The organism is Sphingomonas sp. 77B (assembly GCF_056497825.1).
In genome coordinates, this window is the sequence record NZ_JBWMBY010000001.1 from 1035001 (window position 1) to 1091039 (window position 56039).

Here is a 56039-nt window from a genome sequence, read left to right on the forward strand (position 1 = left end):
CCGAATGTGGTGCGGCTGCCGAGATGGTTGCCACGATAACGCGCAAGGAAGCCGAATGACCACCAATCCCCTGCTCGCCGATACCGACCTGCCAGACTTCGCGGCTATCCGCCCAGAGCATCTGGTCCCTGCGGTCGAGCACATGATCGCCGATGCGCGCGCCGCCGCCGATCGGATCGGCGGATCGAATGCCAGCGACTTTGCCGATGTCGTGCTGGCCAGCGAACGGGCGGGATTTGCGATCGCGCGGGGCTGGTCTCCGGCGGGGCACCTGCATTCGGTTGCCGATACGCCCGAGCTGCGCGCCGCCTTTGCCGAGGCGCAGGCGATGCTGGCCGAATATGGCATGGAGGCGGGCCAGGACCCGCGACTGTTCGCCGCCTTCAACCGAGTCGACCTAGCCCCTCTCAATGAGGCCGAGGCGCGCGCGGTCGAGCTGGCGCGGCGCGACTTCACCCTGTCGGGTGTGGGACTGGATGACGCGGCCAAGGCGCGGTTCCGCGAGATCGGCGTCGAGCTGAACCGGCTGAGCACCGAGTTCGGCAATGCCGTGCTCGATTCGACCGAGACGTGGAGCGAGCATGTCACCGACGAAACCCTGCTTTCCGGCCTGACCGATAATGCCAAGGCGATCCTGGCCTCTTACGCCGCGGAGAAGGATCTGGATGGCTGGCTGGTGACGCTGCGCGAGCCGAGCGTGCAGGCGATCCTGACCCAGGCGGACAATCGCGACCTGCGCGCTCGCGTCGCCAAGGCTTATGCGACCCGCGCCTCCGATCAGGCGGCCGACCCTGCCCATGACAATAGCGCGCGGATCGACCGCATTCTGGCGCTTCGCCATGAAGCGGCTCAGCTGCTCGGCTTCAACGACGCCGCCGCCCGCTCCGTCGAGACCAAGATGGCGCAGTCGGCGGACGAGGCGCTGGCCTTTCTGTCCGATCTTGCCGCGCGGGCCCGCCCCCTGGCGGAGCGCGAACTGGCGGAGGCGAGTGCCTATGCCGCCGAGAAATTCGGCATCGAAAAGCTGGAGCCCTGGGACATGGGCTATGTCGCCGAGCATATCCGCCGCGAGCGATTCGGCGTCGATCGCGAGGCGATCCGCGCTTATTTCCCTCTCCCCCGCGTGATGGAGGGCACGGTGGCGCTGATCGAGCGGCTATACGGCATCCGCCTGGTCGAGCGGGCGGGCGTTTCCGTGTGGAACGACGATGTCCGCTATTATGATGTGCAGGATAAGAACGGCGAGATCGTCGCAGGCGTCTATTGCGACTTCCATGCGCGCGCGGGCAAGCGTGGCGGCGCCTGGATGGACGTGTGCCGTCCGCGCTTCCGCGATGCCGACCGCTTCCACCGTCCGATCGCCTATCTGACCTGCAACTTCCCGCCCGCGACCGGCGACACCCCCGCCCTGCTGGCGCATGGCGATGTCGTCACGTTGCTCCACGAGTTCGGCCATGTGCTGCACCACCTGCTGACCGAGGTCGACCTTCCCTCGATCGGTGGCATTTCGGGCGTCGAGTGGGACGCGGTCGAGCTGCCCAGCCAGTTCATGGAGAATTTCGCCTGGGACCGCGACACGCTGACCGCTTTGTCGGCGCATGTCGAGACGGGCGAGCCGTTGCCCGAAGAGCTGTTCGCCAAGATGCTGGCGGCTCGGCGCTTCCAGGCGGGGCTGTTCCTGCTGCGCCAGATCGAGTTCGCGACCTTCGACCTGCGGCTCCATCGTGATTACGACCCGGCGCAGGGCGGCCGGGTGATGGCGGTGCTGAACGGCGTTCGTGACGAGGTGGCGGTGATTCGCCCGCCCGAATGGAATCGCTTCCCGCACAGCTTCAGCCATATCTTCGCGGGCGGCTATGCGGCGGGCTATTACAGCTATCTCTGGGCGGAGCTGTTGTCGGCGGACGCCTTTGCCGCCTTTGCCGAAGAAGGTCAGGCGGCGGGCGACCGATTCCGTCGCGAGGTGCTGGCGCGCGGGGCGAGCCGCCCGGCGGCCGAGAATTTCCGCGCTTTCCGGGGTCGTGCGCCCGAGCCAGACGCACTGCTTCGCCATCACGGCCTGGCGGCCTGATCCAAAAGCCGGGGCCGTTTATGGCGGCCCCGGCTTTGTTCCCTGCTGTAACCCAGATCATACAGAAAAAATCGCGTCGCTACGGCTTCTTAACCATCCTCGACCTAGTCTGAATGACAGGAGGATGTGCCGTGAGCGGATCGGAACATATTGATTTTGAACAGCGGTTGGCCGCGTTCGACTATAGCGCCGGAAGCTATTCGACGTTCCCGACGATCAAGCGTGCGATCGAACGCCATGCGCCCGTCGCGCTGACCGCGCTGTACCGGCACATCGCGAACACCTCGCAGATCCGGGGGCTATTCACCTCGCAGGGGCGGATGGACCATGCCCGCGACAAGCAGATGGAGCATTGGCGCAAGCTGTTCTCCGGCCCGCTCGACCGCGACTATGCCGCCGCCTCGACCCATATCGGGCAGGTGCATGCCCGGATCGGGCTGGCGCCGACCTGGTACATCAGCGGCTATGCCCGGATGCTGGAATATGTCCTGCCCAAGCTGATCCTGGGGCGGTTGCTATGGCCCTTTGGCGCCGCGCGTCGTGCGCGGGCCGCCAATGCGCTGGTCAAGGCGTCGCTGATCGACATGGACATCGCGCTCGCCTCCTATTTCGAGGCCGAACAGGCCGGACGCCGCGCGGTGATCGAGCGGTGCGGCGCGGTGTTCGACCGGATGGCCAAGGGCGACCTGACCGCTTCGCTCGAAGGCCTTCCGTCCGAATATCAGGCGCTCGCCGACAGTTTCGAGGCGATGCGCGCACAGATGTGCGCGACGCTGGGCGTCGTTACCCAGTCGGGCGAGCATATCCGCGTCGGCTCGGGCGATATCCGCCTGGCATCGGACGATCTGTCCGACCGCACCAAGCAGCAGGCGGCCTCGCTGGAGGAAACCGCTGCTGCGATGCAGCAGATCACCTCGACTGTCCGCCAGACCGCCGACGGTGCGTCGCGCGCCAACCGCATCGTCGGGGAGGCCCGAACCGAAGCCGAGGAATCGGGCCAGATCGTCCGTCGCGCGGTCGAGGCGATGGGCGGCATCGAACGCTCTTCGTCGGAAATCAGCGAGATCATCACGGTCATCGACGGCATCTCGTTCCAGACCAACCTGCTCGCGCTCAACGCGGGCGTCGAGGCGGCGCGGGCGGGCGAGGCTGGCAAGGGCTTTGCCGTGGTCGCCAGCGAAGTGCGTGCCCTGGCACAGCGCTCGGCCGAGGCGGCCAAGGACGTGAAGACGCGGATCCTTGCCTCCTCCGACCAGGTCGGCGTCGGGGTCGAGTTGGTCAACGAGGCGGGCGAAGCACTGCAACGGATCATCGGCCGGATCGGCGAGATCAGCGATCTGGTGTCGCAGATCGCCGCCTCCGCCACGCAGCAGTCGATCGGCCTGCAACAGGTCAACACCGCGGTCGCCGAGATGGACGGCGTGACCCAGCGCAACGCGGCGATGGTCGAACAGGCCACCGACGCCGCCCGCACCCTGGCGCAAGAGGCCGAGACGCTGGCCCGCGAGGTCGCCCGCTTCCGCCTGGCCGACATGACCGGCGATCCACGCAACCCGGTTCACCAGATGCAGCGACGGCTCGCCGCAGGCTGACCCCTATCCCCCCAAGGATGAACTGGGCTCCGGCGAAAGTCGGGGCCCTTTTTTTGGGCCGTCATTCTCGCTCCCGTCCCGTGGCGGGGGCATAGACGGGAAAGGCAGACCACGCCGGCCAAACGCGGAAAACCACCCATGGAAAACCAGGGGCGGCGAATAAGATCGGCGATGTCGAAAGGATGGTGGAGCCGAGGGGGATCGAACCCCTGACCTCTGCAATGCCATTGCAGCGCTCTCCCAGCTGAGCTACGGCCCCATCGATTTCGGCGCGAGCCCGGCGGGATGCGGGCTGGCCTGTCAGCGCATTATGACATGCGGCTGTTCCGGCGGAATGGTGGAGCCGAGGGGGATCGAACCCCTGACCTCTGCAATGCCATTGCAGCGCTCTCCCAGCTGAGCTACGGCCCCGTTCCGCTGTGGAGGCAGCCCACTAGCGGGGCCGCCGTGGCTCGGCAAGCACTTTTTTCAAGCACCGGCCGAGCCCCTCGGACAACTTAGTGTTCGTCGTCCTCGCTGGACGTTTCCACGCCCAGATCGTCGTCGCCGCCCAGATCGACTTCATCGTCGGGCGAGGGCTCTTCGTCCTCACCAGTGATGTCCAGATCTTCGTCGTCACCGCCCGCCAGATCGCTGTCGGCTTCCTTGTTCTCCGGCTTGGCCTGCTCGAACGGCAGGGGCTGCTTGGACTTCAGGATGGGCTCGGGCTCCCACTGCGTCCCGCAATTGATGCAGGTGACGGGGTCGTCCTTTTCGAGGTCGTAGAAGCGCGTCGCGCATTTCGGGCACGTACGCTTCGTGCCCCATTCCGGCTTGATCATGCCGTTCATACCTTTCGGATTGGGTTTTCCGCCGGAGCGAAAAGTGGGCGCGCCTTGCCACAGCGCAAGCCCCCTGTCAAAAGCCCGCGCCATCTATGGCGCACACCCTTCCCCAGCCTCGCACCGTGCGAGCCGCCGCCGCCCTTCGCGGCACCATCGCCGTTCCTGGCGACAAATCGATCAGCCACCGTTCGCTGATGCTCTCCGCGCTCGCGGTCGGGCAAAGCCGGGTCGAGGGCCTGCTGGAGGGCGAGGACGTGCTCGCCACCGCCGCCGCGATGCGCGCGATGGGTGCGGATATCGTCCGCCAGGATGACGGCGTGTGGGTGATCCACGGCGTCGGTGTCGGCGGCCTGCTCCAGCCCGAGACCGCGCTCGACATGGGCAATTCGGGCACCTCGACGCGCCTTTTGATGGGTCTGGTCGCCAGCCATCCGATCACCGCGACCTTTATCGGCGACGCCTCGCTCTCCAAGCGGCCGATGGGCCGCGTCATCGAACCGCTGTCGCAGATGGGCGCGCAGTTCCAGGATACGCCGGGCGGCCGCCTGCCCCTGATGGTCCGGGGCATCAGCCCGGCGGTGCCGATCCGCTATACCCTGCCCGTCGCCTCGGCACAGGTGAAGTCGGCGATCCTGCTCGCGGGTCTCAACACGCCTGGGGAAACCACGGTGATCGAGCCGATCGCGACGCGCGACCATAGCGAGCGGATGCTGGCCGGTTTTGGTGCCGAGCTGACTGTCACCCCCTCGCCCGAGGGCCGGGTCATCACGATTCACGGGCCTGCTGAACTGAAGCCGCAGAATATCGTCGTGCCGGGCGATCCGTCCTCGGCGGCCTTCTGGCTGGTCGCGGGCTCGATCGTGCCGGGGGCGGACGTGACCATCACCAATGTCGGCATGAACCCGACCCGCACCGGCATCATCGCCGCGCTGAAGATGATGGGCGCCGACATCACCGAGCTGGACGCGCGCATCGTCGGTGGCGAGCCGGTGGCCGACCTGCGCGTTCGCCATGCCCCTCTGTCGGCGATCGAGGTTCCGCCCGAGCTGACGCCGAGCATGATCGACGAATATCCCGTACTGTTCGTCGCTGCCGCCTTTGCGACCGGCACAACGATCGCGCGCGGCGCGGAGGAACTGCGCGTCAAGGAGTCCGACCGGATCACCGCCATGGCGAATGCGCTCGGCGCGTGTGGCGTCCGTTGCGAGGAGTTCGAGGACGGCATGGCCGTGACCGGCACCGGCGGCGACCCGATCCCCGGCGGCGCGGCGATCGCGACGCTGCTCGACCACCGCATCGCGATGAGTATGACGATCGCCGCGCTCCATGCCCGCGATCCCATCACGCTGGACGACGCCGCCCCCGTCGCGACCAGCTATCCCGTGTTCTTCGACACGCTGGAGAAGCTGGGAGCCATGGCATGATTATCGCTGTCGACGGCCCCGCCGCCAGCGGCAAGGGCACGATCGCCCGCGCGCTGGCCCGGCATTACGGCCTGCCGCATCTCGATACCGGCCTGCTCTACCGTGCGGTGGCCGCGACGGTGCGACAGATGCACCTCGACCCCACGAAGGAAGCCGATGCGGTCGCCGCATGCAGCTTCGACGACGGCGTGCTCGCCGATCCCGGCTTGCGCGATGACGAGACGGGCAAGCTTGCCTCGGTCGTATCGGCCCATCCGCTGGTCCGCGCCGCCTTGCTCCAGCGGCAGAAGCGGTTCGCGCAGCAGCCGGGCGGCGCGATCCTCGACGGGCGCGACATCGGCACGGTCATCGCGCCCGACGCCGACGCCAAGCTGTTCGTAAAGGCCAGTTCGCAGGTGCGGGCGCGGCGGCGACATAACGAACTGGTAAAGAACGGCGCGGATGTGTCGTTCGAGCAGGTGCTGGCGGATATCCGTGCCCGCGACGAACGCGACAGCGGCCGGGCGACAGCCCCCCTCACCCAGGCGGCGGACGCGGCGGCGCTCGACACTTCCAACCTGACGATCGACGCCGCGGTCGCCCGCGCGATCCAGTTCGTCGACGCCCAGGTGGCGGCCAAGGCACGCTGATCCGATCCTCCCCAGCATGGGGAGGTGGCAGCGCGCCAGCGCTGACGGAGGGGGGCCAGCACCAAGGGACGCCCTCATCGGCACGCCCCCTCCCCCATGCTGCGCATGGTCCCCCTCCCCGTGCCGGGGAGGACACCCCCTCACCTTGCGCAAAACCCCATTTTCCGCTAAGGCGCCCCCGCTCGCGGACCCTGTTCCGCGGAGAGGCTGACGCGGGGTATCGCCCTCAGCGTCCTTTCCGCATTTTTGGCGGACCGCCGCTTTTCCGTGTTTCAGCCACATCTTCGGGCCTGGTGGCGTCGGCATGGGGTCGGCGCGGCCATCGTCGAAGGTCGGGGCAAAGCGCTGACCGGAGGCGAAAAACTCTCCAGGAACCTAACCCTTTTATGGCAACCAACCCCCAGCCCACGCGCGACGATTTCGCGGCGATGCTCGATGACATGTTCGGCGGTGCCGACAGCTTCGAGGGTCGCGTCGTGCATGGCACCGTCACCGCGATCGAAAACGACATGGCCGTCATCGACGTCGGTCTGAAGTCGGAAGGCCGTGTGCCCCTCCGCGAATTCGCTGCCCCCGGCCAGAAGGCCGACCTGAAGGTCGGTGACGAAGTCGAGGTCTATGTCGACCGCGTCGAGAACATGCACGGCGAAGCGATGCTCAGCCGCGACCGCGCGCGCCGCGAAGCCGCCTGGGACAAGCTGGAGCTCGAATTCTCGAAGTCGGCCCGTGTCGAAGGCGTCATCTTCGGCCGCGTGAAGGGTGGCTTCACCGTCGACCTGAACGGCGCCGTGGCGTTCCTGCCCGGCTCGCAGGTCGATATCCGTCCCGTCCGCGACGTCACCCCGCTGATGGACATCCCGCAGCCGTTCCAGATCCTGAAGATGGACCGCAAGCGCGGCAACATCGTCGTGTCGCGTCGCGCGGTCCTGGAAGAGACCCGCGCCGAGCAGCGTTCGGGCCTGATCCAGAGCCTGGCCGAGGGTCAGATCATCGACGGCGTCGTCAAGAACATCACCGATTACGGTGCGTTCGTTGACCTGGGCGGCATCGATGGCCTGCTGCACGTCACCGACCTGTCGTACAAGCGCGTCAATCATCCGTCGGAGATGATCGCGATCGGCGACACCGTGCGCGTCCAGATCATCCGCATCAACAAGGACACGCAGCGCATCTCGCTCGGCATGAAGCAGCTCGAGAGCGATCCGTGGGATGGCGCCGGCGCCAAGTACCCGGTCGGCGCCAAGCTGTCGGGCCGCGTCACGAACATCACCGAGTACGGTGCGTTCGTCGAGCTGGAGCCGGGCATCGAAGGCCTGGTGCACGTCTCGGAAATGTCCTGGACCAAGAAGAACGTCCATCCGGGCAAGATCGTGTCGACGTCGCAGGAAGTCGATGTGGTCGTCCTCGAGGTCGATCAGGAAAAGCGCCGCATCTCGCTGGGCCTCAAGCAGGCTCAGGCCAATCCGTGGGAAGCGTTCGCCGCAGCCCATCCGATCGGCTCGACCGTCGAGGGCGAAGTCAAGAACGCGACCGAGTTCGGCCTGTTCATCGGCCTGGACAACGATGTCGACGGCATGGTCCACATGTCGGACATCGCCTGGGGCGTGTCGGGTGAGGATGCCCTCAACCTGCACCGCAAGGGCGAAGTCGTTCAGGCCGTGGTTCTGGACATCGACCCCGAGAAGGAGCGCATCTCGCTCGGCATGAAGCAGCTCGAGCGCGGCGGCCCGGTCGCTGGCGGCGTGGCTGCGGCTGGCGATCGCCTGAACAAGAACCAGGTCGTCACCGTGACCGTCCTCGAAGTCCGCGATGCGGGCCTCGAAGTCCAGGCGGGCGACGATGGTGCGACCGGCTTCATCAAGCGCACCGATCTGGGTCGCGACCGTGACGAGCAGCGCCCCGAGCGCTTCCAGGTCGGCCAGAAGTTCGACGCGATGGTCACCGGCTTCGATCGTTCGAAGAAGCCGACCTTCTCGGTCAAGGCGATGCAGATCGCCGAAGAGAAGCAGGCGGTGGCTCAGTACGGTTCGTCCGATTCGGGCGCATCGCTGGGCGACATTCTGGGCGAAGCGCTGAAGGCGCGCACCCAGAAGTAAGTCACTGGATCGGGACACGTTTTTCCGGAAACGTGTCCCGGTTTCGGCCAAATGGCACCCCTGTGTCGCTTAATCGTATAATAAAAATACTTTCAGCAGCGAGAAACACAGGTTAGGAACGATCCGTCTGAAGCTTGGGACTAGACGATGATCCGTTCGGAACTGGTGCAAAAAATCGGTCAGCGTAATCCGGGTCTGAACCCCCGCGAAGTCGAACTGATCGTCACGATTTTCTTCGATGAAATCACCAAGCGACTGGCGGATGACGGTCGTGTCGAGCTGCGCGGCTTCGGCGCCTTTTCGACCCGCGCGCGCGGTGCCCGCACCGGCCGCAACCCCCGCACCGGCGAAACCGTCGATGTCTGCGCCAAGCGCGTTCCCTATTTCAAACCCGGCAAGGAAATGCGCGCGCGCCTGAACGTCGACGCCGAGTAATCCTATTTCGAACGCGGGGCGGGAGGACGCGGCTATTCCGGCTTTACGACCGCTCCGCCCTTGACCTGCGCGGCATCCTGGTATCTTCGTGGGACCGTGCGCGGACGTGGCGAAACCGGTAGACGCTGCCGACTTAAAATCGGCTTCCTATGGAGTGCGGGTTCGAGTCCCGCCGTCCGCACCATCGCACTGGGTGCCGCGCTCCTGGCGACGACGGCCTGCGAGCGCCACGCCGATCATGGTGCGGTGGTCGTCAGCACGATCCAATCCGCCCCCTCCCCGACCGGCTCGACGCGCCTGCCTCTAACCGAAAGCGATACGCCACACCGCGTCCTGCGCGACGCGCTGGCCCAGGGGCTGGTACGGTTCGATGCCAATGGCCAGATCGAGCAGGGCCTAGCCGAACGCTGGATCGTCATCGACGAGGGCGGCAGCTTCATCTTCCGCCTGCGGGAGGCCAAATGGAATGACGGCACGCCCGTCACCGCCGAACAGGTCGCGCCGATCCTGCGGCGACTTGTGTCGCCACGCTCGGGCAATCCCCTGGCCCCCTTCCTGACCGCGATCGACGAAATCGTCGTGATGACGCCGCAGGTGATCGAGATACGCCTGTCGCGACCTCGCCCAGACCTGCTCAAGCTGTTCGCGCAGCCGGAAATGGCGATCGTCGACCGAGGCCGACGCGGCACCGGGCCGTTCCGTATCATCCGGTCGGGACCGCCGCCGCTGCTGCGCCCGATCCCCGATCCTCGCCGCGCCGAGCCGGAGGATGACGCGACACCCGCACCGGAAGACGATGTTCGCCTGATCGCCGAGAGCCCGGGGCGCGCCATCCTGCGGTTTGCGCGTGGCCAGTCGGACCTGCTGCTGGGAGGGCGGTTCGAGACGTGGCCGCTGCTCGACTCGGTGCGGATCAACCAGACGGCGATCCGGGTCGATCCTGCGGCGGGCTTGTTCGGGCTGAGCATCGTCAACCGCGACGGGTTTCTGGGCGATGCCGCCAATCGGCAGGCGCTGTCGGCCGCCTTCGACCGGGCTGCGATGCTGGCGGCGATAGCGCCCAACTGGGATGCGACCGATCGTGTGCTTCCCGATACGCTCGATTCCGATGCGCCCCCGCAGATTCCCGGCTGGGCGCTCCTCAACGTGGATGAGCGGCGCAGCGGTGCGCGGGCGCGTGTTGCCGCCTGGAGCCAGCCCGTTCGGTTGCGTATCGCCTTGCCACAGGGTCCGGGGGCCAACCTTCTCTATGGCCAGATCGGTGCGACGCTGCTGGCGGTCGGCATCACGCCGGAGCGGGTGGCGCTCAATGCGCCTGCCGACCTGCGGCTGATCGATGCGGTCGCCCCCTATGACAGTGCGCGCTGGTATCTCGCCACCGCGTGCGCGCCCTGCGGCGAGACGGCGATGGCGGCGATCGAGCAGGCGCGGCTTGCGCCCACGCTGGCCGGGCGAAGTGCCGCCATCGCGGCGGCGGATGCGGCGGTGAATGCCGACACGCCCTTCATTCCGCTCGCGCGCCCCTTGCGCTGGTCGCTCGCCACCGCACGCCTGCGACAATTCCAGACCAATGCCCGGGCCTGGCATCCATTGAACCGATTGCGCGCCGTCACCAATTGAACGTCATGGCCAAAGCATCCCGCATCGATCCCACCACCTTCGACGCGCTGCCGCTGGACAAAGGCATCGCGGCCAGCCGCCAGCGGATCGAGGCCATGGAGCGCCTGTTGGAGCGCGTCGTCGTGCTGCCCGGCCTCAACCGGCCAATCGGGCTGGACGTGATGTTGGGACTGGTCCCCATTGTCGGGGACATCGCCGCCGCCGCGCTAGGCAGTTACATCATCTGGGAAGCCCGCAATCTGGGCCTGTCGAAATTTCAAATGGCGCGGATGATGGGCAATGTCGGCTTCGATGCGCTGTTGGGCTTCGTGCCGCTGATCGGCGACGCGGCGGACGTGCTGTTCCGGTCGAACACACGCAATTTGCGGATCATCCGTAAGCATCTCGACAAGCATCACCCCTCCAGCGTGGTGCTGGAGGGGTAAGCGACCTCAGCGGCTGCCGCGCCAGATTTTCAGCGGCGCGTTCGGCGATAGTCCGCCCTGATGCACCGGGCAGCGGGCAGGACGGAATGCCTTGTTCAAGCAGATCCAGATCTCGTCCAGCCAACCTTCGCGCGTGGCCGTGACGCGCATCATGTCAGCGGTCATGCCGCGGTTCGCGGCGGCGAAGGCCGTCGCCAGATCACCTGCGGTCAAGGCGTTGCGCCGCGAAAGCCCTTCCATGTCAGGGAAGCGCAGCCCGTAATACAGCGCGTTGGATCGCTGGAAATAGCGCGCCGGGCTGTACCCGCTCATGCAGGTCCCGTGCTTGGACCATTCATGCTGCATCAGCTGCGCGGAAGGCGTGGCGCAGATGTGGCGGCGCACCACCGCCTGCGGGATGATCGCGGTAGGGCGGCAATATTGCGGCCAGTCCTTGCCCACGCCATCGGGCCACAGGCCGTGCAGGGTGAAGCCGAAGCGATTGGCCCCGCCGCACTGGAAGCTGCTGTCCCCCTTCGGGTCGCGGCAATATTGCGGGCTCCAGGTGATCGCCAGCGTATAGCCGCCGATCGGCAGCACACGGGTCGGCTGGCTCTGGCTGGGCAGATCGGGGCGGATCGACTGCAGACCACTCGGCGCGGTGCATTGCAGCGTCTGGGCCGACAGGACTTGCGGCGCGGCCAGCAGGGCCATGCCGATCATTGCGTATCTCATGCTTCGTTCACCTCCGCCATCGCGCGATACCAGGCCAGGGCGTTAGTACGCATCAGCATCACCACCGTCACCAGCGACGCGGCGGCCTGCACCGCCGTCAGCACACCGAATACACCCTCGGCGAGTGCGCCCACCGACACCTGATAGAGAAATCCGAGCAGGTTCAGGATGGTCAGCACGACCAGCAGCCCCAGCCCGATCCGACTGGCGAACCGCGTGGTCAGCAACGTGCCGAGCAGGAACAGCCCGATCAGCAGGCCGTTTGCGATCACCGCGATCGCGACACCGGCCTGCGCGACCGTGTCACCCCAGCCGATGACGGCCAGCACCACCAGCAACAGGATGGCGAGGAACGACAGCCGCTCGCCCAATATCACCGATTTCGGTCGCACGATCTTCCCCCTTCCAAGCGCGCCTCAGGCGGCGGCGAAATCCAGTCCGATATCGGCCGCCGGAGCCGATTGGGTCAAGCGCCCTACGCTGACATAGGTGACGCCCGATTCCGCGATGGCGCGGATGGTGTCGAGACGTACGCCGCCCGACGCCTCGGTCGGCGCCCGGCCCGCGACCCGCGCGACACCCTCGGCCAGTTGCGCCGGGTTCATGTTGTCGAGCAGCAAATGGGTCGCTCCCGCCGCCAGCGCAGGCTCGATCTGGTCGAGCGCGTCGACCTCGACGATGATCCGGGCGATCCCCGCCTCTCGCGCCGCCGTCACCGCCGGGCCGATGCCGCCCGCGACCGCGACATGATTGTCCTTGATCATCGCCGCATCCCACAGGCCCATGCGATGATTCCGCGCGCCGCCCATGCGGGTGGCGTATTTCTCGATCAGGCGCAGGCCCGGAATGGTCTTGCGCGTGTCGAGCAATGTCGCGCCGGTGCCCGCGATCGCCGCGACATAGGTAGCCGTCATCGTCGCGATACCCGACAGATGCTGGACGGTGTTGAGCGCCGATCGCTCGGCGGTCAGCATCGCGCGCGCCTTGCCCGACAGACGCAGCAGCTCGGTGCCCGCCGGAACGCTCGTGCCGTCCTCGACCAGCCGCTCGATCAAGACATCCGGGTCGAGGTGGCGGAAGAACGCCTCGGCGATGGGCAGCCCGGCGACGGTGATCGCATCGCGGCTGGCCATGGTGCCGATGAAGCGCGCCGCCGCCGGGATCACCGCCGCCGAGGTGATGTCGCCGCCGGGCCCCAGATCCTCGGCCAGCGTCGCCTGCACGAAAGCGTCGAGGTCAAAGCCTTCTATCGCCCCTTGCGTCACGGGCGCGGACCCAGATCGCCCTTGCCGACCGTCCCGCTGGCGAGCGTCAGCATCGCGTCGAGGCTCTTCTTGGCCTGAAGCCGCAGGCCCTCCTCGATCTCGACGCGCGGGGTCAGGTCGCGCAGCGCCAAATACAGCTTCTCCATGGTGTTGAGCGCCATGTACGGGCAGATATTGCAGTTGCAGTTGCCGTCCGCGCCCGGCGCACCGATGAAGGTCTTGCCCGGCATCGCCTTTTGCATCTGGTGGATGATGTGCGGCTCGGTCGCGACGATCAGCGTATCGCCGGTCACGGTCTGCGCGAACTCCAGGATGCCGCGCGTCGACCCGACATAATCGGCATGGTCCAGGATGACGGCCGGGCATTCGGGATGCGCGGCGATCGGCGCGTCGGGATGCTGGGCGCGCAGCTTGAGGAGTTCGGTCTCGCTGAACGCCTCGTGCACGATGCACACGCCCGGCCACAGCAGCATGTCGCGCCCCGTCTTGCGCGCCAGATAGCCGCCCAGATTGCGGTCGGGGCCGAAGATGATCTTTTGCGCGGGATCGATCTGCGCCAGGATCTGCTCGGCGGAGGAGGACGTGACGATGATGTCGGACAGCGCCTTCACCTCGGTCGAGCAGTTGATATAGGTCAGCGCGATGTGATCGGGATGCTGCGCCCGGAATTCGGCGAACTGTTCGGGCGGACAGCTGTCCTCCAGGCTGCATCCGGCGGCCATGTCGGGCAGGACGACGATCTTTTCGGGCGACAGGATCTTGGCCGTCTCCGCCATGAAGCGCACGCCGCAAAAGGCGATGACATCCGCGTCCGTCGCCTGTGCCTTGCGGCTGAGGTCCAGACTATCGCCGACGAAATCGGCCAGGTCCTGAATCTCGGGCTTCTGATAATAATGGGCGAGGATGACGGCGTTGCGTTCCTTGCGGAGGCGGTCGATCTCGGCGCGCAGGTCGAGGCCCGTCAGATTCGTCTGGATGGTCATGGCATTCCCCCTAGGCGCACGGGCGTGCGCCGACAATCGGGCACATCAACCCGTGTTGCGCAGAACCTCTTGAACGGTGCGCGTCGTATCCCAACGCTCGTCATTGGGCGGCTCGTCGGAGAAGCGCACCTTGACGCTGCCGTCGACGCCCGCCGCGCGGAGCGGCATGGCAAAGCTACGCTCGACGGCACGCCGGGTCGCGTCGCGCGCCAGTTTCATCGGTGCGGGCGCACGGGCCTGTCGCATCAGTTCGACCTGCCCCGCCGTGCGATTGGCAGCGTCCAGCCGCTGCTCGGCATCGGTGAAGGTGGTCAGCAGGCCGCCCGAGCCATATTCGCGGATCGCCGACAGATCGACCTGCGGCCCGTCGATCTCGACCGGCGGCAACGTCACCGACAGGACGCGGGTGTTCGCATCCCAACGAACGTCCTGCTGGCGCAGCTTGCCCAGATCGACCTCGTAGCGGACCATGCCCGGCATGATGAGCGTGCGCTCGGTGGAGAAGCCGAGCTGCGACTGGCGCGAGGTGACGACCGCGACATAGCGCGCCGCAAAGGCCGACAGGCGGTTCTGCTCGCGCAGACCGTCCAGGCTGGCGCGCGCGATCGTCGTCGGATCGGGGGCCAAGCGATCCTCGACATAGCGCTGCACGCCCCACACGACGATCAGCCCGGCCAGGATCAGCAGGACCAGCGCCCCTGCGACCTTCGTCAGGAACAGGCCCACGCCGCCGCGCGCACGCGGTGGAGGCGGCGTCTCGACCGGAGGCGTCACGCGCTGATCCATGATGCTCCTTCCTGACGAACCAACCCGCGGCTTCGCAAGTCATAAAGATGCGCGAGCACCGATCGTTCCGCGGCCGGAATCAATCTGGGGTTCAACCCGACATACATGCGCGCGGTCATGGCCGTGACGCCAAGCCCCTCCCCTGCCCTCAGCAGCCGCAATATCTGCCCCTCACGCTGCTTGCGATGCCCCAGCATCCCGCGCACCAGCCGTTGCGGATTGTCGACCGCCTCGCCATGCCCCGGATAATAGACCCGATCATCGCGCTCCATCAGCTTCTCCAGGCTGGCCATATAGGCCGTCATGTCGCCATCGGGCGGCGAAACGACGCTGGTCGACCAGCCCATGACATGATCGCCCGAAAACAGCGCCTTCGTCTCGGGCAGCGCGAAGGCGAGATGGTTCGAGGTATGGCCCGGCGTGGCGATCGCGCTGAGCGTCCAGCCGTCCCCGCGTACGCTCTCGCCCTCCGCCAACACCCGGTCGGGGGCATAGTCTCGGTCGAACGCCGCATCGGATCGGCCGCCTTCATAATCGGCGGCGAAGGGGGCCGCGCCGACAATCGGCGCGCCTGTCAGCCGAGCGAGCGGGCGGCTGGCCGGACTATGATCGCGGTGGTGATGGGTGATGACGATCGCCACCACCGGCCGCCCGGCGATCGCGCGGGTCAGCGCGTCGAGATGGGCCGGATCGTCCGGTCCCGGATCGATGATCGCCACATCGCGGTCGCTCACGACATAACTCTGCGTGCCCGTATAGGTGTACGGCGACGGATTGAAAGCGAGCACGCGGGTGACCAGCGGCTCAAGCAGGATCGGAATGCCGGTCGGATGCTCAGCCATCATCCGTCATGTGGGCAAGCCGCCGACAAAGAGCAACCCCCGTACCCGTCGGACGGGCACGGGGGTCGAGGGGGGTAAGTCGTGGCCGGATCAGTCGCGATCGCGGTTGGCCATTTCGGCCTTCAGCTCGGCGGTCGCCTCGTTCAACCCTTTCAGGGCGTCACGGCGGGCATCCTCTGACAAGTTGCGGTCGCGGGTGATCGAGGCGCGGGCGCTCTCGATGCTGGCGAGCGCGATCTGCATGTTCACCTGCGCGGTGCGCTGCGCATTCACCGCCGCGAGCGAGGCCTGGCGGGCGGACTGCTCGATCCGGTCGGTGCAGATGATCGTGACCTGCCGCTGGGTCTTGCCGTTGATCGTCGTGTAGCTGGTGCGGGTATCGCTGCTGCTCGTGCCGCAAGCGCGGGCCTGGACCACCGGGATCGGGGGCATGGGCGGCATCGGCACGATACCTTCGTTGCCGACGATCCGGACCTTATCCCCGCTGCGAAGCGTGACAACACGGACGCGCGGCGTCGCCGGAGCCTGCGGCGCGGCGGGGGGCTCAACCGTGGACGGGGCGGCGGGAACGGCGGGAAGGGCAGGCGCGGTTGCGGCAACGGCGACCACCGGCTTGGCGGGGGCGGCCGGGACGGCAGGCACACTCGGCGCGGTGGGCACTTCGGGGGCCTGCGGCGCGGTCTGGGCGACAGCGGGCAGGACCGCGACCGTGCTGGTCAGGTCGACGCCCAGCGTCCGCTCGACCTTCCTGGTCAGTGCCGCCGCCGCCGGGGTGCCCGACGCGGTCGCTCCCAGTCCGGCCAGCACCAACAGCGACACGGTGGCACCCCCCATCGCCAGCTGGCGACGCGATTTCGGAGAAGTGGTCAACATCTTCAGCCTCCCTTTCAGATCATCGATGGTATGCAGGTGACAGGCGCCCGACAGCGCGCGGCCATGCGCAGCCTTCACGATGGCGCAGGCATAGACATGCCGGTCGGCGCGGCTTCGCCCTCTCAGGACACGGGCATCGTTCGCCAGCTCCTGGTCGGCCCGGAAGGCATGAAAGGCGCGCCATGCGAGCGGATTGAACCAGTGGAGCGCCAGCACGGCGAGCGCGATCCAGTTGGCGATCAGGTCGCCGCGGGCGTGGTGGCCCAGCTCATGCGCCAGCGCCAGGTCGCGCTCATCGGCGTCATAGCGCTCGGCGAAATCGCGCGGGAAAGCGACGTAGCGGCGCCATATCCCGAAAGCGAGCGGCCCCGGTGCGCCGTCACTGGCGACCACGCGGACGCCCTCGACCGCATCCAGCGTCTCCGCATCGGCGAGCAGCCGTGTACGGAACCGCCAGTGGCGCAGCGCCTGGAACCCCAGAAACCCGGCCGCGCCGACGATCCAGAACAAGGCGATCCCCTGCTCCACCATCGGCCAGATGCTCGGCGTATCGGCCGTGGCAGGCAGCTGGGAGGTCATCCGCGCCGTCATCGGCAGCACGACATAGGTGGTGAAGCTCTCGCTCGCGGCGGCCAGCGGCGGGGTCGCCTGCTCGGACAGCCCGCGCGGCAGCGGCGGCAGGATAAGGCGGAGCAGCGGCAACGCCCAGAGCGCATAGGCGATCTGCGGCCCGAAGGCCTGGCGGACATGGCGGCGGGCCAGCAGGACCAGCGCCATCAGCAGGGTGGAGGCGATCATCGCCTCCACCGCCCAACCGAGTTGCGCGCCGCTCACGCCTTCAGCTCCTTGAGCAGCGCCTCGATCTCGGAAATGTCCTGCGCGGTCAGTTCGTCGCGCTCGGCCAGATGCGCGACAAGCGGGGTCAGGCGGCCCCCGAACAGCCGGTCGATCAGGCGACGGGATTCGCCGACGACATAATCGTCGCGCGCCACCAGCGGGCGGTACAGATATCGCCGCCCCTGCTCCTCATGCGCGATGGCGCTCTTGGCGAGCAGGCGACCGAGCAGCGTCTTGACGGTGTTGGTGCTCCAGCCGCGTTCGGGATCGACCCGCTCCGCGACATCCTGCGCGGTCAGCGGAGCCTCCTCCCACAGGACCTCCATCACGGCATGTTCGGCATCGCTGATACGCTCGGCCATCGACTCGCCCTCTTATTGACTACAGACGTAATCCTATTCCGATTACAGGCGTAGTCAATAGGGCGGAAGCATTCCTCCCCGGCACTGGGAGGTGGCATCGCGCCAGTGATGACGGAGGGGGGGCGTGCCACACAGGACACCCCTTGCGGCAATCCCCCTCCACCATGCTGCGCATGGTCCCCCTCCCCGAGCCGGGGAGGATAGAAAAAAGGGCCGGATTTTCATCCGGCCCTTTGTCGCATCACGCGGTCTTCACATCCTGGACCAGTTCGGCCAGTTCGCCGCTTTCGTACATCTCCATCATGATGTCCGAGCCGCCGACGAACTCACCCTTCACATAGAGCTGCGGGATGGTGGGCCAGTCCGAATAGGCCTTGATACCCTGGCGGATACCCTGGTCCTGAAGCACGTCGACGCTCTCGAAAGGCACGTCTAGATGGTTCAGGATCGCCACCGCACGGCTGGAAAAGCCGCATTGCGGAAAGAGCGGCGTGCCCTTCATGAACAGCAGGACCGCATTGTCCTTCACCAACGCGTCGATCCGCGCATTCGTATCGTCGGTCATATAATCAATCCTTGAGGGAATGGGGTCAGGCGGCCGGAACCGCGGTGGTCAGTTGCAGTGCGTGGAGTTCGCCCCCCATGCGCCCGCCAAGCGCGGCATAAACCGCGCGGGTACGCGCGACCCGGCTCATGCCTGCAAAGCTGGCGGCCACGACATGCGCGGCATAATGGTCGCCGTCCCCGGCCAGGTCGGTGATCTGGACCTCGGCATCGGGAATGGCGGTGCGGATCATCGTAGCGATATCATCGGCGGCCATCGGCATGGTCAGCGGCTCTCCATCAACTGGCGGCGGGCCTCGACCTGCTGCTCGTCGAGCGCGCGGCGGACCTCGGCCTCGTCCACATCGATCCCGGCGGCGGTCAGGTCGCCGAGCAGCTTGCGGATGACGTCCTCATCGCCCGCTTCCTCGAAATCGGCCTGAACGACCGCCTTGGCATAGGCGTCGGTCTCGGCGGGGGTCAGCTTCATCCGCTCAGCCGCCCATTGCGCGACCAGCCGGTTGCGCCGCGCCGTGATACGAAACAGCATATCCTGATCGGCCACGAACTTGGCCTCGAAGCCCTTTCTGCGATCGTCGAAACTGGTCATCGGTTCGCCATCCCCCAGCCCTTGCGGGCAACTCAAACACGCCGCCCGAGATAGGGGGCAGCGCGCCCGCGTGCAACCGATGCGCGGATCAGGAGTTTCACGCCGCCTTCGAACACCGTTTCATAGACGGAACGATGGGAACCGGCGGTGTGCCCGGCGCGTACTGTAATCGAAGTCAAAACGGGGTGGACCGGGCCACAACCTGGCCACGACCGATGACCTAGGAGAGCGTCATGTCCGATCGCCGCACCGCCACGCCGGATCGCCTGAGCGACCCGATGCTGGGCATCGTCAACGGCCTGATCGGCTCGCTCGCCATGTGGGCGCTGATCGCAGGCGTGGTGGCCGTCGCGTCCTGAGCGTTTCGGCCATCGCCCGTTCAGGCGTTGGCCGTTGCCGCATCCAGCCGCTGACGCCCGGCGATCCACGGGCGCCCCTCGGCCATCTGCCCCTCAAAGCTGCCGATCGCCTCATCTCGCGCCAAAGTCAGGCCGACCTCGTCCAGTCCCTTCATCAGGCATTCGCGCCGGAACGGGTCCAGCTCGAACGCAAAACGGTCTTGATAGGGCGTGGTGACGGTCATGGTTTCCAGATCGACCGTGACCGGCTGATCCCTTGCCACCTCGATCAGGCGGTCGACCGCTTCTTGCGGCAGAACGACGGGCACGATGCCGTTCTTGAATGCGTTGCCTGAGAAGATGTCCGAGAAGCTCGGCGCGATCACCGCCTGGATACCCATATCGGCCAGGGCCCAGGCGGCGTGTTCGCGACTGGAGCCGCAGCCAAAATTGTCGCCCGCGATCAGGATCGGCGCGCCTGCATAGCGCGGGTCGTCGAAGATATTGCTTGGTTGCGCGCGCACCGTCTCGAACGCGCCGCGCCCCAGTCCGGCGCGCGTGATGGTCTTCAACCAATGCGCCGGGATGATGACGTCCGTATCAATGTTCTTGGCACCCCATGGGTAGGCGGTGCCGGAGACGGTCGTGACCGGATTCATTCCATCATCCCTATAGTCGAACCTGCATTTGAAAATGTCGGCGTCAGCCCGTGCGCGGCGGACGCTGCTCGGCGACCGCAGGGCGCGAGGCGATCCCGGCGGCATAGGCCGCCGCGCCGCACAGAACCGCGCCGGTGACGAGCATGACCAATACGTGCTTCATAATGCCTTCCCCATTCGTCCCTGTCAGAGCCGTCGCTGTCAGACGCCTTCACGATCGAAATCGTGCGTCTTCAACTCTCTAACATCGAAAAGGCGCCCGGTCACGGCCGCCGCCGCCGCCATGGCGGGGGAAACGAGATGAGTGCGCGCCCCCGGCCCCTGCCGACCGACGAAATTGCGGTTGGAGGTCGAGGCGCAGCGCTCGCCCGGCGGCACCTTGTCCGGGTTCATCGCCAGGCACATCGAACAGCCCGGCTCGCGCCATTCAAAGCCCGCCTGCACGAAGATGCGGTCGAGCCCTTCCTCTTCGGCTTGGCGCTTGACGAGGCCCGAGCCGGGGACGACCAGCGCACGGACGCCGTCCGCCACCTTGCGGTCGCGCGCCACGGCGGCGGCGGCGCGCAGATCCTCGATCCGGCTGTTGGTGCAGCTGCCGATAAAGACATGCTGGACGTCGATGTCCTGCATCGCGGTGCCGGGCGTCAGGCCCATATAATCCAGCGACTTGCGCGCCGCTTCGCGCTTTGACGGATCGGCGAAGCTGTCGGGATCGGGCACCACGCCGGTGATCGGCACCACGTCCTCGGGGCTGGTGCCCCAGGTCAGGTTGGGCGCGATGTCGGCGGCGTCGAGCGTCACGACCTTGTCGTAGACCGCGCCCGGATCGGTCGGCAGGGTCCGCCACCATTCAACCGCCTTGTCCCAATCGGCACCCTTGGGCGCCATCGGGCGGCCCTTCAGATAGGCGAAGGTCGTCTCGTCCGGCGCGATGAGCCCCGCGCGCGCGCCGCCCTCGATCGACATGTTGGCGATGGTCAGGCGCCCTTCGATCGACAGGTTGCGGATCACGCTGCCGGTGAACTCGATGACATGGCCGGTGCCGCCCGCCGCGCCGATCTTGCCGATGATCGCCAGCACGACGTCCTTGGCCGACACGCCGTGACCCAGCACGCCGTCGACGCGGACCTCCATCGTCTTGGACGGCGAGAGCAACAGCGTCTGGGTCGCCAGCACATGCTCGACCTCCGACGTACCGATGCCGAAGGCCAGCGCGCCCAGCGCACCATGCGCCGAGGTATGGCTGTCGCCACAGACGAGCGTCGTGCCCGGCAGTGTGAAGCCCTGTTCCGGCCCCACGACATGGACGATGCCCTGCGCCGCCGCCGTCGCGTCGATATAGTCGACGCCGAACTCGGCCGTATTACGGCGAAGCGCGTCGAGCTGCTGCGCGCTTTCCGGGTCGGCGATGGGCAGGAGGTTGCCGTTCGCGTCCTTTCGCGGCGTCGTCGGCAGATTGTGATCGGGCACCGCCAGCGTCAGCTCGGGACGGCGCACCTTGCGACCGGCGGCACGTAGCCCCTCGAACGCCTGGGGACTCGTCACCTCATGGACGAGGTGGCGGTCGATATAGATGAGGCAGGTGCCATCGGGCCGCCGTTCGACAACGTGCGCGGCCCAGATTTTCTCGTACAGAGTCTGGGGTCGTTGGGCCATGATGCGGCGCTGTTATCCGAAAAGGCGCGCGACGCAAAGGCTTTGCGCAATGTTATTTCGCCTTGGGCGGGAATTCCCTTGGCCTTAGACTTCGCTCAGGATGAACGGAGCGAGGGAAGAGACCCTCCACAACATCCGTTCAGCCTGAGCGAAGTCGAAGGCCACGCCCCACCCCCTCACCCTTGCGCGCGATAGTCCGCGGTCACGCCACCACATTCCGTCAGCTCGATTTCATGCCCCGGTTCCCGCCATGTTTCGGCCAATGCCTGCGCTTCCCAGTCCAACATAGCCGGATGCGCCAGAACCGTTTCTACCCAGGCCGCCCCCGCCGCGCCGACATCGTTTCCATAGGTTCGCACCCGGAACGCAACCGGCGCAAAGAAGGCATCGACCGCCGACAAATGCTCTCCGGCCAACCATGGCCCGCCGAAGCGCGACAGCCCCTCGCCCCACAGTTCCGCCAGCCGCGCCACATCCCGCTCCAGCCGGGGCGACGGCGGCTTCGCATCGACTCGCACCCCGATATTCATCGTCCGCTCGGCGCGCAGCGCGCCGAAGCCGCCATGCATTTCCGCCACCGCACACATCGCCCAGGCGCGCGCCGCCTCATCCTCGGGCCAGACGCGCGGATGCCGCTCGGCCAGATAGAGCGCGATGCCGAGCGAGTCCCACACCGTCCTGTCGCCGTCCAACAGCACCGGCACCTGCCCCGTCGGCGAAAAGGCGCGAAACGCCTCGTAATTCTCCGCCGCCGCGAACGGCTCGATCCGGTCGGTGAAGGCGATGCCCAGCGCCTTCATCAGCAGCCAGGGACGAAGCGACCAGCTGGAATAATTCCGGTTCGCGGTGACGAGCGTATAGGCCATCAGCGTTCGAACTTGGCCGTCGTCTTGGCCGCCACCTCATCGGCGGCGACGCCGGGCGCACATTCGATCAGGCGGAAGGCGCTGTCATGATCGGGGCGCTGGAACACCGCCAGGTCGGTGACGATCATGTCGACGACGTTGCGTCCGGTCAGCGGCAGCGTGCATTCAGGAATGAACTTCGGGCTGCCGTCCTTGGCGTTATGCTCCATGACGACGATGATCTTCTTGACGCCTGCGACGAGATCCATCGCGCCGCCCATGCCCTTGATCATCTTGCCGGGGATCATCCAGTTAGCGATGTCGCCGCCCTCCGAGACCTCCATCGCGCCCAGCACGGTCAGGTCGATATGCCCGCCCCGGATCATCGCGAAGCTGTCGGCCGACGAGAAATAGACCGAGTGCGGCAATTCGCTGATCGTCTGCTTGCCCGCGTTGATGAGGTCGGGATCGACTTCGTCGTCATAGGGAAACGGCCCGATGCCCAGCATCCCGTTTTCGGATTGCAGCGTGACCTCAACGCCTTTCGGGATATGGTTCGCCACCAGTGTCGGGATGCCGATGCCAAGATTGACGTAGAAACCGTCCTTCAGTTCCTTGGCCGCACGGGCGGCCATTTCGTCGCGGGTCCAGGCCATCGTTACTCTCCTGTCGGATGCCACCGCCGGTCGGCGGGGAAGATGTCGTCGGGGGTGCCCTTCAGCGCCTTGCCGTATACCGGGTTCGGAAACACGAACCAGCCGCGTCCCCACAGCGCGGCGATGCGTGGGCCATCGGCGCGGGTGCGACGCTGCGCCACGGTGGCAGAGGTGTTGAACAACTCGCTGAAATCGCCCAGCTGATCGCCGCCCATCGCGATGACGCAATAGCGCTGGGCGATCTGCCAGCGGCGCGGGTCCTTGTTGTCGCCGCTGCCTGTGTCGGGCCGCACGAACAGCGTGTCGCCATGCACCGCCGGGCCAAGCCCCGCCGCATCGATCACGCGCGCCGCCCCGCCGGGATCGTCGCGATTGGTGTTGAAGATCACCGTCACGCCCATCGCGCGCAGATCGGCGATGGCCGCCACCGCGCCGGGGGTGGGCAGGACGGCATGGCCGTCGCTCTGCTCCCAGGCGCGCCAGCGGCCGGAGAAGTCGCGGTCGGCGCGGCCGGTCAGGTCGTCATACTCGAAGCCGAGATTTTGAAGGACCGTCTCGTCGACGTCGAAGACGGCCGCCGGGCGCTTGCCCGCGCACGGGATGAAGCGCGGGCTTTCAAGGCTGGAACCCTGCGCGAGTACCACACTGTCGGCCTGCGGACGGCGCACCCGGTCGGCGGCGTAGGTGACGAGCGCGTTCCAGGCCTGGCGCGAGATCGCATCGGCTTCGGCCGAGCCGTAGAGATATTGCATCCCGGCGAGCTTTTCTTTCCCGCTCGTGGCGGAGGGCGACGGGGCCGGACTATTGTTGCCGACTGCCACGACGCAGCCGGATAGGGTGAGGGCGGCGGCGAATGCCATGCCGAGCCTCACGCCGGGGAGCCCTCCCCCAACCCCTCCCGCCTGCGGGAGGGGAGAGGTCGCTTGGCAACCGTCGCGCTCAATCTTCGTCCGCTTCATGAATCACCCCCTTCGCCAAAAGCGCTCCCCTTCCCGCAGACGGGAGGGGGTCGGGGGGAGGGCTGGCGCTATCCGCATCCCCCTCCCCTAAGGAAATCAAACCCGCTCGCGCACCGTGCGAAACTCGATCTTTTTCTCATACGGCGCGCCGACGATCATCCGCTTCACGTAAATGCCCGGCAGATGGATCTGGTCGGGATCGAGCGACCCCACCGGCACCACCTCCTCCACCTCGGCGACGCAGATGCGGCCCGCCGTCGCCATGGGCTGGTTGAAGTTGCGCGCGGTCTTGCGGAAGATCAGGTTCCCGGCCTCGTCGGCCTTCCACCCCTTGATGATCGACAGGTCGGCGCGGATGCCGCGTTCGAGGATGTAATCCTCCCCGTCGAACTGCTTCACCTCCTTGCCCTCGGCCACCTTCGTGCCGACGCCGGTCTTGGTGTAGAAGCCGGGGATACCCGCCCCCCCTGCCCGGCAGCGTTCGGCGAGCGTCCCCTGCGGACAGAACTCGACCTCCAGTTCGCCCGACAGATATTGCCGCTCGAATTCCTTGTTCTCGCCGACATAGGACGAGATCATCTTCTTGACCTGATGCGAGCGGAGCAGCTTGCCCAGCCCCACGCCGTCGATCCCGGCATTGTTGCTGGCGATGGTCAGGTCCTTGACCCCGGCGGCCTCGATCGCGTCGATCAGCCGCTCCGGTATGCCGCACAGGCCGAAGCCCCCGGCGCAGATCGTCATGCCGTCATGGAGCAGGCCGTCGAGCGCGGCGGCCGCGTCGGAATAGAGCTTCTGCATGGGCGTCCTCCCTATGATGGCGCAAGCGTTAGGCGGAGCGGTGGAGCCGGGTCAACCGCCGTTTGCGCTTTGCGTGGGCCGCCGTTTGCGCTTTGCGAACAAGCAAGGCTAGGCTGCCGGACATGACCACGAAAACCGGCGGACGCCTGCTTGTCGATGCGCTTCTCGAACAGGGGTGCGACCGTATCTTCACCGTGCCGGGCGAGAGCTTCCTGGCGGTGCTCGACGCGCTGCACGATACGCCCGCCATCGACCTCGTGACCTGTCGGCAGGAGGGCGGCGTGACCTTCATGGCCTGCGCCGACGGCAAGCTGACCGGGCGACCGGGTATCGCCTTCGTCACGCGCGGGCCGGGCGCGACCAACGCGGCGATCGGCGTGCATGTGGCAAAGCAGGATTCGCAGCCGATGATCCTGTTCATCGGCGATGTCGACCGGGGCACCCGCGACCGCGAAGCCTTTCAGGAGGTCGATTTCCAGGCGATGTTCGCGCCGCTCGCCAAATGGGCCGCTCGAATCGACGATGCCGCGCGAATCCCTGAATATATCGCCCGTGCCTATGCCACCGCGATGAACGGGCGGCCGGGGCCGGTCGTCCTTGCACTGCCCGAGGACATGTTGTGCGATCTGGTCGAGGGCACGCCCCGCCCCCGGATCGAGCGGCCCGCGCAGGATGTGATGATCGAGGATGTGCTGGCGGCGCATGACCTGATCGCCAGGGCCCAGCGTCCGGTCGCGATCATCGGCGGTGCCTATTGGGATGCCGAGACGGTTGGCGTGGTCGAACAATGGGGCGAAGCGGCGGGCATACCGCTGGTCGCCGCATTCCGGCGCCAGGATGCGGTATCGGCGACTTGCCCGGTCTATGCGGGCAATCTGGGCTATGGCCCCAACCCGGCGCTGGTGAAGCGGGTGCGCGAGGCCGATCTGCTGATCGTGCTGGGCGCGCGACTGGGCGAAGCGACCACCGATGGGTATAGCGTCATCACGCCGGACCATCCCGGCCAGACGCTGATCCATATCCACCCCGATCCGGAGGAACTGAACAGCGTCTATCGCGCCGATCTGGCGCTGTGCAGCGACGTTCACCGCGCGGTTTCGATGTTGGAGTTGCAGGCAAGCGAGGCCGGCACGCCGCATCATTCAGGCACCGAAGCCCATGCGGAGTTCCTGGCCTGGTCCGAACCCACCCCGCGCGAGGACGTGACCCTCGACCTCGGGCGATGCGTCGCCGCGATGCGGGGGGCGCTGCCAGTCGACTCGATCCTGTGCAACGGTGCAGGCAATTATTCGGGCTGGTGGCATCGTTACTGGCGCTACGAGCCGGGGTGCCAGCTTGCCCCGACCTGCGGCGCGATGGGGTACGGCGTCCCCGCCGCCACCGCCGCCGCACTGCGCCACCAGGATCGCATGGTCGTCGCGCTGGCGGGCGACGGCTGTTTCCTGATGAACGGGCAGGAGCTGGCGACCGCGGTCCAGCACAATGCGTCGATGCTGGTGATCGTCGTCGACAATGGCGGCTACGGCACGATCCGCATGCATCAGGAACGCGAATATCCCGGCCGCGTGTCTGCGACCGGCCTCGCCAATCCCGATTTCGCGGCGCTGGGTCGCGCCTATGGCTGCTGGAGCGACACCGTGACACGAACGGAAGATTTCGCGCCCGCCCTCGCCCGCGCCATGGCCGAGACGGGCGTTCGCCTGCTGCATCTGAAGACCGATATCGAGGTCATTACGCCAGCCACGACCCTGTCGCGAATCGCGGGACGATAATCACGCGCGATACGCGTCCGTCGATCCGGCTGACGCGATCGAACCAACCAATTACCAAAGCGTTTAACGCGTTTTACATGCAATTGGATCTTCATCATTCAGAATGAAGATACCAATACATCACCTTTTCGACAGGCCGTGCGCCAGACAAAAGAAAACCGCCCCGGTATAACCGGGGCGGCGAGTTCGTTGCTGATTGCTTTAGTCAGAAAACGACTAGCAGGTTCAGATGTTGTCGCCAAGGGCGCCCTTGACCGAACCCTTCATCTGTTCGCCCTTGCCTTTGGCCTGCTGGGCTTCGCCCTCGGCCACGAGCTTGTCATTGTTGTTGTGTTCGCCAATGGCTTCCTTGGCCTTGCCAACCAGCTCGTTGACGTTGCCCTTGATCTTGTCGGTGAGTTCACCCATGATGGCCTCCATTTGCTGAGGGATCGTGAAATCCCGTTGAACACTCGGAAGCAAAACGGTTCGTTACGCGGCAAGTTCCCTGAAATTAATGTCAGATCAGCCCGGCGAGCGGGCTGGATGGGTCGGCGTAGCGCCGCATCCCCATGCGGCCTGCCCGGTACGCCATGCGCCCCGCCTCGACACCCGCCTTCATCGCGCGTGCCATCAGCACGGGGTCCTTGGCCTCGGCGATGGCGGTGTTCATCAGGACGCCGTCGCAACCCAGCTCCATGGCGACCGCCGCCTCCGACGCGGTGCCGACGCCCGCATCGACCAGCACGGGAACCTTGGCCCCCTCGACGATGAGGCGGATCGTCACCTTGTTCTGGATACCCAGCCCCGAGCCGATCGGCGCGCCCAGCGGCATGATCGCCACCGCGCCGACATCCTCCAGCCGCTTGGCCGCGATGGGATCGTCGACGCAATAGACCATCGGCTTGAAGCCTTCCTTGGCCAGGATCTCGGTCGCGCGCAGCGTTTCGTACATATCGGGATAGAGGGTCCGCGCCTCGCCCAGCACCTCCAGCTTGACCAGCTCCCAGCCGCCCGCCTCGCGCGCCAGCCGCAACGTGCGGATCGCATCCTCGGCAGTGAAGCAGCCCGCCGTGTTGGGCAGATAGGTGATCTTCTTCGGGTCGATATAGTCGGTCAGCATCGGCGCATTCGGGTCCGACACGTTCACCCGGCGCACCGCGACCGTGACGATCTCCGCGCCAGAGGCTTCGACCGCCGCCGCATTCTGCGCGAAGTCCTTATATTTGCCGGTGCCGACGATCAGGCGTGAGCGGAAACGCTGACCCGCCACTTCCCACGAGTCGTCGTCCGAGACCGGCGCGACATGATCGCCGCCGCCGACGAAATGGACGATCTCGATCTCGTCGCCATCCTCGACCTGAACGTCGGCCAGCGTCGAGCGCGGCACCACCTCCAGATTGCGTTCCACCGCCACCTTTTCGGGCACCAGCCCCAGCTGGCTCGCCAGATCGGCCAGCGACAGGCCCGCCGCCACCCGCTTATGCTCGCCATTCACGGTGATCGTCACGGTTCCATCGGTATGGGGCATATATGTCACTTACCATGCAAGTCGCTGCCCGCTCGACGTGGGATAGGGCATGCGGTTAAGGAGGGCCCTCGATCTAGGCCCGGCCATCCCGAGCCGCAACCATGGGAGTGCCGATGCCCGCGACCGTTTATGTCCTCAACGGGCCGAACCTGAACCTGCTCGGCCTGCGCGAACCGCATATCTATGGCCATGACACGCTGGACGATATCGCGGGGCTGCTGGAGGACCGGGCGCGCGAGCTCGATCTGGCGATCGACATGCGCCAGTCCAACCATGAGGGCCATCTGATCGACTGGCTGCACGAGGCCCAGGCCTATGAGGCGAAAGCCGTGCTGCTCAATGCCGGGGGCTTTACCCACACCTCGATCGCGATTCACGACGCGATCAAGTCGGTGACGACCCCGGTGATCGAGGTTCACCTATCCAACCCTCATGCGCGGGAGCCATTCCGGCATGAGAGCTTCATCGGGCGTGCCGCAAAAGGCACAATCGCCGGTTTTGGCGCGCAATCCTATCTGCTCGCGCTTGAAGCGGCCGCCCGGTTCTGACAGGAGCGCGTCCCATGACCGAAAAGACTGAACAAGCGATGAAGGTCGATGTCGACCTCGTCCGTCAGCTCGCCGAGCTGCTCGACGCCACCGCCCTGACCGAGATCGAGGTCGAGCATGGCGACCGCAAGATCCGCGTCGCGCGCAAGGCGGCGCCTGCCGCGCCGATGGCCTATGCGCCTGCCCCCGCCGCTGCCGCGCCCGCGCCGGTGGCTGCTGCCCCGGTCGCGGCCGCCGCGCCTGCGGAGGCCGCCGCCCCCGCCGTCTCGGCCAACGCGGTGAAGTCGCCGATGGTCGGCACCGTCTATCTCTCGGCCGAGCCGGGCGCCAAGCCCTTCGCCTCGATCGGGCAGAAGGTCGCCGCCGGTGACACGCTGCTGATCGTCGAGGCCATGAAGGTGATGAACCCGATCACCGCGACCCAGGCGGGCACCGTCACCGCCGTCCTGGTCGAGAACGGCCAGCCGGTCGAGTTCGACCAGCCCCTGGTCGTCGTCGAGTAAGCCGCCTTGGCGCAGATCAAGAAACTCCTGATCGCCAATCGCGGTGAGATTGCGCTTCGCATCCACCGCGCCTGTCACGAAATGGGGATCGAGACCGTCGCCGTGCACTCCACGGCCGACGCCGATGCCATGCATGTGCGCCTTGCCGACCAGGCGGTCTGCATTGGCCCGCCTGCGGCGACCGACAGCTATCTCAACATCCCCAACATCATCTCGGCGGCCGAGATTTCGGGCGCGGATGCGATCCATCCCGGTTACGGCTTCCTCTCGGAGAACGCCAAGTTCGCCGAGATCGTGGAGGCGCACGGCCTGATCTTCGTCGGCCCGAAGCCCGAGCATATCCGGGTGATGGGCGACAAGGTCGAGGCCAAGCGCACCGCCGGTGCCCTGGGCCTGCCGCTGGTTCCGGGCTCGGACGGCGCAATCTCGGACCTCGAAGAGGCCAAGGCGCTCGCGACCAGGATCGGCTATCCCGTCATCATCAAGGCGGCCTCGGGCGGCGGCGGGCGCGGCATGAAGGTCGTGGCCTCCGAGGACCAGCTCGAAACGCTGATGCAGCAGGCCGGTTCGGAGGCGAAGGCCGCGTTCGGCGACTCGACCGTCTACATGGAAAAATATCTGGGCAACCCCCGGCATATCGAATTCCAGGTGTTCGGCGACGGCAACGGCCAGGCGATCCATCTGGGCGAGCGCGACTGCTCGCTCCAGCGTCGCCACCAAAAGGTGCTGGAGGAAGCCCCCTCGCCGATCATCACGGCCGAGGAGCGCGCGCGCATGGGCGGCGTGGTCGCCAAGGCGATGGCCGATATGGGCTATCGCGGCGCGGGCACGATCGAATTCCTGTGGGAAGACGGCGAGTTCTATTTCATCGAAATGAACACCCGCCTGCAGGTCGAGCATCCCGTCACCGAGATGATTACCGGCCTGGACCTGGTGCGCGAACAGATCCGCGTGGCCGAGGGGCATCCGCTGACCCTGCGCCAGCAGGACGTGCAGTTCCGCGGCCATGCGATCGAATGCCGCATCAACGCGGAAGACCCGCGCACCTTTGCCCCCTCGCCGGGCACGGTGAAGATGTATCACGCGCCGGGCGGTATGCATGTCCGCGTCGATAGCGGCCTGTACCAGGGCTATAAGGTCCCGCCTTATTACGACAGCATGATCGCCAAGCTGATCGTCTATGGCACGACCCGCGAGGGCGCGCTGCGCCGTCTGCGCCGCGCGCTGGAGGAATTCGTGATCGAGGGGATGAAGACCACCATCCCGCTCCACCAGGCGCTGCTCGACGACCCGGAGTTCCAGAAGGGCGACTATACGATCAAGTGGCTGGAGGAATGGTTGGCCAAGCAGGGCTGATCGAAACCCGGTTCGAGGATTAAAAAACGGACATGTGCGCACCACCGCACATGTCCGTTTTTTTGAAAGCGGTGCCGATACAGACGCTTGTCGAACGCCCCTTACCCAGCGCTTCCACAAGGACATGAAATAGTTTTCATCCGTGGGAACGGGTTCCCCTAGAGGGCATTTTCGCAATGCCTTTAACGAGAGGGGTTTTGCAGATGAAAATGCTCAAGGCTTTTGGTGTCGCCGCCGTGCTTTCGGTCGCTGCCGTTTCGTCCGGTGCCTTCGCGCAGAGCGTCTATGAACAGGCGCATGTGCCCGGCAAGAATGGCGTTCGGGTCATCGAAGTCCTGAAATCGGGCAAGAAGATGGAAACCGTGTCCTGCCACGATTTCGGGATGCTTGATGAGAGCTTCCGTCCCCAGGCCATCGTCTATGCCGCCAACTATGGCCCCAAGGGCAAGCCACACCCGACCTACACCGTCGACGGCGTGGAAAAGATCGTCCCCGTCGTGGTCGATCAGTGCAAGGCGCGTCCCGGCGATCACTTCGTCACCGCCGTCAAGCGCGCGATCAAGCAGCAGCCGTAATCGCCACCGAAAGAGCGGGACGGGTCGTGCGCCTGGCCCGCTCACTGCGCGCATCTCGACCTTGGCTTTCGCCATCGCGGGGCGCATACATCGGTCATGGCCATCCAAGCGACCATCTATCACAATCCGCGCTGCGGCACCTCGCGCCAGACACTGGCCCTGCTGAGCGATGCGGGCATCGACCTCACGGTCATCGAATATCTGAAGACCCCGCCCACTGCGGAAGAACTTCGCCGCCTTTATGCGAAGGCCGGGCTGTCGCCGCGCGACGGCTTGCGCAAGACCGAGGCCGGGGCGGACGCCCTGTTGTCGGCCGAGGATGATATCGTCCTGGCCGCCATGGTGGCCCAGCCGATCCTGATCCAGCGCCCGCTGGTCGAGACGGAGAAGGGCGTCGTCATCGCCCGTCCGCCCGAGACCGTGCGGAGCATCTTGTGACCGCTGCCCATAAATTGAGCAGAGAGCAGGCACATGCCCATTTTGCGGGCGCAAATCTTAGCATTTTCCTACCCTCCTACGAGGGAAGCGCAGTTGGCACGATCCATGCGACGCATGCGGTCGGGCGAGGGTTCGAACACCAGCGGGGACAGCAAGGCTCGTGAAAAAGATTGAGGCGATCATCAAGCCCTTCAAGCTGGATGAGGTGAAGGAAGCGCTGCACGAGATCGGCGTGTCCGGCATCACCGTCACCGAGGCCAAGGGTTTTGGCCGCCAGAAGGGGCATACCGAGCTGTATCGCGGCGCCGAATATGTCGTCGACTTCCTGCCGAAGGTGAAGCTGGAAGTGGTGGTCGAGGACGGGCTGGCCGAACGCGTGGTGGAGGCGATCGCCGCGGCCGCGCAAACCGGCCGTATCGGCGACGGCAAGATCTTCGTCATCCCGGTCGAGACGGCCCTGCGCATCCGCACCGGCGAGCGCGACGACGCGGCGATCTGACGCATCCCCACTCCTTACGTCATCGGGCCGACATGCGGGCCGATTAGGTTTTTCACCGGCCCCGGTTCTCCGGGCGTCGGATCTAAGCAGAGAGAGTACGGCACATGGCGAATACGGCCAGCGACATCCTGAAGAAGATCAAGGACGAAGAGATCGAGTGGGTCGATCTGCGTTTCACCGATCCCAAGGGCAAGTGGCAGCACCTGACCATGGTCGCCTCGATCCTGGGCGAGGATGAGTTCACCGACGGCCTGATGTTCGACGGTTCGTCGATCGAGGGCTGGAAGGCGATCAACGAGTCGGACATGGTCCTGAAGCCGGACCTCGACGCCGTCTACACCGACCCGTTCTCGGCAACCCCGATGCTGATCGTGTTCTGCGACGTGGTCGAGCCGTCGACCGGCGAGCTCTATGCCCGCGATCCGCGCTCGACCGCCAAGCGCGCCGAGGCGTTCGTGAAGACCACCGGCATCGGCGACACCGTCTATGTGGGTCCGGAAGCCGAATTCTTCATGTTCGACGACGTGCAGTTCGACACGACCTATTCGTCGTCCTACTTCAAGATCGACGATATCGAGCTGCCGACCAACACCGGCCGCGAATATGAGGGCGGCAATCTCGGCCACCGTCCGCGCGCCAAGGGCGGCTATTTCCCCGTCGCGCCGGTCGACTCGGCCGTCGACATCCGCGGCGAGATGGTCACCACCATGCTCGAAATGGGCCTGCCCTGCGACAAGCACCACCATGAGGTCGCCGCCGCGCAGCACGAGCTGGGCCTGACCTTCGGCACGCTGACCCAGACCGCCGACCGCATGCAGATCTACAAGTATGTCGTGCATCAGGTTGCCCATGCCTATGGCAAGACCGCGACCTTCATGCCCAAGCCGATCAAGGAAGATAACGGCTCGGGCATGCACACCCACTTCTCGATCTGGGAAGGCAAGACCCCGCTGTTCGCCGGCAACGGCTATGCGGGCCTGTCGGAAACCTGCCTGTACTTCATCGGCGGCATCATCAAGCATGCCAAGGCGATCAACGCCTTCACCAACCCGACCACCAACAGCTACAAGCGTCTGGTGCCGGGTTACGAAGCGCCGGTGCTGCTCGCTTACTCGGCGCGCAACCGCTCGGCCTCGTGCCGCATCCCGTACGGCACCGGCCCGAAGTCGAAGCGCGTCGAAGTGCGCTTCCCCGACGCGCTGGCGAACCCGTATCTCGCCTATGCCGCGCTGCTGATGGCGGGTCTGGACGGTATCCAGAACAAGATCCATCCGGGCGAGGCGATGGACAAGAACCTGTACGACCTGCCGCCCGCCGAACTGGCCCAGGTCCCCACGGTCGCCGGTAGCTTGCGCGAAGCACTCGACTCGCTGGCCGCCGACCACGACTTCCTGCTGAAGGGCGACGTGTTCACCAAGGACCAGATTGAAAGCTATATCGAGCTGAAGATGAGCGAAGTGATGCGCTGGGAAATGACCCCCAGCCCGGTCGAATACGACATGTACTACAGCGGCTGATCCTGCCCCTGCACGATGTCACTACGGGGAAAGGGGCCGCAAGGCCCCTTTCTTTTTGCCTTCTCTCCCCGCGGATGACGCGACAGCAGGCGATGCCGGGATCCGCAGTGATCGCACGCCGGACCACCTGACCTGCGCTCAGGCAAATTAATTTTTATTGATAAAAATTGAAACGCAAGTGACATGGAAGGGCGGTAGGCCGCGCCCCGAGGCGAAATAACGCCCGGGGGAAAAATCCATGAAGTCGAACATGATCCGCGTTGCCGGAGCCGGTGGCGCGTGCCTGATGCTTTTTACGTCGCACATCGCGATCGCACAGACCGCCGGTACGATCGCGGCAGAGGATCAGGCCAAGGACGATATCGTCGTGACCGGGCAGAAGCTGGTCGCCACGGGTATCGAAATGTCCAATTCGCCAAAGGCCCGGGCGGTCGTGACTCAGGATTATATCGAACACACCGTTCCCGGTCAGTCGATCTTCAACGCGATCAACCTGGTGCCCGGCGTCAACTATGTCGCCAGCGATCCCTATGGCGGCAATGGCGGCACGATCACCATCCGCGGCTTCGACCAGTCGCGTATCGCCTTCACCTTTGACGGCCTGCCGCTGAACGATGCGGGCAATTATGCCGTCTATTCCTCACAGCAGGTGGACCCCGAACTGGTCCAGTCGGTCAATGTCAGCTTCGGTTCGACCGATGTGGACACCCCGACCGCGAGCGCCTCAGGCGGCACCGTCAACTATCGCACGATCATGCCGACCGAAAAGCTGAGCGCGACGACCGTCTATTCGCACGGCCCAGGCAACATGAACCGCGTCTTCGGCCTCATCAACACCGGCGATCTGAACGCCAGCGGCACGCGCGCCTGGGTGTCGGCCAGCGAACAGAAATATCGGCTCTATCCCTTCGCCCAGGTCCGCAAGAACCAGTATAATGCGCGCATCTATCAGCCGCTCGGCTCGGGCAAGGACTTCCTGTCGCTCGCCGGTTTCTTCTACCAGCATCGCAACATGGGCTATGGTGGCCTTTCGGTCGCGAACATCGACAGCATACTCGGCAACAGCCTGCCCATCGGCACGGCAAGCGCGACCCAACCGCTGCGCATCGACCTGACCCGCGCGCAATATGACCGGGTGATCGATAGCGCGGGCCGTTTCCTACAGACCGATGATTGCCAATTGGCCTCCGCGACGCCGGGCGCCGGAACCGGGCAGGACGATCGCAATCTCTGCGGCAACGCGCGCCAGATCCGCGTCAACCCGGTCGATACCGGCAATGCCCGTTTCAACAGCCTGTTCACACTGAACGACAAGCTGACGCTGACGATCGATGGCGGCTACAGCTATACGCTCGCCAATGGCGGCGGCTCGACGGTATTCGCCGAAAGCGATGCCAATGCCGGTGCCCGCGGCGTGTCGCGCAACCAACTCGGCCGCCTCGGGGCCGGTGTCGCGCCCGGCGTCGATCTGAATGGTGACGGCGACCGGCTAGACTATGTCCGCGTCTTCTATCCATCGAATACCCAGACCCATCGCCTGATCGCGGTGGGCGGCCTGCGTTATGATATCGATCCGGCCAATCTCGTCCGCATGGCCTATACCTGGGACCGGGCACGAACCGCGCAGACCGGCGAAGCGTCGTTCCTGCGCATCGACGGCTATCCCACGACCTATTTCGGGATCGCTGGCGGCAAGACCGTGTTGCGCGATGCCGCCGGGAACATCGTTCAGAAGCGCAACCGGCTGACTTATTCGATGCTGCACCAATTGTCGGGCGAGTATCGTGGTCGACCGTTTTCCGACGACCTGTCGTTCACGCTGGGTGTCCGCGCGGCCCTTTTCCGGCGCAACATGAGCAACGCCTGCTACACCATTCCGGGCAGCGCCAGCGAAGCCTATTGCACTTCACAGACCGCGCAGCAGGTGGCGGCCAACGGCACCACCGCCAAATTCGGTGCTCCCTATTCGGGGCGTATCCGCGAATATCACGCGATCCTGCCCAATGCCGGCCTGGTGTGGCAGGCCACGCCGCACGTCGGCGTCTATGCCAGCTATGCCAAGGGCTTTTCCGCGCCCACCACCGACATCTATTCCTATGACGACAAGGTGATTTCGCTCCGTGACAAGGAAGCATCGCCCGAACGAACCGACTCCTATGACGCCGGCCTCCGCTACAATAGCGGCATTGTCCAGGCGCAGATGGGTAGCTGGTACATCCATTACGACAATCGCATCGTCTCCACGACAGTACAGCTTGAGGGCGGCGGCACCATCTCGGCCAGCCGGAATGTCGGGCGGGTGGACAGCCATGGTTTCGACGCCACGCTCTCCCTCGCGCCGACATCCTGGCTGACGCTTTACGGCTTCGGTTCGTATCTGAAGGCGACGCTGCGAGACGATATTCGCGACGCCGATACCGGCAAGATCCTGGTCGCCACCAAGGGAAAGTCACTGGTCGATACGCCGAACTGGCAATATGGCGGCCGTGCCCAGATCTCGCTGCCGTTCCTGGTCGCGGGTATTTCGACCAAGCATGTCGGCGACCGCTATGTCACCGACGAGAATGACGCCATTTCTGCGGGCTATACGCTCGTCGACCTGGACGCCCAGACGACGCTGCGCTGGATCGGTCTCGATAAGACCTATTTCCAGTTGAACGTCATCAACCTGTTCGACAAGCGCTATTACAGCAATGTCTGGTCGGCACCGCGCATCAGCCAGGGCGGGTCGCTGAACTTCGGCGTCCCACGAACCGTCGTGGCGACCGTTCATTTCCAGTTCTGAACCTCGGCTGCGGCGGCGTCATTCCGCCGCCGCAGCATTCGGAACGAACGCGGTTTCCGATCACGGCACCACCGCCACCCGCTTTGCCGACAGGATCTTGACCGGCGCGGCCAGCATCTCGCCCTTGAACGGCCCCTTGGCGGGGTCGGCGGGCTGGTCGAGGATCTTGTGGATCACGTCCATGCCCTCGACGACATGGCCGAAGGCGGCATAGCCCAGATTGTCGCCGGGCTTCGACGGATCGGCGTCGAGCGAGGGCTGATCGCCGACCATGATGGTGAAATCCCCGCGCGCCGATCCGGGGGCGAGGCGCGCGATCGAGATGGTGCCGTTCGTGTGCTTGATCCCGGTCTTGGTCGTCGGCTCATGCGCGATCGGAGGCAGGATTCGCTTGGGCTCGTTCTGGATGCCGAACTGGACGAAGCCGAAATCGGGCGCGACACGAACCGTGCGATAGAAGGTCACACCGTCCAGACGGTGCTGGTCGACATAGCGCAGGAAATTGGCGGTGGTGATCGGCGCATGGGTGCGGTCGAGGTCGAACACGACGGGCCCGAGGCTGGTCTGCATCGCGACGCGGACCATGACGGGCTTGGGGGCTTCGGTCGTCGCCGGTGCAAGGGGTATGGCGGGTGCGGTCTGGGCGGCGAGCAGGGCGAGCGGGAGAAGCGCGATCATCAGGGTCTCCGGATGAAGATGTCGGCGGCAGGTTAGCGGGGTTTTGGGGCGGGGTGAATCCCTTGGGCTTCGACTTCGCTCCGCCTGAACGGAAGTTGGGGAGGCCCCAACCACAAACGCCGTTCAGGCTGAGCGAAGTCGAAGCCCACGCTCCAGCCTCACGGGATCAGCACCGTGCTCCCCACCGTCTCCCCCGCCTCGATCGCGCGGTGCGCCTCGGCCGCGTCGGTCAGCGCGAAGCTCTGGCCAATCTCCGGCGTGATCGCGCCCTTCTCCAGCATCGCGAAGACGCGCGCGATCAGGCTGCGCTTCTCCTGCGCCGTGACGGCATAGTCGAACAGGGTCGGACGGGTCACGAACAGCGATCCCTTGGCCGCCAATATCCCCAGATTGACGCCGTCCACCGCGCCGGAGGCATTGCCGAAGCTGACCACCAGCCCGCGCCGCGACGCGCTGTCCAGCGAGGCTTCCCAGGTCGCCTTGCCGACCCCGTCGAGCACCACCGGCACGCCCGCGCCGCCGGTGATCTCGCGCACGCGGGCGGCGACATCCTCGGTACGGTTGAGGATGACATGATCGGCCCCCGCCGCGCGGGCCTTCTCCGCCTTCGCCTGTGACCCGACGGTCGCGATCACCTCCGCCCCGATCGCCTTGAGCCAGCCGACCGCAAGATGGCCGACCCCGCCCGCCGCCGCGTGGACCAGCACGGTCCAGCCCGCCTGCACCTTCGCGCAATCCTCAATCAGGAAGGCCGTCGTCGCGCCCTTCAGCAGGATCGCCGCCGCGGTGCGGTCGTCGACATGATCCGGCAGTGGCACCAGCAGGTCGGCGGCGACATTGCGCGCCGTCGCATAGGCACCCCGCGCCGGGCCGAACACGCCGACCCGGTCGCCGACCACGAAGTCGGTCACGCCCTCGCCCACCGCCTCGACCACGCCCGCCGCTTCGGAGCCCAGCTTGCCCGGCAGGTCGATCTGGTAGAGCCCGCTGCGGTGATAGGTGTCGATATAGTTCAGCCCGACCGCATGGTGGCGCATCCGCACCTCGCCCGGTGCGGGCGGGGGCAGGTCCTCGTCGCGCCACTGGATGACCTCCGGGCCGCCGGTGCGGTCGATAAAGGCGGTCTTTTCCATGGCTGCACTCCTGTTCGCGTTCGGGCGGGCCAACGCCTCAATAGTCCTTGGATATCCGTACATTGACGTTCTGCCGCCCCAGCGTCGAAATGCTGGAGAGCAGCGACAGCCAGCGCGTCACCTGAAACTCGATCTGGGTCGCGGAATAGCCCTGACCGTCGGTGATGATCTCGGCATAGAAACGCCGGGTGATATATTTGCCCGCCGCGACCGAAGTGCCGCGCCCGATCTGCACGTCGGCGGGCAGCACGCGAAGCCGGTCGAGCCCCGCCGCACGCCGCACCGCGTTGATCGGGTTCAGCCCGTTGCCGCCGTCCTGCAGCGCGGCGACGGCGGCGGCCAGCTGCAACGCTTCGGGCGCGGAGAGGCTGGCGATCGACGTGCCGAACAGCAGACGGGAGAGGAGTTCGTCATTGGGCAGCGCAGGCGTGCTGGAAAAGCCGATTTCGGGCTTCAGCGCGGTGCCGGTCACGCGGATCGTCGCGCTCAGCCCCTGGACATTGGCGTTGGCGGCGATGTCGAGCGCGGGGTTGGCGGGCACTTCTCCGCCGAAGCGGATGATCCCGCGCGCCAAGTCGAAATCACGACCTGCAAATTCGTAATCGCCCCGGATCAGCGTCGCCTGGCCGGTGATCGCCGGATTGTCGGGCGTGCCACCGATCTTCAGGTCCGCCGACCATTCGCTGTTCAGCCCCAGGCCCGACACGATCAGGCCGTTCGGCGCGTGCGCCTTGACCGCCAGGGTCCAGGGCTTGCGCGGAACATCGTCCTCCTCGCCGCCGCCGGGGATATTGATCTCGCGGATGTTGAGCTGCGGAACGGCGGTCGCGGCCGAGGCCCGGCCCAGGCGATAACGGCTGCGATTGAGCACCACGTCGCCGCCGATCGTGCCGCCCGCGCCGTCCGAATGGAAGGTCAGCGGCCCCGTCACCGTCGCGCCGATGTCGTCGCGCGCGATCATGACCGCATTGCTGGCGTTGAGCGCGAGGTCGAGGCCGACACCCTTGGCGGCGGCGAAGTCGAACTGGCCGGTGCCGCTGACCCGTCCGTCCTTGCCTGCCTGCGCGGCGAAGCGGTCGATGACGAGGCGCGATCCACCGAACCGGCCGGTCGCCTGTACGTCGGTCAGGACGGTGCCGGTCGTCGCGCTCTCGATGCGCGCGCCGACCGCCTTCACTGCCCCGCGAATGACGGGCTGGTTCAGCGATCCGGTCACGTCCGCACCGATCGCGACGGGGCCGGACAGGTCGAACATCTCGACGCCGGTGAGCCGCCATAGCGTATCGGCAGGCCCGGCATAGCGAAGCTGCGCGATCAGGCGCCCGGCCTGCATCCGGCCGGCCCAATCCCCCGCACCGCCCGGCACGATCAGTGCCTGGCCGCGCCCGATGATCTTGCCCCCCGACGCCATGACCGCGCGCACGCCCAGCCGCTCGGCGGAGAGCACACCCGCCAAGCCCATGTCGATCGGGCGGGATGTCAGGACGAGTCCGGCACGGGTCAGTCCCCGGATGGTCAGGTCCGCCTTGCCGGTCGGCGCACCCGTCGCCTGCCGGATGGTCAGCGTGCCGGTCGCGGTGCCGCCCAGCCCCAGCCCCGGATAGCCGATGTCGAGCACCGCAAGCGGCATCCGCGTCAGACCGGCCTGCAGTTCGACGGCATCGCGGTCGAACCGCCCCGCCAGCTTGGCCTCGCCGCCCGCAAAGCTCAGCCGGGTCGGCGCGAGCGCCCAGCCGTCGCCGTCACGGGTGACAATGGCGGGCGACAGCAATTGCAGCGGCCGCCGGTCGAGCGTGCCCTGCGCGGTGATCGAGAAGCGGTCGGGCGAGACCTGAGTCACGGTCTGGATCGAAAAGGCACGACCGCGCGATCCCGAAATGCCGACCTTCACCTCGCCGTTGCCCCCACGCATCCGGGCGGTGCCGCTCATCTGCGCGATATGCAGCGCGCCGCGCCGCAGCCCTTGCGCATTCGCCGTTCCCTCGATCGAGGCTCCGGCGGGATCGAGCAGCGCGATCAGGTCGACCCGGCCCTGTCGGACGGTGACGCCCGAAATCTCCGCCTGCCGGGCGGCCAGATGCGCCTCGATCCGCTGAACCTCACCGACCGGCCGGAACAGCAGCTCGCCCGACAGGCCGCCCCCTGAAACGTCCATCCGCCCGGCAAAGCCGCCCGCCACGACGTTGAGCGCGCCGGTCGCGCGGGCACCCGCCACCAGCAGCGGCTGGATCTGGATCACCGCCTCCTGCCCACGCGGCAACAGGATCGCGCCGCTCGCCTGGAACGGCCCCAGCCGCGAGCCCCCGGCCGCACGGAAGGCGAACCCCTGATCGGTCGGATCGAGATGCGCACGCACATCGCTCAATCCCATCGCCGCGTTGGGCGCGGCGAGCAGCAGGTCGAGCGTCGGCTTATCGATGCGCCCGTCCAGCACCAGCTGGACCGGGCCGTAGCGCCGCTGGCGCCCGCCGCCGACGAAATGGAAGGTGCCGTCGCGCCGCCGGATCGCCTCGCCGGTCAGGCGGATGTCGGGGCCGGTCAGAACCAGGCGGTGGAAGTGGAAGACGCCGTCCGTCCCCCGCTCCAGATCGGTGGTCAGATGCGGCAGGCCACCGGCCAGCGAACGTAGAAACGCATTGTCGAGCCGCCGGACCCGCGCCTCGCCGCGCCCGACAACGCGGGTGCCATGACCGTCCGGGCCGGGTACGGCGGTCAGCCGCGACGTCACGTCGACGATGCCCAGGCCGGGGATCAGGTAACGTTGGAGCGCGCCGTCCAGCCCGACGTCGTAGCGCCCGTTGGTCAGGTCGATGTGCAGGTTCAGCCGTCCCGCCAGCTTGTCGGAGCGCAGTGCGAGTCCCTGCCCCATGATCTCGCGCGGGGTGATGCGCAGCTCGCCCGCCGCCGACAGCCGGTGCAATATCCCGCCCGCCGCCTCGCCTACGCCGGTCACGCGCGTCGCGGTAAAACGGATCGGCAGGGTCAACGGCCAGCGGCCCTGCAACCGGCCCTTGCCCGCGGCGACGGCGTCCTCGAACCCCGTCCGGTCGAAGGCGAAGCGCGTTGCCGCCAGTCTATAGTCGAACGCCGCCCGGTCGAATGCGCCGTCGAGGCGCAGGGACATGGCGATCGCCTGTCCGCTCATGTTGAGGAACAGTGCCTCGGGCCGGACCAGCCTGGCATCCACACGCAAGCCCTCGAAGCGGCTCGCACCCAGATCGACGACGCCGCGCGCCCGTACCCGCAGCGCGGGCGAGCGCAGGACCAGCGCGCCGTTCAGCCGCCGATCCGCAAAATCGGCCTGCCCGGCGACGATGACGCGCGGCGCGGTCAGCCGCTGGAGCCGCCCGTGCAGCACCAGCGAAGGCGCAATCTGGCCCGACAGCGCATAGCGGCCCGCCTGTGCCGACAGGCGCAGATCGACCGCACGCTGTCCGCCGATCCGGCCCTTCGCCAGACCGTCCCAACGCGACCAGCGCCCCGCGCCCGCGACATTCAGCGTCACGGGCGCCCGGACGCCCACCGCCTTGGCCAGCACGCCGTCCTTGGCGCCCCAAGCCTCGACCGCCAAATCGAAACGGTCATAGTCGGGCCGGGCATCGAGATGCAGGCGCAGCCGGTCGCTGCCCGCCACCACGCCGTTCAGCGTCACGACCGCGCGGCCGTCGCGGATATCTGCCCGTCCCTCGATCTTCGCTACCCGCTCGCGGCCCAGTACGCGGCGAGCGAGGACCAGCCGGTCGAGCCGCAGCCGATCGATGCGGATGTCGAAGTCAGGGAGGATCGGAGTCTGCCGCCCCGTGCGGCGGGTATGCGGCACATGGTACAGCGTCGCCGTCGCCGCCTCGACCCGGCGGATGTCGAGCGTCCCGCGCGCCCAGTTCAACGGCCGCCAGTCGAGCCGCGCCTGCGGCACCTGCACCAGCAGGCCGTCCAAGTCATAGACGCGCAGATCGACCAGTCGCATGTCGGAATAAAGCGACCCATCGATCCGCCCGACCGAAAAGCGAAGCCCCGTCGGTGTGCGGATGGCAGCGATCCGATCCGCGACCCAGCGATGCCCGATCGACATATCAACCACGCCCAGCGCGGCCAGCACGATACCGACCAATGCCGCCACGGCGATCGCGATCGCACGCCCCCAACGGAATGGCGCGCGAACGGGCGGCGGCGCGTCCGTCTCCTCGGTCAAAACGCCTGCCCCAGCGAGACATAGACCGCGACCCGGCTATCGCCCTTTTGCGGGTTGAGCGGGGTGCCGACATCCAGGCGAATCGGCCCGAAATTGGAATAATAGCGCACGCCCAGTCCGGTGCCGAAACGCAGGCCGGTCAGGCGCGGCAGCGGCGAGGTGGAGATATTGCCTGCATCCAGAAAAGGCACGACGCCGAAATGGCCGAATGCCTTGACCCGCGCCTCGATCGAGAATTCGGCCAGGCTTCGCCCGCCGATCGGATCGTTGTTTGCGTCGCGCGGCCCGATCGCCTGGAAGCCGTAACCGCGCACCGAGGCGCCGCCGCCCGCATAAAAGCGCCGCGACGGCGCGATCTGGTCGCGCGGCGCGCCCAGGATCGTACCCAGCCGGGTCCGCGCGGCCAGCACCACCCGGTCGCCGAACGGATGGTAGAGGCTGGCGTCGATCTGCGTCCGGGTATAGCCGAACACGCTGCCTTGCAACGACACTTCGGGGCTGAGCCGCCCGCCGAGCCGGAAGCCACGCGTCGGGTTCAGCAGATCGTCCGACCCGTCGTAATTCAGGCTGGTCGGCAATGCCCCGATGAAGAAGGTCCGCCTGCGCGGCTGACCCGTGCTCTCGATCACATCGCGCTCGTCCGAGGTCAGCAGCTCGCCGCCCAGCGACCAGGTCCAGGTCTTCTGGAAGAAGATATTGGTCTGGCGCTCCAATCCGGCCGACAGCGACAGCGTCTTGGCCTCATAGGCGTCGCGCAAGATGTGCGCGGCCGAGAATTGCGCGGTCAGCACCCGGTCGCGCCCCTGGAAATTGTTGCGGCGGAACACGACCGCGCCCAGCTGCTCGCGGGTGCCGAGCACGCTGCGCAGCGTCAACGCGCCCTCGGGCGGGAAGAGGTTTCGATCAGTCCAGTTGATCGTCGCACTCGCGCCTTCGCCGGTGCCATAGCCCAGCTCGCCCGCGATGGTGTGCGGCGGCGCGGGCTCCAGCGCGACGGCGATGTTCACCGTGTCGGGCGCGTCCCCGGGCACGGGCTTCACCTCGACCGACGACACCAGCCCGGTCTGCACCAGCGCGCGGCGCAGATCGTCCAGCCCGGCGGAATCATAGGGCTGGCCGGGCGCAAAGCGCGCGATCTCCTGCACATGCCTGGCATCGAACAGCTTGTCGTTCGCCATCACGATCCGGCCATAACGACGCGGCGAGCCCGGATCGACCGACAGGTCCAGCGTCGCGGTGCGGGCGGCGCGGTCGACCACGATCTGCGGATCGCCCACCTTGGCGAAGGGGAAGCCCTCCTCGCCCACCACCGTCTTCAGCCGCGCCTCGCCCGCGACGATGGTGTCGGCATCGACCGGATCGCCTGGGCGAATCCCGAACGCCTTTTCCAGAGGCGCGGCCTTGTCACCCGCCGCCTTTACCCCGTCCAGCGTCACGCCCGCAAAGCGATAGAGATTGCCCGGCACCGCCGTCAGCAGGACGGTCGGCTCGTTGCCCGGCTCGATCCGGGTCGTGACCTGCGCATCGTAGTAACCCGCCCCGCGCAGGAGGTTGGTCAGCAACTGGGCGTCCTCGCGCGCACGCCGGTCCAGCTGCGCGGCGTTGGCTGGCTCGCCGTCATTGGCATCCAGGGTGGAGAGCTGCTCGAAACGCTGGCGGACCAGCGGGCCGGTGCCGTCGATCCCCTCGACCCGCCAGCGATAACGCCGCTCCGCCGCGGCGTCGACGGTCGCGGTCATCGTCGCCACCGGATCACCGGGTGCGGTCGCCAGGTCGGGCCAGGCCACGCCGATCTCGGGCAAGGGGGCCAGCGGAGCCGAGGGGTCCAGCATCGTCGGATCATCGGGCAGGTCGCTGCCCGGTATCGCCTGGATCGTCGGGGACGCGGCAGGGCGCGCCACCTGCGCAGCCGCAAAGCTGGGCCAGCCCGCGCCGCCAAGACCCATTGCCAAGCTTATGATGGCGGCCGAGCGGCGCGGCCGCCCGACGCGGACCATCATGCGCCAATCCCTAGCCGCGTGGATGCGACAGCGACACCCCAAAGCACCATCATCTGGACAGATTTGCAGATCCGGTCGTCGCGAAGCGCGCCATCCCAGGCGGCCACGTCGATCAGTGAACGGTGCCGATCGCCTCGTCGCTGGACAGGAGTTCGATCAGCCGCTCGATCTGGCGCCAGCGACAGAAATGGATGTGATTGCCCAGGTCGCGGCTGCGATCGGCCCGCGCCGCGGCCTCGCCGCCCGCCGCCAGGCCGAAGGTCTCCATCATCTCGGCGGCATCCGCCACGTCACGATCGGTCAGGAACGGCGCGACATAGGCGTCGCGAAAATCGCGCATGGAAACTCCCCCCGGAACCGTGCCGTGAAACTCGGGGGCACCCCTAGGCGTGGGTTATGAATTTAGCCACCCCCTGAAATGGTTAACCCGATTTCGACCATGTGCGGCTGGTTTCGGCGGCCCGCGCATGGCAGGACAAGGGACATGGCCGACCCTCAAATCCCGCCCCCGCCCCCGCCCCCGCCCCCGTCATCCGCCCATGCGGGCGGCATCTTCATCGCGCTGGGCGTGGTCGGCGGGATCATCGCGGGGCTGGCGACCGGCGAAGTGACCATGGGGGTGCTGATCGGGCTGGCGGTCGGGATCGCAGTCGCGTTGCTCGTCTGGTGGCGGGGTCGGTAAATCAAAATCCTCCCCGCGAGCGGGGAGGTGGCAGGCCGAAGGCCTGACGGAGGGGTGTAACCATCGGCGAGGATGGACCCGACTCACGACCGGCGACACCCCTCCACCAGCTCCGCTGGTCCCCCTCCCCTTACAGGGGAGGAATAAGTCCATCAGCTTGGCAACCGCATCTGCCAGACGACGCGACCGATCACTGCGATGAAGCCGTCAGGCACCGGCGGCGCGGTGGGATTGTCGCTGGTGGCGACCAGTCCCCCGACCCCTGCCCGCACCCGCTTGACCATCAGCGCGTCGCCGATGCGGATCACGTAAAGCCCGCCGCGCGCATTCGGCCGGACATCGCGCTGGTCGACCACCAGATGATCGCCGTCGAGCAGCCCCGGCGCCATCGAATCGCCGCGCACCCGGATCATCGAGGCCGCCCCGTCGCTCAGGCCCAGCCGCCGTGCGAGACCGCGATCGATCGCCTCGACGCCGATCATCACCTCGTCATCGACCGTCGCCCCCGGCCCCGCCGACGCCGCGACCGCCAGACGGGGCACCAGCATCGGCCCGGTTTCGGGCAAAGCGCCCAGCCGCGTCTCGGGCACTCCGAAGAACGCCGCCAGCTGCCGCCGGTCGGCCTCCGCCAGCACGCGCGGGGTACCGCGCTGGACGAACTGCTGCAGGTACGCGTCGTTGCGACCGATCATCCGCGACAAGGCCGCCAAGCTCACGCCGGCATCCGCCGCAAGCGCCTGTAATGTCGCCCTGATGTCCGTGTCCGCCATGCCTTCGGATATAGGCATAGGATTTTTCCTAGACAAGTTGGAAACTGGAACGGATCATGAACACCGAAACGAGAATCGGACTTTGGGAGAATGTCCATGGAATTGTTGGGAGTGATCGACCGCTATCTGAAAACCAGCCTGATGCCCGAGACGAAATTCGGTCGACTGGCGGTCAACGATCCCCGCCTGGTCAGTGACCTGCGCAAGGGGCGGGAGCCGGGGCCGGAGATGATCGCGCGCGTCACCGCCTTCATCGAAGGCCATCGCGCATGACCGCCTTTGCCCGGATCGAGCGCGCGCTTCCGATGCGCCCCGCTCGCCCCCGCCCCACCGATCGCGGCGAGCGGCTGGCCCGCACGCTGATCGCCCATGCCGCGCGGGCGGGGTGCGTGGTGCAACTGGCGGTGGCGTCGGTAGAGCCCTGGTGTTCGGCGACGTTCAGCGGATCGGTGATCGTGCTGACGCTGAAGGCGCCGCCCGGCGCAGCCCTGTCGAACTGGCTGGCCGCGTTGCCCGAAGCCGAAATCCCGCTCGGCCGCGACCTGATCGCTGACATCGCGATGGATTGGGAAGCACGTCAGTTGCGTGTCCTGCTCTGCCTCGACGCGGCGAACGGATGACAGGAGCATGAATTTCTTCTTGATATGTTGTAACAACACTGTAGTCGACATGGCATCACAAATCGGAGCCCTGCCTTGTTTAAGCCTGTCCTTCTGTCCGGTCTGTCCGCCACCGCGCTTGCAACCCTTTTTGCCACGCCGGTCACCGCGCAGACCGACGGCGCAGGTTTGGGCAATCAGGGGGCCAATCGGGGTCGCGAGATCGTCGTAACCGCGCCGGTGCAACAGTCGGAGGCCGATGTGCTGTCGGGCACCTCGATCGTCACCGGAGCGGAGTTGGAACGCTCGATCCGCCCGACCATCGGCGAGACGCTGGCCCGTCAGCCGGGCGTGTCGGCGACCTCGTTCGGCCCCAACGCCTCGCGCCCCGTTCTGCGCGGCTTCCAGGGCGAGCGCATCCGCGTGCTGACCGACGGGATCGGCTCGATCGACGTGTCGAACACCAGCGTCGACCATGCCGTCGTCATCAACCCGCTGCTGGCCGAGCGGGTCGAGGTGCTGCGCGGTCCCTCCGCGCTGCTGTTCGGATCGTCGGCGGTGGGCGGCGTAGTCAACGTCATCGACACGCGCATCCCGCGTTCGGTGCCGGAAAAGGGCTATCGCCTGTCGGGCATGGCGACGTACGGTTCGGCCGCGACCGAGCGTTCGGTGGCGGGCGCGACCGATGTGGCGGTGGGCAAGCAGTTCGTGCTGCACGCCGACGGCTCGTACCTGAAGACCGACGACCTGAAGATCGGCGGCTATGTCCTGTCCCCCCGCGCGCGGGCCGAGGCGCAGGCGTCGGCGGCGCAGGCCCCCAACGATCCCCTCGATTTCGGCGCCATCGCAAACCTGCGCGGTCGCCTGCCCAACACCGCCAGCGAAACTTGGACGGCGGGCTTGGGCGGCGCGCTCATCACCGATACCGGCTCGCTGGGCATTGCCTATAGCCATTATGACAGCCTGTACGGCGTGCCGATCCGCTACGCCCTGACGCCGGGTAGCGAAGAGCCCGAAGCCCCGCGCCTCAGCCTGGTCCAGAACCGCCTCGACCTGCGCGGCGAGATCGAGACGGGCGGCGGCTTCCTCGACCGTATCCGCCTGCGCGCGGGCGCGGCGCAATATCGCCATTACGAACTGGAAGAGGATGGCGGCATCGGCACCGCCTTCTACAACAAGGGTATCGAGAGCCGCCTGGAGCTGGTCCAGAGCAAGCGGAACGGCTGGCAGGGCGCATCGGGCGTCCAGTTCTTCAACCGCGATTTCGACGTGCGCGGCGACGAGGCTTTCCTGCCGCGCAACAACACCGCGCAGGTGGGGCTGTTCACCCTGCAGCAGCTGGATCGCGGCGCGTTCAAGATGGAGGCCGGTGCACGCTATGAGCACACCTCGCTGACCGCGCGCACGGCGGTTAGCGACGACCGATTCTTCCGGGGGCAGCGCAGCTTCGACGCCTTTTCGGGCTCGATCGGCGCCAGCTATGGCTTCGCGCCCGACTGGCGTGCAGGCCTGAACCTGTCGCGCACCGAACGCGCGCCGTCCGCCGAGGAACTGTTCGCCAACGGCCCCCATGCCGGGACCGAAGCCTATGAACTGGGCAATCCGAACTTCAAGAAGGAAGCCAGCTGGGGGATCGAGGCGACCGTTCATGGTCATGGCGAAGGGTACAGCTTCGACGCCTCGGCCTATTACAACCGTTTCTCCAACTACATCTATGACGCGCTGGTCCAGCAGGGTCCATGTGTCGCCGCCGCCGCGCCCTCGGGTCGCGAGGTGGACCTGCCCTGCTTCGCCTATGCGCAGGCCGATGCGCGTTATTACGGCATCGAGGCGGAAGGGTCGCTCCGCCTGGCGACGATCGGCAAATATGCGATCAATGCCGACCTGCTGGGCGATTATGTCCATGCCCAGATCATCGGCACCGGCCCCGCCCCGCGTATCCCGCCGCTGCGTCTGCTGGGGGGCCTGGAAGCGCATTCGGAGAGCGTGAACGCCCGCGTCGAGGTGGAGCGCAGCTTCCAGCAGACTCGCGTGCTGGGCCTGGAGACGCCGACCGACGGCTTCACCCTGGTCAACGCCTCGCTGCAGCTGAAGCCCTGGGGCACGCTGAACCCGACGACACTGACCCTGTCGGCGAACAATATCTTTGACGTCGACGCCCGCCGCCACGCCAGCGTGCTGAAGGACTTCGCCCCGCTCGCCGGGCGCGACCTGCGCGCGACGCTCAGCTTCAAGCTGTAAGCCAGTCTTTCCTCCCCTTGCAGGGGAGGTGGCAGGCCGCAGGCCTGTCGGAGGGGTGTCCCGGTCGGCGAGGTTTCCTACCCTCACCACGGGTGACACCCCTCCACCATGCTGCGCATGGTCCCCCTGCCCTGCAAGGGGAGGAATAGGCGCCGGGGGTGGACAAAAGCCCCGGCCTTCCCGAGAAGCGGCGGACATAAGGAGAGAAACCAATGTCCCCGATGGGCAAGTTCGACTGGGCGGACCCGTTCCTGCTCGACGACCAGCTGACCGATGACGAGCGGATGATCCGCGACACTGCGCGCGCCTATGCCGACGATCGGCTGGCCCCTCGCATCATCGATGCCTTTGCCAACGAACATACCGACCCCGACATCTTCCGCGAAATGGGCGAGATGGGCCTGCTCGGCCCCACCATCCCGGAAGAATATGGCGGCGTCGGCGCGTCCTATGTCGCTTATGGCCTGATCGCCCGCGAGGTGGAGCGAATCGACAGCGGATACCGCTCGATGATGAGTGTGCAGTCCAGCCTCGTCATGTATCCGATCCACGCCTATGGTTCGGACGAGCAGAAGAGCCGCTATCTACCGAAACTGGCGAGCGGCGAATGGATCGGCTGTTTCGGGCTCACCGAACCCGATGCGGGCTCCGACCCCGGGGGCATGCGCACCACCGCCAGACAAGTCGAGGGCGGCTATGTCCTGTCCGGCGCCAAGACCTGGATTTCCAACTCGCCGATCGCCGATGTTTTCGTGATCTGGGCCAAGTCGGAAGCGCATGGCGGCGCGATCCGGGGCTTCGTGCTGGAAAAGGGTATGAAGGGCCTGTCCGCGCCGAAGATCGAGAACAAGCTGTCCTTGCGCGCCTCGATCACCGGCATGGTGATGATTGACGAGGTGGCGGTCGGCGAAGACGCGCTGCTGCCGCATGTCGAGGGGCTGAAGGGCCCATTCGGCTGCCTCAACCGCGCCCGCTACGGGATCAGCTGGGGGGCGCTGGGCGCGGCGGAGTTCTGCTTCCACGCGGCGCGCCAATATGGCCTGGACCGCAAGCAGTTCGGGCGGCCGCTGGCCGCGACGCAGCTCTACCAGAAGAAGCTGGCGGACATGGAAACCGAGATCGCGCTTGGTCTTCAGGCGTCGCTTCGCGTCGGGCGGCTGATGGACGAAGGGCGGTTCGCGCCCGAGATGATCTCGATCGTCAAGCGCAACAATGTCGGCAAGGCACTGGATATCGCCCGCGTCGCGCGCGACATGCATGGCGGCAACGGCATTTCGGGTGAGTATCAGGTCATGCGCCACCTGATGAACCTGGAGACGGTGAACACCTATGAAGGCGCGCACGACGTCCACGCGCTGATCCTGGGCCGTGCCATCACCGGGATCGCGGCGTTTTGATCCCGTGCCAAATCCTCCCCAAGCCGTGCTTGGGGAGGGGGACCATCCGACGGATGGTGGAGGGGCTTGTGCCCCTGCCCCTCCACCACGCCCTGCGGGCGCGGTCCCCCTCCCCATCTGACGATGGGGAGGATTAAGAATGACCAAGCCCGCGCCCCTCGCCGGACTTAGGGTCGTCGAACTCGCCCGTATCCTCGCCGGTCCCTGGGCGGGCCAGGTGCTGGCCGATCTGGGCGCCGAGGTCATCAAGGTCGAAAGCCCCGAGGGCGACGATACCCGCCGCTGGGGCCCGCCCTTCATCTCCAACCCGGACGGTGGCCAAGACGCGGCCTATTTCCACGCGGCCAATCGCGGCAAGACCTCGGTCGTCGCCGACTTCGCCACGCCCGAGGGTCAGTCCCGGGTCCGCGACCTGATCGCACAGGCCGATATCGTCATCGAGAATTTCAAGCTGGGCGGCCTCGCCCGCTACGGCCTGGACTATGACAGCCTGTCGGCGATCAATCCGCGCCTGATCTATTGCTCGATCACCGGCTTCGGCCAGGACGGCCCCTATGCGCCGCGCGCGGGATATGACTTCATCGTGCAGGGCATGAGCGGCATCATGGACCTGACAGGCGAGCCCGGCGGGGCACCGCAGAAGATCGGCGTTGCGCTCGCCGACATCATGACCGGGCTCTATGCGGTCATCGCGATCCAGGCGGCACTCCACATGCGGACGCGCACCGGGCGGGGGCAGCAGATCGACATGGCGCTGCTCGACACGATGACCGGCGTACTGGCGAACCAGGCGATGAATTATCTCGCCTCGGGCGTGACGCCGACCCGGCTGGGCAATGCTCACCCCAACATCGTCCCCTATGCCGCCTTTCCGGCAAGCGATGGCTGGTTCATCCTGGCGGTCGGCAATGACGGGCAGTTCCGCCGTTTCGCGCAGGTGGTCGGGATCGATGGCGACGATCCGCGTTACGCGACCAACGCCCTGCGCTGCGAACATCGCGCCGCGCTGACCCCGGTGATCGAGGCGGCGACCGCCCGCTGGCCGCGCGACGAATTGCTGGCCGCACTGGAAGCGGCGGGCGTTCCGGCGGGACCGATCAATACGGTCGAACAGGCCTTTGCCGACCCGCAGGTCGTCGCGCGTGGACTTGCCATCCATCCCGAGCGCCCCGATGGATCGTCCGTGCCGGGCGTCCGCACCCCGATCCGCTTTTCCGATGCCGACCTGTCGCTCGACCGTGCCGCGCCGATGCTGGGTCGGTAGCACCGGCCCCGCGCATCGGTTAAACGGGCGCCCGCGATGTCCAGCTTCACCGTCAACAACCAGCCCGTCCGCTATCGCCTGCCGCCGGACACCCCCTTGCTTTGGGCGCTGCGCGATGCGTCGAACCTGACGGGCACCAAATATGGCTGCGGCACGGGGGATTGCGGGGCGTGCACGGTCGACGTTGACGGCCGCGCCGTGCGAAGCTGTCAGGTGCCGATCGGCCGGATCGAGGGCAGCGTCGTCACCACCATCGAAGGGCTGTCGCGCGACCGCTCGCATCCGGTGCAGCAGGCGTTCCTGGCGGCCAATGTCGGCCAGTGCGGCTATTGCATCCCCGGCATGGTGATGGCCGCCGCCGCGCTGATCCACAAATATCCCGACCCTTCCGAGGAATTGATCCGCGCACAGATCACCAATCTCTGCCGCTGCGGCATCTACCCCCGGCTGGTCGAGGCGATCCAGCGTGCCGCCCGCGCCGCGCGGGGCGAGGAGACGATCCCCGCCGCGCCGATGCCCGGCACCGATCCGGCGGACGCCGCCCGCGCCGCGCCTTCGCTGGTGCCGGGCGCGATGCGCGAAGAATGACGCGGCCGCCACGATTCTTTCCCGTTGCTGACAGGCCAGTTCAGCATCCGCTCAACGCGGATGTGGCAGAAGCGGTCTCATGATCGGGGTCGGCTGGTGCGCCGACACAAGGGACACGGGCACGATGAACAGGCATTGGATGGCGGCTCTGCTGGCGGCGACCGCGATGGTGGCGGGCGCGACGCCCGGTATGGCGAACGCGCAGGCGATGATGGATCGTGGACCGCACCCCCGGCACGAAGGCGGCCCCGGTGGTGGTGGCCCCGCCGGTCGGCTGGAGCGGAGCGAGGGACGCCCGATCTTCAACAATCGCGAAGCCTTTCCCGAAAACCGTCCGGCCTTTCGCCCGGATCACGCCGAAGCTCCGCGTCCGCCCCAACCCGCCCCGCAACCCGCGCCCCGTTTCGAACGGCGCGACGGCGGCGATCGCTGGCGTAATCGGCCCGAACCGTCGCCCGCGCCCGTCCCCGGCGAGCAGCGTGCATGGGGCGATCGTGGCAACTGGCGCGACCAGTCCCGGCCTGCGCCCTTGCCCCGCCCCGATCCTGGGCCCGGCGGAGTGCGGGTCGACCGCCAGGATGGCGGCCCCGGCGGGTGGCGCGACAATCGCCAGTCGCGTTGGCAGGACCAGCGCCAGTGGCAGGACCAGCGCTGGCGCGATGACGAGCGTCGTCAGCGCGACGACCGCGATCGCTGGCGCCGCAGCTTCGGCGACTGGCGCGACCAGAGCAACCAGTCCTATGGCTTTGCCGAGCGCCGCGCCTGGGCGGACCAGTGGAACCGCAGCTGGCGGCGCGACCGGCGTTACGACTGGATGAGCTGGCGCTCGTTGAACCGGGGCGCCTATCACCTGCCGCGCTATTACGGGCCGAATGGCGGCTATGGCTATCAGCGCTTCTCCAGCGGGGTGATCCTGGAACCGATGTTCTTCGGCCAGGATTACTGGCTGGACGACCCTTACGCCTATCGCCTGCCGCCGGCTTACGGTTCGTATCGCTGGGTGCGTTATTATAACGACGCGGTGCTGGTCGACCTGCGCAGCGGGATGGTGGTCGACGTCGTGTACGACATCTTCTGGTGATCGGCTCGGGAGGGGTGCGGGAGGCGCCCCTCCCCCCTTGTCTTTGGCCGCGCGTCGTCGCACATCGGCGTCCATGTCGTTCTTCCAGAGGAAGCCAAAGGGCCACCCCGCAGCCTCTCCGTTGCGCGCGCGTTTCGGGGTCTCCGTCGCCGAGCATCTCGATGCCAACCCGGCCGTAACCCGCGTGGCGACCGATACGGCACAAATCTATTACTACCCCGATTTCCTGACGCCCGCCCAGTGCGATTCGCTGATGGCGATGATCGACTCCAATCGCCGTCCCTCGACCCTGCTCTCCGACCGGCCCGATTACGGATTCCGCACCTCGGAAAGCTGCGACATGGCGCGCTGGTCCCCCGATGTTCAGCCGATCGACGAATCGATCGCCGCGCTGCTCGGCATCGCCCCCGAACAGGGTGAGACGATGCAGGGCCAGCGTTATGCGCCGGGCCAGCAGTTCCGCGCGCATCATGACTATTTCCACGAAAGCGAAAGCTATTGGGAAAAGGTGCGCGTCCATGGCGGACAGCGGACCTGGACCGCGATGATCTACCTCAACGACGTGGCCGAAGGCGGCGCGACCTGGTTCCCCCAGGCGGGCATCCGCGTCGCGCCACGCCAGGGCCTGCTGCTCGCCTGGAACAACATGAAGCTGGACGGCAGCCCGAACGAGATGACGTTGCACGAGGGGATGCCCGTTATCGAGGGCACCAAATATGTCATCACCAAATGGTTTCGCGAGGGCAACTGGGTCAGCTGACCCCCGCCGCCCTTCCCCCCACCCTTGTCGCGATGCGGCCCTCCGTGGCATGGCGTCCGCGTGAATTTCCCTGATTTCAAGTTTCGCCGATGACCGACGTTCTCGGCATCGCCCGGTCCATCCTGGGCCAGCCCTGGCGCTGGCGCGCCCTCGCCGCCGATGCGCGTGACGGCCTGGGTCATGACGATCTGGTCGCGCAACTGCTGCTCGCCAGAGGGTGCCCGCCCGACGAGGTCGAAGCGCATCGCACCCCCTCGATCCGGGGCTTCATGCCCGATCCGTCGATCTTCCGCGATATGGACCGCGCCGCCGCCCGCCTCGCCGACGCGGTGATCGCGGAGGAGGCCATCGCAATCTTCGGCGATTATGATGTCGACGGCGCGACCTCGGCCGCCGTGCTGGTGCGCCTGCTCCGCGACCTGGGCCTGTCCCCGCGCGCCTATATCCCCGACCGGATGACCGAGGGCTATGGCCCGACCGAAGCCGCGCTGCTGCGCCTCCAGGCGGAGGGCGCCAACCTGATCGTCACCGTCGATTGCGGCGCGCAGGCGTTCGAACCGCTGGCGGCGGCGCAAGACGCAGGGATCGAGATACTGGTCGTCGATCACCACAAATGCGCAACCGAACTGCCCCGCGCCCATGCGGTCGTGAACCCCAACCGGCTCGACGAAGCCGAGGGCGCGGCGCACGGCCATCTGGCGGCGGTGGGCGTCTGCTTCCTGCTGGGGGCCGCACTGATCCGCACCTTGCGTTCGCGCGGCTTCTTCGCGAACCGGGCCGAGCCGCGCCTGCTCGACCTGCTCGACCTGGTGGCACTGGGCACCGTGGCGGACGTCGCCCAGTTGAAGGGCCTCAACCGCGCCTTCGTCGCGCAGGGCCTGAAGGTCATGGCGCAGCGGCGCAATATCGGCCTGGCCGCGCTGACCGATGCCGCCCGGCTGACCCGTGCGCCGACCTGCTCCGATCTGGGCTTTGCGCTGGGGCCGCGGATCAACGCGGGCGGGCGTGTCGGCCGCGCCGATCTGGGCGTGCGGCTGCTGACCACCGACGATCCCGCCGAGGCACGCGCCATTGCGGAAGAGCTGAACCACTTCAACGACGAACGCCGCGCGATCGAGGCGGGCGTACAGGCCACGGCCGAAACCATGGTCGACCAGGATCGGCACGTCGCGGTCGTCTCGGGCGAAGGTTGGCATCCCGGCGTCATCGGCATCGTCGCCGGACGACTGAAGGAAAAGCTCGACCGCCCCGCCATCGTCATCGCGGTGGACGAACATGGCATGGGCAAGGGCTCGGGCCGCTCGATCTCCGGCGTCGATCTGGGCGCGGCGATCCTGGCGGCCAAGGAACACGGCCTGCTGATTGCGGGTGGCGGCCATGCCATGGCGGCGGGCCTGACGATCGAGGCGCACCGCATCGCCGAGTTCGCCGATTTCCTGGAGGAGCGGCTGGCCGATACGGTCGTCCGCGCCAGCGCGGGCCGCGCGCTGCTGGTCGATGCGGTGCTGGCACCCGGTGGGGTCAATCCCGGCCTGGTCGGCGCGATGGAGGCTGGCGGCCCCTATGGCATGGGCTGGCCCGCTCCGCGCATCGCCGCCGGACCCTTTCGCGTGATCCGCGCCGATCTGGTCGGCACCAACCATGTCCGCGCGATCGTGGCAGGCGCCGACGGCCGCAGCCTGAAAGCCATGGCCTTCCGCCAGGCCGACACCGCGCTGGGCCAGGCCTTGCTGGGCGCAGGCAGCACCCGTCGCCTGTGGCTGGCGGGCCGCGCCAAGGTCGACGACTGGTCCGGCCGCGACGTCGCCGAACTTCATATCGAGGACGCCGCATGGGCCGACTGAAAAAAGCGCTTGACGGTTTCGACACCCTCCCTTAGAGGCCCCTCCACGCCACCCGGCGGCCCCTTCGTCTAGCGGTTAGGACGCGGCCCTTTCACGGCTGAAACACGGGTTCGATTCCCGTAGGGGTCACCAGCATCCGCCAGAATGGCGGATTTGCGCGGTTTAGGCGGTCTTCATGGACGCTTTACTCATCCTTGTGTACAAAGGATGCGTATAAAACGATCCGCATGGCTGCTCCGATCAAAGATTCTTGCAGCGTCAACTTTTACTTTTGACAGGTCGTCCCCGCCGCGCTCCGTCTGTGCTTCGATGGCGTGTAGAGCAATTATAATCGCAGCCGCGAGCCCGACGAAGCCCACCTGCACTACCACCCGCATGCTGTGATATACGAGAAGCTCGCCGCGCTCGAGTTCGGGGCACGCGAATATGGCAACGGCCTGATCGACCATGCGCTCGGGCGGCCGG

The 56039-nt window shown here is 66.7% G+C and carries 55 protein-coding genes and 4 tRNA genes (1 of these 59 running past the window's edge); 30 read left to right on the plus strand and 29 right to left on the minus strand.

What is annotated here, in order from left to right; all coding sequences use genetic code 11:
* A protein-coding gene (locus tag AC1GI4_RS04755) for a hypothetical protein (RefSeq protein WP_479628747.1) crosses the window boundary here: on the minus strand, positions 1-34 show its start. 242 nt of this gene lie to the left of the window's left edge; the window shows 34 of its 276 coding nt (coding positions 1-34); it begins with the start codon at positions 32-34; the stop codon falls past the left edge of the window.
* 21 nt (positions 35-55) lie between these two features.
* On the opposite strand from AC1GI4_RS04755, the gene AC1GI4_RS04760 reads away from it, so the two are divergent.
* Positions 56-2071, plus strand: a complete 2016-nt coding sequence (locus AC1GI4_RS04760; RefSeq protein WP_479628748.1) for a M3 family metallopeptidase — start codon at positions 56-58, stop codon at positions 2069-2071.
* A gap of 131 nt (positions 2072-2202) precedes the next feature.
* A complete protein-coding gene (locus AC1GI4_RS04765; protein ID WP_479628749.1) occupies positions 2203-3663 on the plus strand; it encodes a globin-coupled sensor protein in 1461 nt (486 codons plus the stop codon).
* Between the two features lie 183 nt (positions 3664-3846).
* On the opposite strand, the gene AC1GI4_RS04770 is transcribed toward AC1GI4_RS04765, so the two are convergent.
* The 3 genes from AC1GI4_RS04770 to AC1GI4_RS04780 form a co-directional block, all read right to left on the minus strand.
* Positions 3847-3922: transfer RNA gene (locus AC1GI4_RS04770), tRNA-Ala, on the minus strand.
* Positions 3923-3998: 76 nt separating this feature from the next.
* Positions 3999-4074 (minus strand) — tRNA-Ala (locus tag AC1GI4_RS04775).
* 86 nt (positions 4075-4160) lie between these two features.
* A complete protein-coding gene (locus AC1GI4_RS04780) occupies positions 4161-4484 on the minus strand; it encodes a TIGR02300 family protein (protein WP_175310700.1) in 324 nt (107 codons plus the stop codon).
* A 95-nt stretch (positions 4485-4579) separates the two neighbouring features.
* Between AC1GI4_RS04780 and aroA the strand changes: the two genes are divergently transcribed.
* The 7 genes from aroA to AC1GI4_RS04815 all read left to right on the plus strand — a co-directional run bounded on the left by aroA (position 4580) and on the right by AC1GI4_RS04815 (position 11116).
* Positions 4580-5911, plus strand: coding sequence for a 3-phosphoshikimate 1-carboxyvinyltransferase (aroA, locus tag AC1GI4_RS04785; RefSeq protein ID WP_479628750.1), 1332 nt, complete (start codon positions 4580-4582; stop codon positions 5909-5911).
* Positions 5908-6540 (plus strand): (d)CMP kinase, encoded by a 633-nt coding sequence (gene cmk / locus AC1GI4_RS04790; protein WP_433911049.1) that lies wholly within the window; start codon positions 5908-5910, stop codon positions 6538-6540. The genes aroA and cmk overlap by 4 nt, the downstream gene beginning before the upstream one ends.
* A gap of 386 nt (positions 6541-6926) precedes the next feature.
* The gene (gene rpsA / locus AC1GI4_RS04795) at positions 6927-8636 is read left to right on the plus strand and encodes a 30S ribosomal protein S1 (RefSeq protein ID WP_007405816.1); all 1710 of its coding nucleotides are present in this window, start codon (positions 6927-6929) and stop codon (positions 8634-8636) included.
* 147 nt (positions 8637-8783) lie between these two features.
* Positions 8784-9071 (plus strand): integration host factor subunit beta, encoded by a 288-nt coding sequence (locus AC1GI4_RS04800; protein WP_433911050.1) that lies wholly within the window; start codon positions 8784-8786, stop codon positions 9069-9071.
* 100 nt (positions 9072-9171) lie between these two features.
* A tRNA-Leu gene (locus AC1GI4_RS04805) sits at positions 9172-9255 on the plus strand.
* Positions 9256-9317: 62 nt separating this feature from the next.
* Positions 9318-10691: an ABC transporter substrate-binding protein gene (locus tag AC1GI4_RS04810; protein ID WP_479628751.1), complete on the plus strand. Its 1374-nt coding sequence runs from the start codon at positions 9318-9320 to the stop codon at positions 10689-10691.
* A 5-nt stretch (positions 10692-10696) separates the two neighbouring features.
* Positions 10697-11116, plus strand: coding sequence for a DUF4112 domain-containing protein (locus AC1GI4_RS04815; protein WP_294268763.1), 420 nt, complete (start codon positions 10697-10699; stop codon positions 11114-11116).
* A gap of 6 nt (positions 11117-11122) precedes the next feature.
* Here AC1GI4_RS04815 and AC1GI4_RS04820 read toward each other — a convergent pair whose 3' ends face one another.
* The 11 genes from AC1GI4_RS04820 to AC1GI4_RS04870 form a co-directional block, all read right to left on the minus strand.
* Positions 11123-11830 carry a ribonuclease T2 family protein gene (locus AC1GI4_RS04820; protein WP_479628752.1) on the minus strand — a complete coding sequence of 236 codons (708 nt, stop codon included), beginning with the start codon at positions 11828-11830 and terminating at the stop codon, positions 11123-11125.
* Positions 11827-12222, minus strand: coding sequence for a hypothetical protein (locus AC1GI4_RS04825; protein ID WP_479628753.1), 396 nt, complete (start codon positions 12220-12222; stop codon positions 11827-11829). Before AC1GI4_RS04825 ends, AC1GI4_RS04820 begins: the two co-directional genes overlap by 4 nt.
* Positions 12223-12246: 24 nt before the next feature.
* Complete coding sequence (nadC, locus tag AC1GI4_RS04830) at positions 12247-13095, minus strand: carboxylating nicotinate-nucleotide diphosphorylase (RefSeq protein ID WP_479628754.1); 849 nt, start codon at positions 13093-13095, stop codon at positions 12247-12249.
* A complete protein-coding gene (gene nadA / locus AC1GI4_RS04835) occupies positions 13092-14078 on the minus strand; it encodes a quinolinate synthase NadA (RefSeq protein ID WP_294268772.1) in 987 nt (328 codons plus the stop codon). Before nadA ends, nadC begins: the two co-directional genes overlap by 4 nt.
* A 45-nt stretch (positions 14079-14123) precedes the next feature.
* Positions 14124-14864 (minus strand): DUF4230 domain-containing protein, encoded by a 741-nt coding sequence (locus AC1GI4_RS04840; protein ID WP_479628755.1) that lies wholly within the window; start codon positions 14862-14864, stop codon positions 14124-14126.
* Entirely contained in the window at positions 14849-15706 is an 858-nt protein-coding gene (locus AC1GI4_RS04845; RefSeq protein WP_479628756.1) for an MBL fold metallo-hydrolase, read from the minus strand. Before AC1GI4_RS04845 ends, AC1GI4_RS04840 begins: the two co-directional genes overlap by 16 nt.
* 90 nt (positions 15707-15796) lie before the next feature.
* Positions 15797-17413 carry a M56 family metallopeptidase gene (locus tag AC1GI4_RS04850; protein ID WP_479628757.1) on the minus strand — a complete coding sequence of 539 codons (1617 nt, stop codon included), beginning with the start codon at positions 17411-17413 and terminating at the stop codon, positions 15797-15799.
* On the minus strand, positions 17410-17778 hold the full coding sequence (locus tag AC1GI4_RS04855; RefSeq protein WP_175310712.1) for a BlaI/MecI/CopY family transcriptional regulator: 369 nt from the start codon (positions 17776-17778) through the stop codon (positions 17410-17412). The genes AC1GI4_RS04850 and AC1GI4_RS04855 overlap by 4 nt, the downstream gene beginning before the upstream one ends.
* A gap of 241 nt (positions 17779-18019) precedes the next feature.
* Positions 18020-18343 carry a Grx4 family monothiol glutaredoxin gene (grxD, locus tag AC1GI4_RS04860; RefSeq protein ID WP_056439494.1) on the minus strand — a complete coding sequence of 108 codons (324 nt, stop codon included), beginning with the start codon at positions 18341-18343 and terminating at the stop codon, positions 18020-18022.
* A gap of 25 nt (positions 18344-18368) precedes the next feature.
* The gene (locus AC1GI4_RS04865; protein ID WP_042490079.1) at positions 18369-18605 is read right to left on the minus strand and encodes a BolA/IbaG family iron-sulfur metabolism protein; all 237 of its coding nucleotides are present in this window, start codon (positions 18603-18605) and stop codon (positions 18369-18371) included.
* A 2-nt stretch (positions 18606-18607) separates the two neighbouring features.
* Positions 18608-18931 carry a DUF1476 domain-containing protein gene (locus tag AC1GI4_RS04870; protein ID WP_294273689.1) on the minus strand — a complete coding sequence of 108 codons (324 nt, stop codon included), beginning with the start codon at positions 18929-18931 and terminating at the stop codon, positions 18608-18610.
* Positions 18932-19164: 233 nt separating this feature from the next.
* Here AC1GI4_RS04870 and AC1GI4_RS04875 point away from each other — a divergent pair, with 233 nt between their 5' ends.
* Complete coding sequence (locus AC1GI4_RS04875) at positions 19165-19290, plus strand: hypothetical protein (RefSeq protein WP_433911059.1); 126 nt, start codon at positions 19165-19167, stop codon at positions 19288-19290.
* A gap of 20 nt (positions 19291-19310) precedes the next feature.
* On the opposite strand, the gene leuD is transcribed toward AC1GI4_RS04875, so the two are convergent.
* The 6 genes from leuD to AC1GI4_RS04905 form a co-directional block, all read right to left on the minus strand.
* Entirely contained in the window at positions 19311-19928 is a 618-nt protein-coding gene (gene leuD / locus AC1GI4_RS04880) for a 3-isopropylmalate dehydratase small subunit (RefSeq protein ID WP_479628758.1), read from the minus strand.
* 201 nt (positions 19929-20129) lie between these two features.
* Positions 20130-21584 carry a 3-isopropylmalate dehydratase large subunit gene (leuC, locus tag AC1GI4_RS04885; RefSeq protein ID WP_294273678.1) on the minus strand — a complete coding sequence of 485 codons (1455 nt, stop codon included), beginning with the start codon at positions 21582-21584 and terminating at the stop codon, positions 20130-20132.
* 176 nt (positions 21585-21760) lie between these two features.
* On the minus strand, positions 21761-22450 hold the full coding sequence (locus AC1GI4_RS04890) for a glutathione S-transferase family protein (protein ID WP_479628759.1): 690 nt from the start codon (positions 22448-22450) through the stop codon (positions 21761-21763).
* Complete coding sequence (locus tag AC1GI4_RS04895) at positions 22450-23085, minus strand: CoA transferase subunit B (protein WP_479628760.1); 636 nt, start codon at positions 23083-23085, stop codon at positions 22450-22452. The genes AC1GI4_RS04890 and AC1GI4_RS04895 overlap by 1 nt, the downstream gene beginning before the upstream one ends.
* A gap of 2 nt (positions 23086-23087) precedes the next feature.
* Positions 23088-23945 (minus strand): HAD family acid phosphatase, encoded by an 858-nt coding sequence (locus AC1GI4_RS04900; RefSeq protein WP_479628761.1) that lies wholly within the window; start codon positions 23943-23945, stop codon positions 23088-23090.
* Positions 23946-24140: 195 nt separating this feature from the next.
* Positions 24141-24842 carry a CoA transferase subunit A gene (locus AC1GI4_RS04905; RefSeq protein ID WP_058746682.1) on the minus strand — a complete coding sequence of 234 codons (702 nt, stop codon included), beginning with the start codon at positions 24840-24842 and terminating at the stop codon, positions 24141-24143.
* Between the two features lie 122 nt (positions 24843-24964).
* Here AC1GI4_RS04905 and AC1GI4_RS04910 point away from each other — a divergent pair, with 122 nt between their 5' ends.
* Positions 24965-26614, plus strand: a complete 1650-nt coding sequence (locus AC1GI4_RS04910) for a thiamine pyrophosphate-binding protein (protein WP_479628762.1) — start codon at positions 24965-24967, stop codon at positions 26612-26614.
* Positions 26615-26839: 225 nt separating this feature from the next.
* On the opposite strand, the gene AC1GI4_RS04915 is transcribed toward AC1GI4_RS04910, so the two are convergent.
* Complete coding sequence (locus tag AC1GI4_RS04915; RefSeq protein ID WP_042490204.1) at positions 26840-27022, minus strand: CsbD family protein; 183 nt, start codon at positions 27020-27022, stop codon at positions 26840-26842.
* A gap of 91 nt (positions 27023-27113) precedes the next feature.
* Positions 27114-28124, minus strand: coding sequence for a sulfur carrier protein ThiS (gene thiS, locus AC1GI4_RS04920; RefSeq protein WP_479628763.1), 1011 nt, complete (start codon positions 28122-28124; stop codon positions 27114-27116).
* Between the two features lie 113 nt (positions 28125-28237).
* On the opposite strand from thiS, the gene aroQ reads away from it, so the two are divergent.
* From aroQ to AC1GI4_RS04960, 8 genes are all read left to right on the plus strand, one after another.
* Positions 28238-28672, plus strand: coding sequence for a type II 3-dehydroquinate dehydratase (gene aroQ / locus AC1GI4_RS04925; RefSeq protein WP_433911066.1), 435 nt, complete (start codon positions 28238-28240; stop codon positions 28670-28672).
* A gap of 14 nt (positions 28673-28686) precedes the next feature.
* Entirely contained in the window at positions 28687-29175 is a 489-nt protein-coding gene (accB, locus tag AC1GI4_RS04930) for an acetyl-CoA carboxylase biotin carboxyl carrier protein (protein ID WP_479628764.1), read from the plus strand.
* Positions 29176-29181: 6 nt separating this feature from the next.
* Positions 29182-30531, plus strand: a complete 1350-nt coding sequence (gene accC / locus AC1GI4_RS04935) for an acetyl-CoA carboxylase biotin carboxylase subunit (RefSeq protein WP_479628765.1) — start codon at positions 29182-29184, stop codon at positions 30529-30531.
* Between the two features lie 203 nt (positions 30532-30734).
* Positions 30735-31106, plus strand: a complete 372-nt coding sequence (locus AC1GI4_RS04940) for an HdeA/HdeB family chaperone (RefSeq protein WP_433911069.1) — start codon at positions 30735-30737, stop codon at positions 31104-31106.
* 102 nt (positions 31107-31208) lie between these two features.
* Positions 31209-31544, plus strand: coding sequence for an arsenate reductase (glutaredoxin) (gene arsC / locus AC1GI4_RS04945; protein ID WP_294275448.1), 336 nt, complete (start codon positions 31209-31211; stop codon positions 31542-31544).
* A 160-nt stretch (positions 31545-31704) separates the two neighbouring features.
* Positions 31705-32043: a P-II family nitrogen regulator gene (locus AC1GI4_RS04950; RefSeq protein ID WP_007405799.1), complete on the plus strand. Its 339-nt coding sequence runs from the start codon at positions 31705-31707 to the stop codon at positions 32041-32043.
* 104 nt (positions 32044-32147) lie between these two features.
* Positions 32148-33560, plus strand: coding sequence for a type I glutamate--ammonia ligase (gene glnA, locus AC1GI4_RS04955; protein WP_219019458.1), 1413 nt, complete (start codon positions 32148-32150; stop codon positions 33558-33560).
* Between the two features lie 238 nt (positions 33561-33798).
* Positions 33799-36345 (plus strand): TonB-dependent receptor, encoded by a 2547-nt coding sequence (locus AC1GI4_RS04960; RefSeq protein WP_479628766.1) that lies wholly within the window; start codon positions 33799-33801, stop codon positions 36343-36345.
* Positions 36346-36405: 60 nt separating this feature from the next.
* On the opposite strand, the gene AC1GI4_RS04965 is transcribed toward AC1GI4_RS04960, so the two are convergent.
* The 5 genes from AC1GI4_RS04965 to AC1GI4_RS04985 form a co-directional block, all read right to left on the minus strand.
* A complete protein-coding gene (locus AC1GI4_RS04965; protein ID WP_479628767.1) occupies positions 36406-37023 on the minus strand; it encodes a peptidylprolyl isomerase in 618 nt (205 codons plus the stop codon).
* 158 nt (positions 37024-37181) lie between these two features.
* Complete coding sequence (locus AC1GI4_RS04970) at positions 37182-38156, minus strand: quinone oxidoreductase family protein (RefSeq protein WP_479628768.1); 975 nt, start codon at positions 38154-38156, stop codon at positions 37182-37184.
* Between the two features lie 37 nt (positions 38157-38193).
* Positions 38194-42348, minus strand: a complete 4155-nt coding sequence (locus AC1GI4_RS04975; protein WP_479628769.1) for a translocation/assembly module TamB domain-containing protein — start codon at positions 42346-42348, stop codon at positions 38194-38196.
* Positions 42345-44348, minus strand: coding sequence for an autotransporter assembly complex protein TamA (locus tag AC1GI4_RS04980; protein WP_294275230.1), 2004 nt, complete (start codon positions 44346-44348; stop codon positions 42345-42347). The genes AC1GI4_RS04975 and AC1GI4_RS04980 overlap by 4 nt, the downstream gene beginning before the upstream one ends.
* Positions 44349-44460: 112 nt before the next feature.
* Entirely contained in the window at positions 44461-44688 is a 228-nt protein-coding gene (locus AC1GI4_RS04985; protein WP_294275229.1) for a hypothetical protein, read from the minus strand.
* A 144-nt stretch (positions 44689-44832) separates the two neighbouring features.
* Between AC1GI4_RS04985 and AC1GI4_RS04990 the strand changes: the two genes are divergently transcribed.
* Positions 44833-45030: a hypothetical protein gene (locus tag AC1GI4_RS04990; protein ID WP_479628770.1), complete on the plus strand. Its 198-nt coding sequence runs from the start codon at positions 44833-44835 to the stop codon at positions 45028-45030.
* A gap of 152 nt (positions 45031-45182) precedes the next feature.
* Here AC1GI4_RS04990 and AC1GI4_RS04995 read toward each other — a convergent pair whose 3' ends face one another.
* A complete protein-coding gene (locus AC1GI4_RS04995) occupies positions 45183-45800 on the minus strand; it encodes a S24 family peptidase (protein WP_479628771.1) in 618 nt (205 codons plus the stop codon).
* Positions 45801-45896: 96 nt separating this feature from the next.
* Here AC1GI4_RS04995 and AC1GI4_RS05000 point away from each other — a divergent pair, with 96 nt between their 5' ends.
* The 10 genes from AC1GI4_RS05000 (at position 45897) to AC1GI4_RS05045 (ending at position 55706) form a co-directional block, all read left to right on the plus strand.
* The gene (locus AC1GI4_RS05000; RefSeq protein ID WP_433911079.1) at positions 45897-46073 is read left to right on the plus strand and encodes a hypothetical protein; all 177 of its coding nucleotides are present in this window, start codon (positions 45897-45899) and stop codon (positions 46071-46073) included.
* Positions 46070-46420 carry a hypothetical protein gene (locus AC1GI4_RS05005; protein ID WP_479628772.1) on the plus strand — a complete coding sequence of 117 codons (351 nt, stop codon included), beginning with the start codon at positions 46070-46072 and terminating at the stop codon, positions 46418-46420. The genes AC1GI4_RS05000 and AC1GI4_RS05005 overlap by 4 nt, the downstream gene beginning before the upstream one ends.
* Positions 46421-46495: 75 nt before the next feature.
* Entirely contained in the window at positions 46496-48640 is a 2145-nt protein-coding gene (locus tag AC1GI4_RS05010; RefSeq protein ID WP_479628773.1) for a TonB-dependent receptor, read from the plus strand.
* 212 nt (positions 48641-48852) lie between these two features.
* Entirely contained in the window at positions 48853-50037 is a 1185-nt protein-coding gene (locus AC1GI4_RS05015) for an acyl-CoA dehydrogenase (RefSeq protein ID WP_479628774.1), read from the plus strand.
* A gap of 139 nt (positions 50038-50176) precedes the next feature.
* Entirely contained in the window at positions 50177-51301 is a 1125-nt protein-coding gene (locus AC1GI4_RS05020) for a CaiB/BaiF CoA transferase family protein (RefSeq protein ID WP_479628775.1), read from the plus strand.
* Between the two features lie 36 nt (positions 51302-51337).
* Positions 51338-51889: a (2Fe-2S)-binding protein gene (locus tag AC1GI4_RS05025; RefSeq protein ID WP_479628776.1), complete on the plus strand. Its 552-nt coding sequence runs from the start codon at positions 51338-51340 to the stop codon at positions 51887-51889.
* A gap of 139 nt (positions 51890-52028) precedes the next feature.
* The gene (locus AC1GI4_RS05030; protein ID WP_479628777.1) at positions 52029-52970 is read left to right on the plus strand and encodes an RcnB family protein; all 942 of its coding nucleotides are present in this window, start codon (positions 52029-52031) and stop codon (positions 52968-52970) included.
* 73 nt (positions 52971-53043) lie between these two features.
* Positions 53044-53730 (plus strand): 2OG-Fe(II) oxygenase, encoded by a 687-nt coding sequence (locus AC1GI4_RS05035; RefSeq protein WP_433911085.1) that lies wholly within the window; start codon positions 53044-53046, stop codon positions 53728-53730.
* Positions 53731-53819: 89 nt separating this feature from the next.
* Positions 53820-55574: a single-stranded-DNA-specific exonuclease RecJ gene (recJ, locus tag AC1GI4_RS05040; RefSeq protein ID WP_479628778.1), complete on the plus strand. Its 1755-nt coding sequence runs from the start codon at positions 53820-53822 to the stop codon at positions 55572-55574.
* A gap of 57 nt (positions 55575-55631) precedes the next feature.
* Positions 55632-55706, plus strand: a tRNA-Glu gene (locus AC1GI4_RS05045).
* Positions 55707-56039: the final 333 nt, after the last annotated feature.

Excerpts from the sequence above, each read along its gene's own strand:
- AC1GI4_RS04760 (WP_479628748.1), top strand. The coding sequence starts at position 56 with ATGACCACCAATCCCCTGCTCGCCGATACCGACCTGCCAGACTTCGCG.
- AC1GI4_RS04780 (WP_175310700.1), bottom strand. The coding sequence starts at position 4,484 with ATGATCAAGCCGGAATGGGGCACGAAGCGTACGTGCCCGAAATGCGCG.
- aroA (WP_479628750.1), top strand. The coding sequence starts at position 4,580 with ATGGCGCACACCCTTCCCCAGCCTCGCACCGTGCGAGCCGCCGCCGCC.
- cmk (WP_433911049.1), top strand. The coding sequence starts at position 5,908 with ATGATTATCGCTGTCGACGGCCCCGCCGCCAGCGGCAAGGGCACGATC.
- rpsA (WP_007405816.1), top strand. The coding sequence starts at position 6,927 with ATGGCAACCAACCCCCAGCCCACGCGCGACGATTTCGCGGCGATGCTC.
- AC1GI4_RS04800 (WP_433911050.1), top strand. The coding sequence starts at position 8,784 with ATGATCCGTTCGGAACTGGTGCAAAAAATCGGTCAGCGTAATCCGGGT.
- AC1GI4_RS04815 (WP_294268763.1), top strand. The coding sequence starts at position 10,697 with ATGGCCAAAGCATCCCGCATCGATCCCACCACCTTCGACGCGCTGCCG.
- AC1GI4_RS04820 (WP_479628752.1), bottom strand. The coding sequence starts at position 11,830 with ATGAGATACGCAATGATCGGCATGGCCCTGCTGGCCGCGCCGCAAGTC.
- nadA (WP_294268772.1), bottom strand. The coding sequence starts at position 14,078 with ATGACCATCCAGACGAATCTGACGGGCCTCGACCTGCGCGCCGAGATC.
- AC1GI4_RS04840 (WP_479628755.1), bottom strand. The coding sequence starts at position 14,864 with ATGGATCAGCGCGTGACGCCTCCGGTCGAGACGCCGCCTCCACCGCGT.
- AC1GI4_RS04845 (WP_479628756.1), bottom strand. The coding sequence starts at position 15,706 with ATGGCTGAGCATCCGACCGGCATTCCGATCCTGCTTGAGCCGCTGGTC.
- AC1GI4_RS04855 (WP_175310712.1), bottom strand. The coding sequence starts at position 17,778 with ATGGCCGAGCGTATCAGCGATGCCGAACATGCCGTGATGGAGGTCCTG.
- grxD (WP_056439494.1), bottom strand. The coding sequence starts at position 18,343 with ATGACCGACGATACGAATGCGCGGATCGACGCGTTGGTGAAGGACAAT.
- AC1GI4_RS04865 (WP_042490079.1), bottom strand. The coding sequence starts at position 18,605 with ATGCCGATGGCCGCCGATGATATCGCTACGATGATCCGCACCGCCATT.
- AC1GI4_RS04870 (WP_294273689.1), bottom strand. The coding sequence starts at position 18,931 with ATGACCAGTTTCGACGATCGCAGAAAGGGCTTCGAGGCCAAGTTCGTG.
- AC1GI4_RS04875 (WP_433911059.1), top strand. The coding sequence starts at position 19,165 with ATGTCCGATCGCCGCACCGCCACGCCGGATCGCCTGAGCGACCCGATG.
- leuD (WP_479628758.1), bottom strand. The coding sequence starts at position 19,928 with ATGAATCCGGTCACGACCGTCTCCGGCACCGCCTACCCATGGGGTGCC.
- leuC (WP_294273678.1), bottom strand. The coding sequence starts at position 21,584 with ATGGCCCAACGACCCCAGACTCTGTACGAGAAAATCTGGGCCGCGCAC.
- AC1GI4_RS04890 (WP_479628759.1), bottom strand. The coding sequence starts at position 22,450 with ATGGCCTATACGCTCGTCACCGCGAACCGGAATTATTCCAGCTGGTCG.
- AC1GI4_RS04895 (WP_479628760.1), bottom strand. The coding sequence starts at position 23,085 with ATGGCCTGGACCCGCGACGAAATGGCCGCCCGTGCGGCCAAGGAACTG.
- AC1GI4_RS04900 (WP_479628761.1), bottom strand. The coding sequence starts at position 23,945 with ATGGCATTCGCCGCCGCCCTCACCCTATCCGGCTGCGTCGTGGCAGTC.
- AC1GI4_RS04905 (WP_058746682.1), bottom strand. The coding sequence starts at position 24,842 with ATGCAGAAGCTCTATTCCGACGCGGCCGCCGCGCTCGACGGCCTGCTC.
- AC1GI4_RS04910 (WP_479628762.1), top strand. The coding sequence starts at position 24,965 with ATGACCACGAAAACCGGCGGACGCCTGCTTGTCGATGCGCTTCTCGAA.
- AC1GI4_RS04915 (WP_042490204.1), bottom strand. The coding sequence starts at position 27,022 with ATGGGTGAACTCACCGACAAGATCAAGGGCAACGTCAACGAGCTGGTT.
- thiS (WP_479628763.1), bottom strand. The coding sequence starts at position 28,124 with ATGCCCCATACCGATGGAACCGTGACGATCACCGTGAATGGCGAGCAT.
- aroQ (WP_433911066.1), top strand. The coding sequence starts at position 28,238 with ATGCCCGCGACCGTTTATGTCCTCAACGGGCCGAACCTGAACCTGCTC.
- accB (WP_479628764.1), top strand. The coding sequence starts at position 28,687 with ATGACCGAAAAGACTGAACAAGCGATGAAGGTCGATGTCGACCTCGTC.
- AC1GI4_RS04940 (WP_433911069.1), top strand. The coding sequence starts at position 30,735 with ATGAAAATGCTCAAGGCTTTTGGTGTCGCCGCCGTGCTTTCGGTCGCT.
- glnA (WP_219019458.1), top strand. The coding sequence starts at position 32,148 with ATGGCGAATACGGCCAGCGACATCCTGAAGAAGATCAAGGACGAAGAG.
- AC1GI4_RS04960 (WP_479628766.1), top strand. The coding sequence starts at position 33,799 with ATGAAGTCGAACATGATCCGCGTTGCCGGAGCCGGTGGCGCGTGCCTG.
- AC1GI4_RS04965 (WP_479628767.1), bottom strand. The coding sequence starts at position 37,023 with ATGATCGCGCTTCTCCCGCTCGCCCTGCTCGCCGCCCAGACCGCACCC.
- AC1GI4_RS04970 (WP_479628768.1), bottom strand. The coding sequence starts at position 38,156 with ATGGAAAAGACCGCCTTTATCGACCGCACCGGCGGCCCGGAGGTCATC.
- AC1GI4_RS04980 (WP_294275230.1), bottom strand. The coding sequence starts at position 44,348 with ATGATGGTCCGCGTCGGGCGGCCGCGCCGCTCGGCCGCCATCATAAGC.
- AC1GI4_RS04985 (WP_294275229.1), bottom strand. The coding sequence starts at position 44,688 with ATGCGCGATTTTCGCGACGCCTATGTCGCGCCGTTCCTGACCGATCGT.
- AC1GI4_RS04990 (WP_479628770.1), top strand. The coding sequence starts at position 44,833 with ATGGCCGACCCTCAAATCCCGCCCCCGCCCCCGCCCCCGCCCCCGTCA.
- AC1GI4_RS04995 (WP_479628771.1), bottom strand. The coding sequence starts at position 45,800 with ATGGCGGACACGGACATCAGGGCGACATTACAGGCGCTTGCGGCGGAT.
- AC1GI4_RS05000 (WP_433911079.1), top strand. The coding sequence starts at position 45,897 with ATGGAATTGTTGGGAGTGATCGACCGCTATCTGAAAACCAGCCTGATG.
- AC1GI4_RS05005 (WP_479628772.1), top strand. The coding sequence starts at position 46,070 with ATGACCGCCTTTGCCCGGATCGAGCGCGCGCTTCCGATGCGCCCCGCT.
- AC1GI4_RS05015 (WP_479628774.1), top strand. The coding sequence starts at position 48,853 with ATGTCCCCGATGGGCAAGTTCGACTGGGCGGACCCGTTCCTGCTCGAC.
- AC1GI4_RS05020 (WP_479628775.1), top strand. The coding sequence starts at position 50,177 with ATGACCAAGCCCGCGCCCCTCGCCGGACTTAGGGTCGTCGAACTCGCC.
- AC1GI4_RS05025 (WP_479628776.1), top strand. The coding sequence starts at position 51,338 with ATGTCCAGCTTCACCGTCAACAACCAGCCCGTCCGCTATCGCCTGCCG.
- AC1GI4_RS05030 (WP_479628777.1), top strand. The coding sequence starts at position 52,029 with ATGGCGGCTCTGCTGGCGGCGACCGCGATGGTGGCGGGCGCGACGCCC.
- AC1GI4_RS05035 (WP_433911085.1), top strand. The coding sequence starts at position 53,044 with ATGTCGTTCTTCCAGAGGAAGCCAAAGGGCCACCCCGCAGCCTCTCCG.
- recJ (WP_479628778.1), top strand. The coding sequence starts at position 53,820 with ATGACCGACGTTCTCGGCATCGCCCGGTCCATCCTGGGCCAGCCCTGG.